50 protein-coding genes and 3 pseudogenes (1 of these 53 cut by a window edge) are annotated in these 55,402 nt (G+C 73.1%); 30 read left to right on the top strand and 23 right to left on the bottom strand.

Annotation, left to right across the window (positions count from 1 at the left end; translation table 11 throughout):
• Positions 1-211 precede the first annotated feature (211 nt).
• From ACFYMU_RS23230 to ACFYMU_RS23240, 3 genes and pseudogenes are all read left to right on the top strand, one after another.
• Positions 212-1,120: pseudogene (locus tag ACFYMU_RS23230) on the top strand (AMP-binding protein); the annotation flags it as partial.
• Positions 1,117-1,854 carry an enoyl-CoA hydratase family protein gene (locus ACFYMU_RS23235; protein ID WP_388376254.1) on the top strand — a complete coding sequence of 246 codons (738 nt, stop codon included), beginning with the start codon at positions 1,117-1,119 and terminating at the stop codon, positions 1,852-1,854. The pseudogene ACFYMU_RS23230 and the gene ACFYMU_RS23235, both read left to right, overlap by 4 nt.
• Positions 1,842-2,441 carry a TetR/AcrR family transcriptional regulator gene (locus ACFYMU_RS23240; RefSeq protein ID WP_388376257.1) on the top strand — a complete coding sequence of 200 codons (600 nt, stop codon included), beginning with the start codon at positions 1,842-1,844 and terminating at the stop codon, positions 2,439-2,441. Before ACFYMU_RS23235 ends, ACFYMU_RS23240 begins: the two co-directional genes overlap by 13 nt.
• Positions 2,442-2,494: 53 nt before the next feature.
• On the opposite strand, the gene ACFYMU_RS23245 is transcribed toward ACFYMU_RS23240, so the two are convergent.
• Together ACFYMU_RS23245 and ACFYMU_RS23250 are read right to left on the bottom strand one after the other, a co-directional pair.
• A complete protein-coding gene (locus tag ACFYMU_RS23245; protein ID WP_388376260.1) occupies positions 2,495-3,325 on the bottom strand; it encodes an RNA methyltransferase in 831 nt (276 codons plus the stop codon).
• Between the two features lie 351 nt (positions 3,326-3,676).
• Positions 3,677-4,777, bottom strand: a complete 1,101-nt coding sequence (locus tag ACFYMU_RS23250) for a citrate synthase 2 (RefSeq protein ID WP_388376262.1) — start codon at positions 4,775-4,777, stop codon at positions 3,677-3,679.
• A gap of 428 nt (positions 4,778-5,205) precedes the next feature.
• Here ACFYMU_RS23250 and pdxH point away from each other — a divergent pair, with 428 nt between their 5' ends.
• Positions 5,206-5,844 (top strand): pyridoxamine 5'-phosphate oxidase, encoded by a 639-nt coding sequence (pdxH, locus tag ACFYMU_RS23255; protein WP_388376662.1) that lies wholly within the window; start codon positions 5,206-5,208, stop codon positions 5,842-5,844.
• Between the two features lie 344 nt (positions 5,845-6,188).
• Here the strand turns inward: pdxH and ACFYMU_RS23260 are convergent, their stop codons facing one another.
• Entirely contained in the window at positions 6,189-7,049 is an 861-nt protein-coding gene (locus ACFYMU_RS23260; protein WP_388376265.1) for an alpha/beta fold hydrolase, read from the bottom strand.
• 605 nt (positions 7,050-7,654) lie between these two features.
• The gene (locus ACFYMU_RS23265) at positions 7,655-8,347 is read right to left on the bottom strand and encodes a metal-dependent transcriptional regulator (protein WP_388376267.1); all 693 of its coding nucleotides are present in this window, start codon (positions 8,345-8,347) and stop codon (positions 7,655-7,657) included.
• 242 nt (positions 8,348-8,589) lie between these two features.
• Here ACFYMU_RS23265 and ACFYMU_RS23270 point away from each other — a divergent pair, with 242 nt between their 5' ends.
• Positions 8,590-9,378 carry an SIS domain-containing protein gene (locus tag ACFYMU_RS23270; RefSeq protein ID WP_388376270.1) on the top strand — a complete coding sequence of 263 codons (789 nt, stop codon included), beginning with the start codon at positions 8,590-8,592 and terminating at the stop codon, positions 9,376-9,378.
• Between the two features lie 296 nt (positions 9,379-9,674).
• On the opposite strand, the gene ACFYMU_RS23275 is transcribed toward ACFYMU_RS23270, so the two are convergent.
• The 4 genes from ACFYMU_RS23275 to ACFYMU_RS23290 all read right to left on the bottom strand — a co-directional run bounded on the left by ACFYMU_RS23275 (position 9,675) and on the right by ACFYMU_RS23290 (position 14,336).
• Positions 9,675-11,066 (bottom strand): PAS domain-containing protein, encoded by a 1,392-nt coding sequence (locus tag ACFYMU_RS23275; RefSeq protein WP_388376273.1) that lies wholly within the window; start codon positions 11,064-11,066, stop codon positions 9,675-9,677.
• 148 nt (positions 11,067-11,214) lie between these two features.
• Positions 11,215-12,807, bottom strand: a complete 1,593-nt coding sequence (locus tag ACFYMU_RS23280; protein ID WP_388376275.1) for a transporter — start codon at positions 12,805-12,807, stop codon at positions 11,215-11,217.
• A complete protein-coding gene (locus tag ACFYMU_RS23285) occupies positions 12,804-13,592 on the bottom strand; it encodes an ABC transporter ATP-binding protein (protein ID WP_388376278.1) in 789 nt (262 codons plus the stop codon). Before ACFYMU_RS23285 ends, ACFYMU_RS23280 begins: the two co-directional genes overlap by 4 nt.
• A 90-nt stretch (positions 13,593-13,682) precedes the next feature.
• Positions 13,683-14,336 (bottom strand): bifunctional DNA primase/polymerase, encoded by a 654-nt coding sequence (locus tag ACFYMU_RS23290; protein ID WP_388376281.1) that lies wholly within the window; start codon positions 14,334-14,336, stop codon positions 13,683-13,685.
• Between the two features lie 430 nt (positions 14,337-14,766).
• Between ACFYMU_RS23290 and ACFYMU_RS23295 the strand changes: the two genes are divergently transcribed.
• Both ACFYMU_RS23295 and ACFYMU_RS23300 read left to right on the top strand, forming a co-directional pair.
• Positions 14,767-16,152, top strand: a complete 1,386-nt coding sequence (locus tag ACFYMU_RS23295; RefSeq protein WP_388376284.1) for a transcriptional regulator — start codon at positions 14,767-14,769, stop codon at positions 16,150-16,152.
• Between the two features lie 194 nt (positions 16,153-16,346).
• Positions 16,347-17,939, top strand: coding sequence for a hypothetical protein (locus ACFYMU_RS23300; protein ID WP_388376285.1), 1,593 nt, complete (start codon positions 16,347-16,349; stop codon positions 17,937-17,939).
• 43 nt (positions 17,940-17,982) lie between these two features.
• Here the strand turns inward: ACFYMU_RS23300 and ACFYMU_RS23305 are convergent, their stop codons facing one another.
• The gene (locus ACFYMU_RS23305) at positions 17,983-19,317 is read right to left on the bottom strand and encodes an ABC transporter substrate-binding protein (protein WP_388376288.1); all 1,335 of its coding nucleotides are present in this window, start codon (positions 19,315-19,317) and stop codon (positions 17,983-17,985) included.
• A 171-nt stretch (positions 19,318-19,488) separates the two neighbouring features.
• Between ACFYMU_RS23305 and ACFYMU_RS23310 the strand changes: the two genes are divergently transcribed.
• Together ACFYMU_RS23310 and purU are read left to right on the top strand one after the other, a co-directional pair.
• Positions 19,489-19,935 carry a hypothetical protein gene (locus ACFYMU_RS23310; protein ID WP_388376665.1) on the top strand — a complete coding sequence of 149 codons (447 nt, stop codon included), beginning with the start codon at positions 19,489-19,491 and terminating at the stop codon, positions 19,933-19,935.
• A gap of 67 nt (positions 19,936-20,002) precedes the next feature.
• A complete protein-coding gene (gene purU / locus ACFYMU_RS23315; protein ID WP_388376290.1) occupies positions 20,003-20,884 on the top strand; it encodes a formyltetrahydrofolate deformylase in 882 nt (293 codons plus the stop codon).
• Positions 20,885-20,924: 40 nt separating this feature from the next.
• Here the strand turns inward: purU and ACFYMU_RS23320 are convergent, their stop codons facing one another.
• Positions 20,925-22,244 carry a maleylpyruvate isomerase N-terminal domain-containing protein gene (locus tag ACFYMU_RS23320; protein ID WP_388376293.1) on the bottom strand — a complete coding sequence of 440 codons (1,320 nt, stop codon included), beginning with the start codon at positions 22,242-22,244 and terminating at the stop codon, positions 20,925-20,927.
• Complete coding sequence (locus ACFYMU_RS23325; protein WP_388376294.1) at positions 22,241-22,819, bottom strand: sigma factor; 579 nt, start codon at positions 22,817-22,819, stop codon at positions 22,241-22,243. Before ACFYMU_RS23325 ends, ACFYMU_RS23320 begins: the two co-directional genes overlap by 4 nt.
• A gap of 356 nt (positions 22,820-23,175) precedes the next feature.
• Between ACFYMU_RS23325 and ACFYMU_RS23330 the strand changes: the two genes are divergently transcribed.
• Complete coding sequence (locus tag ACFYMU_RS23330) at positions 23,176-23,556, top strand: STAS domain-containing protein (RefSeq protein ID WP_388376297.1); 381 nt, start codon at positions 23,176-23,178, stop codon at positions 23,554-23,556.
• A gap of 163 nt (positions 23,557-23,719) precedes the next feature.
• Positions 23,720-24,232, top strand: a complete 513-nt coding sequence (locus ACFYMU_RS23335) for an EF-hand domain-containing protein (RefSeq protein WP_388376299.1) — start codon at positions 23,720-23,722, stop codon at positions 24,230-24,232.
• Here the strand turns inward: ACFYMU_RS23335 and ACFYMU_RS23340 are convergent.
• Entirely contained in the window at positions 24,211-25,725 is a 1,515-nt protein-coding gene (locus ACFYMU_RS23340) for a class I adenylate-forming enzyme family protein (RefSeq protein WP_388376302.1), read from the bottom strand. The two genes, ACFYMU_RS23335 and ACFYMU_RS23340, sit on opposite strands and share 22 nt — an antisense overlap.
• Before the next feature lie 192 nt (positions 25,726-25,917).
• On the opposite strand from ACFYMU_RS23340, the gene ACFYMU_RS23345 reads away from it, so the two are divergent.
• From ACFYMU_RS23345 to ACFYMU_RS23360, 4 genes are all read left to right on the top strand, one after another.
• Positions 25,918-27,111, top strand: a complete 1,194-nt coding sequence (locus ACFYMU_RS23345; protein WP_388376303.1) for an amidohydrolase family protein — start codon at positions 25,918-25,920, stop codon at positions 27,109-27,111.
• On the top strand, positions 27,111-28,301 hold the full coding sequence (locus ACFYMU_RS23350; RefSeq protein ID WP_388376305.1) for an acyl-CoA dehydrogenase: 1,191 nt from the start codon (positions 27,111-27,113) through the stop codon (positions 28,299-28,301). Before ACFYMU_RS23345 ends, ACFYMU_RS23350 begins: the two co-directional genes overlap by 1 nt.
• Positions 28,302-28,307: 6 nt before the next feature.
• Positions 28,308-29,213 carry an acyl-CoA dehydrogenase family protein gene (locus tag ACFYMU_RS23355; RefSeq protein ID WP_388376308.1) on the top strand — a complete coding sequence of 302 codons (906 nt, stop codon included), beginning with the start codon at positions 28,308-28,310 and terminating at the stop codon, positions 29,211-29,213.
• Positions 29,214-29,691: 478 nt separating this feature from the next.
• The gene (locus tag ACFYMU_RS23360; protein WP_388376310.1) at positions 29,692-30,183 is read left to right on the top strand and encodes an ATP-binding protein; all 492 of its coding nucleotides are present in this window, start codon (positions 29,692-29,694) and stop codon (positions 30,181-30,183) included.
• 31 nt (positions 30,184-30,214) lie between these two features.
• Here the strand turns inward: ACFYMU_RS23360 and ACFYMU_RS23365 are convergent, their stop codons facing one another.
• A complete protein-coding gene (locus ACFYMU_RS23365; protein ID WP_388376312.1) occupies positions 30,215-31,141 on the bottom strand; it encodes a cyclase family protein in 927 nt (308 codons plus the stop codon).
• Positions 31,142-31,225: 84 nt separating this feature from the next.
• Here ACFYMU_RS23365 and ACFYMU_RS23370 point away from each other — a divergent pair, with 84 nt between their 5' ends.
• The 3 genes from ACFYMU_RS23370 (at position 31,226) to ACFYMU_RS23380 (ending at position 34,482) form a co-directional block, all read left to right on the top strand.
• Positions 31,226-32,137 (top strand): SDR family NAD(P)-dependent oxidoreductase, encoded by a 912-nt coding sequence (locus ACFYMU_RS23370; RefSeq protein WP_388376314.1) that lies wholly within the window; start codon positions 31,226-31,228, stop codon positions 32,135-32,137.
• Positions 32,138-32,219: 82 nt separating this feature from the next.
• Entirely contained in the window at positions 32,220-33,374 is a 1,155-nt protein-coding gene (locus ACFYMU_RS23375) for an acyl-CoA dehydrogenase family protein (RefSeq protein ID WP_388376317.1), read from the top strand.
• Between the two features lie 10 nt (positions 33,375-33,384).
• Positions 33,385-34,482 carry a Zn-dependent alcohol dehydrogenase gene (locus ACFYMU_RS23380; RefSeq protein ID WP_388376320.1) on the top strand — a complete coding sequence of 366 codons (1,098 nt, stop codon included), beginning with the start codon at positions 33,385-33,387 and terminating at the stop codon, positions 34,480-34,482.
• 321 nt (positions 34,483-34,803) lie between these two features.
• On the opposite strand, the gene ACFYMU_RS23385 is transcribed toward ACFYMU_RS23380, so the two are convergent.
• A complete protein-coding gene (locus ACFYMU_RS23385; RefSeq protein WP_388376323.1) occupies positions 34,804-35,577 on the bottom strand; it encodes a helix-turn-helix domain-containing protein in 774 nt (257 codons plus the stop codon).
• A gap of 321 nt (positions 35,578-35,898) precedes the next feature.
• On the opposite strand from ACFYMU_RS23385, the gene ACFYMU_RS23390 reads away from it, so the two are divergent.
• Both ACFYMU_RS23390 and ACFYMU_RS23395 read left to right on the top strand, forming a co-directional pair.
• A complete protein-coding gene (locus ACFYMU_RS23390; protein ID WP_388376326.1) occupies positions 35,899-36,399 on the top strand; it encodes a glycine-rich domain-containing protein in 501 nt (166 codons plus the stop codon).
• Positions 36,400-36,474: 75 nt separating this feature from the next.
• Positions 36,475-37,104 carry a class I SAM-dependent methyltransferase gene (locus ACFYMU_RS23395; RefSeq protein WP_388376329.1) on the top strand — a complete coding sequence of 210 codons (630 nt, stop codon included), beginning with the start codon at positions 36,475-36,477 and terminating at the stop codon, positions 37,102-37,104.
• A 106-nt stretch (positions 37,105-37,210) separates the two neighbouring features.
• Here ACFYMU_RS23395 and ACFYMU_RS23400 read toward each other — a convergent pair whose 3' ends face one another.
• On the bottom strand, positions 37,211-37,549 hold the full coding sequence (locus ACFYMU_RS23400) for a hypothetical protein (protein ID WP_388376331.1): 339 nt from the start codon (positions 37,547-37,549) through the stop codon (positions 37,211-37,213).
• 167 nt (positions 37,550-37,716) lie between these two features.
• Here ACFYMU_RS23400 and ACFYMU_RS23405 point away from each other — a divergent pair.
• A pseudogene (locus tag ACFYMU_RS23405) lies at positions 37,717-37,848 on the top strand (Zn-dependent alcohol dehydrogenase); the annotation flags it as partial.
• A gap of 424 nt (positions 37,849-38,272) precedes the next feature.
• On the opposite strand, the gene ACFYMU_RS23410 reads toward ACFYMU_RS23405, so the two are convergent.
• On the bottom strand, positions 38,273-39,295 hold the full coding sequence (locus ACFYMU_RS23410) for a GlxA family transcriptional regulator (protein ID WP_388376334.1): 1,023 nt from the start codon (positions 39,293-39,295) through the stop codon (positions 38,273-38,275).
• A 71-nt stretch (positions 39,296-39,366) separates the two neighbouring features.
• Here ACFYMU_RS23410 and ACFYMU_RS23415 point away from each other — a divergent pair, with 71 nt between their 5' ends.
• Positions 39,367-40,695: an MFS transporter gene (locus tag ACFYMU_RS23415; RefSeq protein WP_388376336.1), complete on the top strand. Its 1,329-nt coding sequence runs from the start codon at positions 39,367-39,369 to the stop codon at positions 40,693-40,695.
• Between the two features lie 57 nt (positions 40,696-40,752).
• On the opposite strand, the gene ACFYMU_RS23420 is transcribed toward ACFYMU_RS23415, so the two are convergent.
• The 4 genes from ACFYMU_RS23420 to ACFYMU_RS23435 all read right to left on the bottom strand — a co-directional run bounded on the left by ACFYMU_RS23420 (position 40,753) and on the right by ACFYMU_RS23435 (position 45,885).
• Positions 40,753-41,358, bottom strand: coding sequence for a flavin reductase family protein (locus ACFYMU_RS23420; RefSeq protein WP_388376339.1), 606 nt, complete (start codon positions 41,356-41,358; stop codon positions 40,753-40,755).
• 53 nt (positions 41,359-41,411) lie between these two features.
• Positions 41,412-42,251 carry an enoyl-CoA hydratase/isomerase family protein gene (locus ACFYMU_RS23425; RefSeq protein ID WP_388376341.1) on the bottom strand — a complete coding sequence of 280 codons (840 nt, stop codon included), beginning with the start codon at positions 42,249-42,251 and terminating at the stop codon, positions 41,412-41,414.
• 64 nt (positions 42,252-42,315) lie between these two features.
• Entirely contained in the window at positions 42,316-44,541 is a 2,226-nt protein-coding gene (locus tag ACFYMU_RS23430) for an acetate--CoA ligase family protein (protein WP_388376344.1), read from the bottom strand.
• A gap of 135 nt (positions 44,542-44,676) precedes the next feature.
• On the bottom strand, positions 44,677-45,885 hold the full coding sequence (locus ACFYMU_RS23435; protein ID WP_388376347.1) for a flavin-containing monooxygenase: 1,209 nt from the start codon (positions 45,883-45,885) through the stop codon (positions 44,677-44,679).
• Between the two features lie 348 nt (positions 45,886-46,233).
• Between ACFYMU_RS23435 and ACFYMU_RS23440 the strand changes: the two genes are divergently transcribed.
• Genes ACFYMU_RS23440 through ACFYMU_RS23455 form a run of 4 tightly spaced genes read left to right on the top strand, consistent with a single transcriptional unit; the run spans position 46,234 to position 48,692 of the window.
• Complete coding sequence (locus ACFYMU_RS23440; RefSeq protein ID WP_388376350.1) at positions 46,234-46,686, top strand: DoxX family protein; 453 nt, start codon at positions 46,234-46,236, stop codon at positions 46,684-46,686.
• On the top strand, positions 46,683-47,096 hold the full coding sequence (locus ACFYMU_RS23445) for a Zn-ribbon domain-containing OB-fold protein (protein ID WP_388376352.1): 414 nt from the start codon (positions 46,683-46,685) through the stop codon (positions 47,094-47,096). Before ACFYMU_RS23440 ends, ACFYMU_RS23445 begins: the two co-directional genes overlap by 4 nt.
• A 31-nt stretch (positions 47,097-47,127) precedes the next feature.
• Positions 47,128-47,751 (top strand): GNAT family N-acetyltransferase, encoded by a 624-nt coding sequence (locus ACFYMU_RS23450; RefSeq protein ID WP_388376355.1) that lies wholly within the window; start codon positions 47,128-47,130, stop codon positions 47,749-47,751.
• 56 nt (positions 47,752-47,807) lie between these two features.
• Positions 47,808-48,692: a GNAT family N-acetyltransferase gene (locus ACFYMU_RS23455; RefSeq protein WP_388376357.1), complete on the top strand. Its 885-nt coding sequence runs from the start codon at positions 47,808-47,810 to the stop codon at positions 48,690-48,692.
• Between the two features lie 57 nt (positions 48,693-48,749).
• Here ACFYMU_RS23455 and ACFYMU_RS23460 read toward each other — a convergent pair whose 3' ends face one another.
• Both ACFYMU_RS23460 and ACFYMU_RS23465 read right to left on the bottom strand, forming a co-directional pair.
• Positions 48,750-49,415: a pyridoxal 5'-phosphate synthase gene (locus ACFYMU_RS23460; RefSeq protein WP_388376360.1), complete on the bottom strand. Its 666-nt coding sequence runs from the start codon at positions 49,413-49,415 to the stop codon at positions 48,750-48,752.
• A gap of 195 nt (positions 49,416-49,610) precedes the next feature.
• The gene (locus ACFYMU_RS23465; RefSeq protein WP_388376362.1) at positions 49,611-50,786 is read right to left on the bottom strand and encodes an acetyl-CoA acetyltransferase; all 1,176 of its coding nucleotides are present in this window, start codon (positions 50,784-50,786) and stop codon (positions 49,611-49,613) included.
• A 100-nt stretch (positions 50,787-50,886) separates the two neighbouring features.
• Between ACFYMU_RS23465 and ACFYMU_RS23470 the strand changes: the two genes are divergently transcribed.
• Positions 50,887-52,062: an acyl-CoA dehydrogenase family protein gene (locus ACFYMU_RS23470; protein WP_388376365.1), complete on the top strand. Its 1,176-nt coding sequence runs from the start codon at positions 50,887-50,889 to the stop codon at positions 52,060-52,062.
• Positions 52,059-52,532, top strand: a complete 474-nt coding sequence (locus ACFYMU_RS23475; RefSeq protein WP_388376368.1) for a nitroreductase family deazaflavin-dependent oxidoreductase — start codon at positions 52,059-52,061, stop codon at positions 52,530-52,532. Before ACFYMU_RS23470 ends, ACFYMU_RS23475 begins: the two co-directional genes overlap by 4 nt.
• Positions 52,533-52,673: 141 nt before the next feature.
• Here the strand turns inward: ACFYMU_RS23475 and ACFYMU_RS23480 are convergent, their stop codons facing one another.
• Complete coding sequence (locus tag ACFYMU_RS23480; RefSeq protein WP_388376372.1) at positions 52,674-53,321, bottom strand: TetR family transcriptional regulator; 648 nt, start codon at positions 53,319-53,321, stop codon at positions 52,674-52,676.
• Positions 53,322-53,642: 321 nt separating this feature from the next.
• Here ACFYMU_RS23480 and ACFYMU_RS23485 point away from each other — a divergent pair.
• Positions 53,643-54,013, top strand: a pseudogene (locus ACFYMU_RS23485) (hypothetical protein).
• 246 nt (positions 54,014-54,259) lie between these two features.
• On the top strand, positions 54,260-55,402 hold the beginning of the coding sequence (locus tag ACFYMU_RS23490; RefSeq protein WP_388376375.1) for a PQQ-binding-like beta-propeller repeat protein. Its footprint extends 1,191 nt past the window's final position; 1,143 of the gene's 2,334 nt are visible here — the first part of the coding sequence; the start codon lies at positions 54,260-54,262; the stop codon falls past the right edge of the window.

Genomic DNA, 55,402 nt, shown 5'->3' on the forward strand with positions numbered 1-55,402 from the left:
CGGCTGGCTGCACACCTACAATCACCACCGCGGACACACCGCGCTGAAAGGCCAGCCACCCGCCAGCCGCGTTCCCAACCTCACAGGGCAATACACCTAGAGCACGAATCATGCAGGCACGCTTGATTGTTTTCGCGCCTGCTGCCACCCTCTGAAAAACCGCACCTCAGTGCAGGGGAGAGGGGGCCCGATGCTCGGCTGTCCTTTAGAACCTTTGTCCCACATCTACGGGCTGACCGCCCTCATGAACGCGCCCCTCAGGCTGGGCGCCACGGTCGTCGTGCTGCCGCGCTTCGAGCTGGAGACGTTCCTCGCCGCCATAGAGAAGCACCGCATCACGCACCTGTACGTCGCCCCGCCGATCGTCCTCGCCCTGGCCAAGCACCCGGCTGTCGAGGGCTACGACCTGTCGTCCCTGAAATACATCGTCTCCGCCGCCGCCCCCTTGGACGCCGAGCTCGCGGCGGCCTGCTCGCGCCGGCTCGGCCTGCCGCCGGTCGGCCAGGCGTACGGCATGACGGAACTGTCCCCCGGCACGCACGTGGTCCCGCTGGGCGCCGAGAACCCGCCCCCGGGCACGGTCGGCAAGCTCCTGCCGGGCACCGAGATGCGGATCCTCTCCCTCGACGACCCCGACCGGGAACTCGGCGTGGGCGAGACCGGCGAGATCGCCATCCGCGGCCCCCAGGTGATGAAGGGCTACCTGGGCCGGCCGGAGGCGACCGACGCGATGATCGACCAGGACGGCTGGCTGCACACCGGGGACGTCGGACACATCGACGCGGACGGCTGGCTGTTCGTCGTCGACCGCGTCAAGGAACTCATCAAGTACAAGGGCTTCCAGGTGGCCCCCGCCGAACTGGAGGCCCTCCTGCTGACCCACCCGAAGATCGCGGACTCCGCCGTCATAGGCGTCTACGACGACGACAACAACGAGGTCCCGCACGCCTTCGTGGTGCGCCAGCCGGACGCCGGCGACCTCTCCGAAGGAGACGTCATGATGTACGTCGCCGAACGCGTCGCCCCCTACAAGCGCGTCCGGAGGGTCACCTTCATCGACGCCGTGCCGAGGGCCGTCTCCGGAAAGATCCTGCGCCGGCAACTCAGGGAGCGCTCATGACCGAACTCGTCCACACCGCGCACGAGCGGGGGATCACCACCCTCACCCTCGACTCGCCGGGCAACCGCAACGCCCTGTCGGCCGCACTCGTCGGCGGCCTGACGTACGCCCTGACCCGCTGCGCCGAGGACGGCGACGTCCGCGCCGTCGTCCTCACGCACACCGGCAACACCTTCTGCGCGGGCGCCGACCTGCGCGACGCCCCGCGCCCCGAGGGGATGGTCGACCTGCTGCGGCAGATCGTCGAACTGGGCAAGCCCGTCGTCGCCCGGGTGACGGGGCACGTACGGGCCGGGGGCCTGGGGCTGCTGGGCGCCTGCGACATCGCCGCCGCCTCCGCCGGGGCCACCTTCGCCTTCACGGAGGTGCGCATCGGTGTCGCCCCCGCCGTCATCTCCCTGCCCCTGCTGCCGCGCACCGACCCCCGCGCCCTGGCCCGCTACTACCTCACCGGCGAACGCTTCGACGCCGCCGAGGCCGTCCGCACGGGGCTGCTGACGGCGGCGGGCGACGACGTCGACGAGGTCCTGGCGCCCGTGCTCGACGGCCTGCGCCGGGCCGCGCCCCAGGGCCTGGCCGAGACGAAACGGCTGCTCACCGCTAATGTGCTGGAGACCTTCGACCGGGACGCGGCCGACCTCACCGCGCTTTCGGCCCGGCTGTTCTCCTCCCCGCAGGCCCGCGAGGGGATGACGGCCTTCCTCGAACGACGGGACCCCGCATGGGCGATGTGAGCACGGCCGAACGCGTGCCCAAGCAGGACCGCAGCCGGGCGACCCGGCAGCGGCTCCTCGAGGCCGCCGTGGCCTGCCTGGCGGAACGCGGCTGGGCGGGCTCCACGGTCTCCGTGGTCGCCGAACGCGCCGGAGTCTCCCGGGGCGCCGCCCAGCACCACTTCCCGACCCGCGAGGACCTGTTCACGGCGGCCGTCGAGTACGTGGCGGAGGAGCGCTCCACGGCGATACGGGCCCTGTTCCCGCAGGGCGCCGCCGACCGCCGCGCGGTGGTCGCGGCCCTCGTCGACCTGTACACCGGGCCGCTGTTCCGCGCGGCCCTGCACCTGTGGGTCGCCGCCTCGAACGAGGAGCAGCTGCGCCCGCGGGTGACGGAGCTGGAGGCCCGCGTCGGCCGCGAGACCCACCGCATCGCCGTCGACCTGCTCGGCGCCGACGAGTCCCGGCCGGGCGCCCGCGAAACGGTCCAGGGCCTGCTGGACATGGCCCGCGGCCTGGGCCTGGCGAACCTGCTCACCGACGACGCGGGCCGCCGGCAGCGCGTGGTCACCCAGTGGACGGCACTGCTGGAGCAGGCATTGGGCTGAGGGCGCCCCGGCGCTCACGCCGGTACTCGTCCTGCCGCGCGACGCGTGGCGGATCACACCGTGCGCCGCCTCGCCAGACGCTGACGGCGTGCCTCGTAGAGGACGACGGAGGCGGCGTTCGACGCGTTCAGGGAGCTGGCCGAGCCCGTCATCGGAATGCTGACCACATGGTCGCAGAGCTCACGCCAGGCCGTGCTGAGACCAGTGGTCTCATTGCCGACGAGCAGCAGGGCCGGCTGGGTGAGGTCGAATTCCGAGACATCGGCGTCACCGTGTTCGTCCGTGCCGACGACGGTCACCGGCCGCCCCTGACCGCGTTCCTTCTCCAGCCACTCCATGACCTCGTGGTGCGACTGGCTGCGCACCACGGGCACGGCGAAGAACGAGCCGGTCGAGGCACGTACCGACTTGGGATCGTACGGGTCCGCAGCGTGCCCGGTCACGATGAGCCCGTCCGCACCGAACGCGTCGGCCGACCGCACGATGCTTCCGATGTTGCCGGGCTGCGTCGGCCGGTCGAAGACCAGCCCGAGGAAGTCGTCGTGGACCTTGATCCGCGACAGGCTGTCCGGCGCCATCTCCACCACCGCCAGGACCTCCACGGTCCCGTCGGCCTTCTCGCTCAACTCCGCGAGCAGCCGGGGCGCCATCGCGACGCGCTCGGCACCCGTACGGCGCAGGAGGTCCTCGGCCCATCGGGAAAGCGGGCGGTCGGCATCGTAGAGCAAGGAACGGATCGTCCAGCCGTGCTCCACGGCCATCGTGATCGGCCGTACGCCCTGGACGAGGAACTCCCGGGCGCGCCCCCGCTTGGTGCGGTTGTCGAGCAGCGTCTGCAACTGCTGGAAACGGGCATTGCGGGTCGTGATCCGCTGTACTGCCACCCGTCCCCTCCAAGCCGAAGACGATCGTTGCGAACCCGGTCGGCCCCGGTGAGGCACGGCACCGGGCACCGAGCAGGCTACACGGACCTGGGACCGTGACTGTACATGTCCGTCCAGCGGCTTCGGGCAGGACGCCGTGACCTGGAGTCGGCCTGAGAACGGCGGGATCCGGACTTCACGGCGGGCTCGAGCACGTCCCCGCATCCGCGGCCCCGCACGCCGGCCCCGGACCTCCGGCGCGGCTCCCGGCGCGGCGGTCCGCACCGCCGCGCGCCGGCGCACCCCGCGCGGACGCGGCACTCCGTGCCCGCGCGGACGCGGCACTCCGTGCCCGCGCGGACGCGAGGCGGCTCAGTGGCCGATGTCCCCGTACCCCTCGACCTCCTGCGGGCTGCGGGAGCCGGGGCCCACATAGCGGGCGGAGGGGCGCACCAGACGTCCCGTGCGCTTCTGCTCCAGGATGTGCGCGGACCAGCCGGCCGTACGGGCGCAGGTGAACATCGACGTGAACATGTGCGCCGGGACCTCGGCGAAGTCGAGCACGATGGCCGCCCAGAACTCCACGTTCGTGGCGAGGACGCGGTCCGGGCGGCGGTTGTGCAGCTCCTCCAGCGCCGCGTTCTCCAGCGCCTCGGCGATCTCGAAGCGGGGCGCGCCCAGCTCGCGGGCGGTGCGGCGCAGCACGCGCGCCCGCGGGTCCTCGGCGCGGTACACCCGGTGGCCGAAGCCCATCAGCCGCTCGCCCTTGTCGAGGGCCTGCTTCACGTACGCCCGGGCGTCGCCGGTGCGCTCGATCTCCTCGATCATGCCGAGGACGCGGGAGGGGGCACCGCCGTGCAGCGGCCCGGACATGGCGCCCACCGCGCCGGACAGCGCGGCGGCGACGTCGGCGCCCGTGGAGGCGATGACCCGGGCGGTGAACGTGGACGCGTTCATGCCGTGCTCGGCGGCCGACGTCCAGTAGGCGTCGACGGCCGCGACGTGCTTCGGGTCCGGCTCGCCCCGCCAGCGGATCATGAACCGCTCCACGACGGAGTGCGCCTTGTCGATCTCGCGCTGCGGCACCATCGCCAGCCCCTGGCCACGGGCCGACTGGGCGACGTACGACAGCGCCATGACGGCGGCGCGGGCCAGGTCGTCGCGGGCCTGCTCCACGTCGATGTCGAGCAGCGGTTTCAGGCCCCACACCGGGGCGAGCATGGCCAGCGCCGACTGCACGTCGACACGGATGTCGCCGGAGTGCACCGGGATGGGGAACGGCTCGGCGGGCGGCAGTCCGGGATTGAAGGCGCCGTCGACGAGCAGTCCCCAGACGTTGCCGAACGACACATGGCCGACCAGATCCTCGATGTCGACGCCCCGATACCTCAGGGCCCCGCCTTCCTTGTCCGGTTCGGCGATCTCCGTCTCGAACGCGACGACTCCTTCGAGCCCGGGTACGAAGTCGGACATCAGGCGGCTCCTCATGATGTGTGCGGCGGATGTGTGGTCGATGGGTCCCCCGCCCGCCCCGGCCGTGGGCCGGCGGGTGGCGGACGTCAGCTGCCGGGAGCGGTTCGCCGCCTCGGTTCCACGGTCGTCCTCGAAGACTCGCGGTCCGAAACGGTCACTCCGGTGATGCCCCGATCGGTCGGCGGTCATCCAACCGGAGTGGCATCAGCACGATATCCCTGAGTGCCACCTTTGGGGAGAGGATGCGGCACTCAGTGCCATTCCCGTGATGAACCACACCCTCACCGGCGGCCCGGGCCTCATACGGCAAGATGATCGACGTGACCGACCTCTTCCCGGACGAACCCGCAGAAGAACCCCTCCTCGAACCCATTATCGAACACGCGGCCGAGGGTCCCGCCGAGGACCTGGGCCCCGACCCCGCCGCGATGCGGGCCCACTACCGTGCCGAGGGCCTGGACGAGTCGTCGCTCGCGGCCCGTCCCATGGACCAGTTCGCCCGCTGGTTCAGGCAGGCCGCGCAGGCCGCCGTGCAGGGCATGGTCTACGAGCCGAACGCGATGATCGTCTCCACTGCGGACGCCGACGGACGCCCCAGCTCCCGCACGGTCCTGCTGAAGGGGTACGACGAACAGGGCTTCGTCTTCTACACCAACTACGACTCCCTCAAGGGGCGGGACCTGGCGGCCAATCCGCAGGTCGCCCTGCTCTTCCCCTGGCACCCGATGGCACGCCAGGTGATCGTCACGGGCACCGCGAGCCGCACCGGCCGCGACGAGACGGCCGCCTACTTCCGCACCCGGCCGCACGGCTCCCAGCTCGGTGCCTGGGCCAGCACCCAGTCCTCGGTCATCGGCTCCCGTGCCGAGCTGGACGCCGCCTACGCGGAGCTGAGCGCCCGCTATCCCGAGGGCACCCAGGTCCCGGTGCCGCCGAACTGGGGCGGCTACCGCGTCGCGCCGCGGACGGTGGAGTTCTGGCAGGGCCGCGGGAACCGCCTCCACGACCGCCTCCGCTACACCGCCGAGCCGGACGGGACGTGGCGGGTGGAGCGGCTCAGCCCCTGAGAGCCTGTGCACGGAGGCGCGGTGGGGAGGGCCCGGGAACGCAGACGACCCGCGAGCTCGGGTCCTCCGCCTGACGGCGGGGGAGCCGGCCGGACATACCGGCGAGCTCGCGGGTCGGGTGACTGCGTCGGATTTGGCCGGCTGCGCATGCTGCGCACGCGCTGGTCCGGCACCGCACTGGATGTGGTGGCGGGCCGCTAGCCCGCAGCCACCTCACACGTCCGGTTCTCATACATCTGCCGAACCACCTCCTTTCCGTGTGGTCCACACCCTAGGAACCGACGGGCCCCGGATCAACCGCTTTTCCGAGGAGACGGCCGCGACGGCTGCGGGTGCCCGGGCGGTCACGGTGTGAACACGTCGTCCAGGAACGGCTCGATCGCCGCACGCCACGCCTCCGGCTGGTCGTAGTGGACGAGGTGGCCGGCGTCGGCCACCTCCGCGTACCGGCCGCGCGGCAGGACCCGCACCATCTCCTGGGCCTCCGCCCGGCCCAGTTCGCCGTCCAGGCCGCGGACGACGAGGGCCGGGCACCGTACCTGGGCCAGTTCCTCCCAGTGCGCGTCGTAGACCCAGGTCTGGCGGGACCTGAGCATCTGCTCCGGTTCGAAGACGGGCCGCCAGCCGTCCGCGGACTCGGCCATCACCTCGGCGAAGAACTCGCCACGGGCCGGGTTCGGGCGTTCCACCCACGGGTCGTCCTCGCCGAACCACTTGCGGACGTCGGCGAGGGTGGCGAAGGGGAGGGGCCAGGACTTGAACCAGTTCTCCCATTCGCGCTGGGTGGCGGCGCCGAGCGCGGAGGCCCGCATGTCGCAGATGATCAGCGCGCGGACCAGATCGGGGCGCTTGGCGGCGAGCTGCCAGGCGGTCAGGGCGCCCATGGCGTGGCCCACGAGGACGGCCGGGGCGAGGTCGAGCTGTTCGAGGGCGGCCTCCGCGTCGTCGACGTACGCCTCTCGGGTGTAGACGCCGTCCGGCGGTGTGCCGCTCTGGCCGTGGCCGCGCTGGTCGAGCGCGACCGCGCGGTACCGCTCGGAGAGCCAGCGGGCGGTGGCCGCCCAGTGCGAGGCACGGCCCATGAGGCCGTGCAGTAACAGCACGCCCGGAGCCCGCTCCTGCTCCCTGGTCTTGGGCGGATCGGCGAACTCCCATGCGGCGAGGCGTAGGCCCTCCGCTCCGGTCACATCGGTGCGCCGCACCATGGTCTGGCACCCCCTGCTCCGCCCGGACCGCTCACTCCCCTTCGAGCGACGGGTCCACGCGCTCGTCGTACTGCCGCTGTCGTGCTGCTGCTCCTGCGGGTGTTGCTCCTGCGGGTGTTGCCGCTCACCGCTGCCGCGGAGTGTCGCCGCGGAGTGTCGTCGTCGTGCGGTGATGCCACGTTATCGAATGGCTATTCGAAAATGCCTTTTCCGGCGGCAACACCCCACCTTTGGGTGACCCTTCTCGATGATTGGCCGCCGCCTCCGCGGGGAGATCTTCAGCGGAGGCGGACCGCTCGGGGAAAAACGGTCCGAGGGGGATGACCCTGAGAGCTCGGGGCTCCGGGTCAGAACAGGGGAGGACAGGCCCCGGCGCTCTCGGGCGCCGGGGCCTTCCCCGCGTGTACGGCACATCCTCCCGCCCCTTCCTGGCCGTGTGACATCGCTGTCGGTGTCGGCCAAGAGCCCCTCAGGTCATATGCCTCATGCGACAGCCTCGCATGCGAACGGCCCGCGCGCTGCGGTTCCGCGCACTGAATCTTGGTTTCAGTACGATCGCGGGATTATCACAACTACCCCTGGAGTCAGAGAGGTTGGCCGCCCGGTCAGCGCTTGGCCACGAAGACGTGGGACGCGATGTCGGACTCCAGCTCGGCCGCCTCGCCGCCGCTGCCGACCAGGACGCCGCCCGCGGACTCCGTCACGCTGACCACCGAGCCGGGCTGCACGCCCGCCCGCCGCAGCGTGTACATGAGCTGCGCGTCCGTCTGGATGGGCTCACCGATGCGGCGCACGACGACCGTCTTGCCGTCCGTGCCGGGGTCCAGCTCGGCCAGCGAGACCATGCCCTCGTCCAGGAACGGGTCCGCGCCGTCCCGCTCGCCCAGCTCCTCCAGGCCCGGGATCGGGTTTCCGTACGGCGACTCGGTGGGGTGGCGCAGCAGCTCCAGGACGCGGCGCTCGACCGCCTCGCTCATCACGTGCTCCCAGCGGCACGCCTCGGCGTGCACCTGCTCCCACTCCAGCCCGATCACATCGACGAGCAGGCACTCGGCGAGACGGTGCTTGCGCATCACGCGGGTGGCGAGGCGGCGGCCCTCGTCCGTGAGCTCCAGATGGCGGTCGGCGGCGACCGACACCAGGCCGTCCCGCTCCATCCGCGCCACCGTCTGGCTGACCGTGGGGCCGCTCTGGTCGAGCCGCTCGGCGATGCGGGCGCGCATCGGGACCACGCCTTCCTCCTCCAGCTCGAGGATGGTGCGGAGATACATCTCCGTGGTGTCGATCAGTCCGGACATACGTGCCCCTCGATGAGATCGCCGGAGGCTCGACGGCCGACCGGCATGCGCTGGCCCTGGACTCAATTCTGACGCATCCCACTGACAACCGTGGCGCGCCGCTGAAACCGGCAGAGCGCGGGCGGCGCGGGTCCCACCCTTGTTCAGGCCGTGTTGACAGCGCACTGGTCCAGACCGCAACGTGATCCGCGGCACGGACCGTCCGCCGGGAACGGGACACCAGGACTTCGAAGGGGAGCCGTATGAGCGAGGAGCCGAGGGACGGGGAGCGGCGGGGCGGGAGCGATCCGGCCGGGCGGTTCCTCGACGCGGCGATCGGTCTGCTGCAGCGGGTGCGGGACGAGGACGCGGAGCCGATCGCGGCGGCCGGCACCCTGATCGCGGACACCGTCGCCGCCGGCGGCCGGCTGTTCGCCTTCGGCGCCGGGCACTCCTCGCTGGCCGCCCAGGACATCGTCTACCGGGCCGGCGGCCTCGCCCTGATGAATCTGCTCGCGGTCCCGGGCGTGGTCGGCGTCGACGTGATGCCGGCGACGCTGGGGTCCGCGCTGGAGCGGGTCGACGGCCTGGCGAGCGCGGTCCTCGGCACCAGCCCCCTGCGGGCCGGCGACCTCCTGGTGATCATCTCGCTGTCCGGCCGCAACGCGCTGCCCGTGGAGATGGCGACGAGCGCCCGCGCGCTGGGCGTCAAGGTCATCGGGGTGACCTCGGTCGCGTACGCCACCGGGACGACGTCCCGGCACGCCTCGGGCACGTACCTCAAGGACCACTGCGACGTCGTCCTCGACTCGAGGATCGCGGTGGGCGACGCGGAACTCACCCTCGACACGATCGAGGCACCCTTCGCGCCCGCCTCCACGGTCGTCACCACGGCCCTGCTCCAGGCGGTCATGGCCACGGCCGCGGGCGTCCTCGCGGACCGCGGCATCGAGCCGCCCCTGCTGCGCTCGGGGAACGTGGACGGCGGCCACGAATGGAACGCCCGGGTGATGCGCGAGTACGGCGACCGGATCTTCTACCGGCAGGCGTAGCCCAAGCCGTCACCGCACCGGGACCGGGCCCCACCGGCGGCGCGTCGGACCGCGTGCCGGGGGCTCGTCGGACCGCTCACCGGGGTGCCCGCCGCCGGCGCGTCGGACCGCTCGCCGGGGTGCCCGCCGCCGGCGCGTCGGACCGCTCGCCGGGGTGCCCGCCGCCGGCGCGTCGGACCGCGTGCCGGGGCCCCGTCCGGCCGCTCGCCGAGGTGCCCGCCGGGTGCCCGTAGGGCCGCTCGCCGTGGGATGCCCGGGGTGCCGTCCCGCTTGCCGCGGGGGCCTCGCGCCGCTCCCTACGCCTGCCGTGGCCCCTCCTGCGCGTCGGCCAGGTCCAGGGCCGCGGCGATGCGGACCGCCACGTCCTCCGCGTGGACCGCGTCGGCGCGTTCGAACCGGCTGCGCCCGGCTCCCCGCAGGAAGGTCACCACGCCCAGCGTGCGCCCGCGGCTGCGCAGCACCGTGCACAGGGCGTGCACCGTGTCTCCGGGCCACTGCCGGGCGAGCGCCCAGGCGCGGGCCGCTTCCGGGCCGCCGTCGCCCGCGTCGGCCCGTACCGACCCGGCGCGCGCCACGCACTGCAGGGCGGGATGCCCGTCGCCGTAGGGCACGGGCAGCCCCGCCTTGTCGGCGTGCACGCTCGGCCCGGGCGCGCCGGACGGCGTCCCGGCCGCCCGCACCAGCCGTACCGGCCCGTCCCCGTCCGCCACCGCACCGCCCGCCACCCGGTCGATCAGGGCGTGATCGGCGAACCCGGCGAGCGCGAAGTCCAGATGGACCGTGGCCGCCTCCCCCGGATCCTCGCACTCGGCAGCCGCCCGCCCGGCCCGGTGCAGCTGGTTGGAGCGGAACCGCAGCAGCGCCGCCTCCTGCTCGCTCTGCCTGGCCTCGGTGATGTCCAGGAACAGCCATCCGACGCCCAGCGGCACCGGCTCCTCGGCGAGCGGCGAGGCGAGCCGCAGGAAACCGCTGCGCCAGCAGCGCCGTCGCTCGCCGTCGGCGGTGCGCACGCTCACCCACATCTCGGCGGGAGCCGGCGGGGCGCCCTCGGCGAGCACATGGGTCAGCGCGCTCTCCAACTCCTCGACGCCCTGGACCAGCAGATCGCCGAGGGGCCGTCCGAGCACGGCGGTGCGTCCGATGCCGAGCGCCCGGGCCGCGTACGCGTTGACGACGGCGGGCCGCAGATCCGCGTCGACGAGGACGACGCCCCAGCTCGCGTCCTCGAACAGGGCCTCGCTCAGGGCGATGGACCGCTCCAGGTCGATCTGCGCGTGGACCTCGCTGAAGGCGCAGTACACCCCGGCCGGCTTTCCGTCGGGTCCCCGCACCGCGGCGGACTGGGTCCGTACGAGCACCCGCCCGCCGTCCTTGGTGAGCAGCGCGAACTCGTGCACCTGGCGTCCGGGTGCCGTCATCGCGGACATCAGCCGCGCCTCGACCTCGGCGGCGTCGGCGGTGCGCACGGCCCAGCCGGCGAACCCGCGCCGCCCCACGGCCTCGGCCGCGGTCCATCCCAGGATCCGCTCGGCCTCGCGGTTCCAGTGGGTGACGATCCCGTCGGCGTCGAAGGCGCACAGGGCCGCGTCCATCCCGTCGAGGAGCGCGGCGAGGAGATCGGCACCGTCCCGCTCGGGCTCCTCCGGCCCGAGCTCGTCCGTTGTCCCACTACGCCGGGAAGCACTCACCTGAAACCCCCTGCAGGCTGCTGCGTCCGCACGTACTGCGCGTTCGTCCGCTCGCTCGCCCTCATTCAACTCGAACGTGACACAGCCCACATCTGCTTCCTCGAAGATGGGGGCGAAATCGTTGTGCCTGCCCGCCGTGGCGGTCCGCTCATCCCTTGCTGACCGCCGCCAGGATCTCCGGCAGGCGCTGCGCGGTCCGCGGTGCCGCGAGGCGCAGACCGAGCAGGGTGATCACCGCCCCGTACCCGGCGCCCGCGGGCAGCAGCAGCCAGGTCCAGTCGTCGCCGCCCGCGGTGACGTTGAGCCAGATCGTCGCCGCGATCACGGGCGAGGTCAGCAGGGCCGCCGCGACCATGCCGCCGACGATGGAGATCCAGGCGAGCCCGGCCTGGCCGGGGACCACGTTCTTGTAGCCCTCCTGCGGGACGGAGTACGGGAAGCGGGCCGAGGACCAGGCGCCGGTGGCGAGCATCGCGCCGAGCAGGGCGAAGGAGAGCCCGAGCGCCTCGGGCAGCCTCGGCCAGGCGTCGAGCAGCGCGGTCGTCGCCACGGTGACGAGGGTGGCGTACGGCAGCGTGATCAGCAGCAGGGCCAGGGCGCGGCCGCTCAGTTCGGCGCGGGCGTCCCGGGCGGCGGAGATCGTCGTGGCGACCATCCAGAACGCGGAGGTGTCCTGCCCGAACTGGTTGTACATCTGGACGCCGAGCATGCCCGCCGCGAAGCAGGCGAGGTAGATCGAGCCGGAGCCCTGCAACGCGTTGAAGACGGGCACGATCAGCCCGATCGCGAGCGAGGTCACCCACGCCGCCTTGGTCTTGGGGTCGCGCCACACATAGCGCAGGCTGCGCTCCGCCACGGTGCCGGTGCGGCCCGGGGGCAGCAGCCGGGACAGGCCCGTCGTGGTGCGCTCCTTCGGGCCCGGTTCGGCGGCCTGGAGGGTGGACTCGTCCGGCGAGGTCATCAGCCGTGTCAGGCTGCGCGACCACAGGGCCAGCAGACCCGCCGCCGCTCCGGCGCCGAGCGCCAGCTGGGCGGCCGCGACGCCGTACGAGCCCCTGCTCACGGAGTCGACCGCGCCGATCGCGGAGGCGGGCGGCAGCCAGCGCAGCACGTCCGCCACCGGGTCCAGCCGCGAAAGACCCGTCGTACCCAGTTGCCGGGCACCGAAGTTGACGAGCTGCGCGCCGATCGCGACGACGAGCCCGCTCAGGACGGCCAGGTCGCGGCCCTTGCGGCTGGTCAGCAGCCGGCTGTTGGCGGCGGCCACGGCCCGCGCGAGCGCCAGGCAGACCAGCAGCGCGAGGGCGACGGCGACGACGGAGGTGGCGTAGGCGGCCGCCCCGTGCGCCACGGAGATCGCCGCGCCGACGAGCAGGCAGAGCGTGAACAGGGGCCCGATGCCGATCAGCGACCCCACCAGCAGGGCGCGCACGAGGGGCCGGGGGCGCAGCGGCAGCATCACCAGACGGCTCGCGTCGAGCGTCTCGTCGCCGCTGGGGAAGAACAGCGGCATCACCGCCCAGCCGAGGGCGAGGACCACCACCAGCAGCACCGCGATCGTGGCGGCGTGCACGGCGCCGCGCAGGACGATCAGGCCGATCAGCTGCAGGGCCGCGACCAGCAGTACCACGACGAGGGACGTGACGTACGCGGCCCGCCGCCCCGCGGACTGCCGCAGCCCGTTGCGCAGCAGGGACAGCTTGAGCCGTACGACGGTGGCGGTGATCCCCGGCGTGTTCATCGGGCGCCGCCGAGCCAGTCGAGGTCGGCGCCCGCGGCGCGGCCGTGCGCGCCGACCAGTTCCAGGAACGCCTCCTGCAGGGTGGGCGCGCTGCCGCGCACGTCGGCGAGCGGGCCGTGGGCGCGGATGCGGCCCGCCGCCATGACGGCGACCCAGTCGCACAGCGACTCCACGAGTTCCATGACGTGGGAGGAGAAGACGACGGTGGCGCCGGAGGAGGTGTAGCGCTCCAGGACGCCGCGGATGGTCTGTGCGGAGACCGGGTCGACACCCTCGAACGGCTCGTCGAGGAAGAGGACGTCCGGGTTGTGGAGGAGCGCGGCGGCCAGCCCGATCTTCTTGCGCATGCCGGTCGAGTAGTCGACGACGAGCTTGTGCTGGGCCCCGGCCAGGTCGAGGACGTCGAGGAGCTGGGCGGCCCGCTTGTCGACCTCGGCGCCGGGCAGCCCCCGCAGCCGGCCGGTGTACCCGAGGAGTTCGCGTCCGGACAGGCGCTCGAAGAGCCGGAGCCCCTCGGGCAGGACGCCGATGCGGGCCTTCACCGCGACGGGGTCCCGCCACACGTCGTGGCCGACGACCTCGACGGTGCCCGCATCGGGCCTGAGCAGCCCGGTGACCATCGAGAGCGTGGTGGTCTTGCCGGCCCCGTTGGGTCCGACGAGCCCGATGAACCGGCCCGCGGGCAGCTCCAGGTCGATCCCGGCGACGGCGACCTGCTCCCCGAACCGCTTCCAGAGCCCCTGCACGCGTACGGCGGCCACACCCGCCCCAGCTCCCTCGGTCATGCGAGCACCCTACGGGCAGGAGCAGCCCGCACGGAGTCCCACCCCACCGGCGCACCCCGGCGCACGGAGGGACCGCCGGGAGCCAGGGTCCTACCGGTCCCGCCCGCAGGCGTAGGCCAGGGGGGAGATCAGCTCCTCCGCGTCCGGCAGCCACCGGTTGGCGGCCGTGGGCCGGCAGACCCACTGCACCGCGCCCCGGGAGCCGTACCGCGTGGGCGGGGCGGCGATGTACGCCCCCTCGCCGAAGGTGACCAGATCGAGCGTGGAGAGGGACCAGCCCAGCCTGCGCACCAGGTCGGGAACCTTCGCACAGGCGCCGGGCAGCACGAAGAACTGCAGACGCCGGTCCGGCGTCAGCGTCACCGGTCCGGGCGCCAGTTCCATGCGCTCCATGCGGGCGAGCGCGAGGAGGCCGGCGGTCTCCGTCACGTCGATCACGTCGAAGGTGCGCCCCGCGGGCAGCAGGATCGACGCGGTCGGCCGCTCCGACCACAGGTGGCGCACGACGGTCGCGCTGCCGGTCGCCTGCGTCGCCCAGTCGTCGCCCTCCGGGTGCGCGCCGGGCACGGGGCACTCGGAGCGTCCGCAGGAGCAGTGCTGCTCCCCGTCGGAGGACTCCAGCCAGGTCCCGGGGAACACGTCCCAGTGGCGTTCCTCGACGTAACGTACGGCGGCTTCCAGCAGCGAATCGCCGCGCTGCTTCGGGATGTGGGCAGCTTCAGGGCCCGCGATGGTCTCTTCCACGATGAATTCAACTCTAGCCGTCACCGCGGGTTACGGCTCCCCGACGGGGCGCCATCTCCGGGGCGGGGAATGCTTTTTGGGCATGTCCTTTTTATCCCACATGCGCGGGGGAGGAGCACCGCCCCCGCGGGCAGGGCGCATGGATGCACGGGTGGGGGCGCGCACGAGGATCGGCGACGGCGGCTGGGTAACCACGTGTGGGGTACGGGATCGCCCCTTACCCCGGCAATCCTCGCATGTCCCGCATCAGCGGCATGTCCGCTGGGCATTGATCTTCAAGGCCGGATCTTTTCGGTGCACGGGACGGTGTCCCGAGGGGCCGGCCGCTCGAAGACACGTCAACTCGGTGCGCGAGCAGGCACCGCAGCCACAGGCGAGTGAGCCGAAGGGGCGCCCCGGAGGCGAGCCGTGAGACAGCAGGGGGTACGCCATGGCCGCAAGGCCACTCATCGCGCGGCAGCCGAACGAGCGGCTGCAGGCGCTCATCCAGGAAGCGGGCTGTTCCAACGCGGGGCTCGCCCGCCGCGTCAACATGTGCGGAGCGGAACACGGTCTCGATCTCCGCTACGACAAGACGTCGGTGGCCCGGTGGTTGCGTGGGCAGCAGCCCCGGGGCCGGGCTCCGGCGGTCATCGCCGAGGCCCTCGGTCGCAAGCTGGGGCGCACCGTCACGATCGACGAGATCGGCATGGCCAACGGCAAGAACCTCGCGTCCGGGGTGGGTCTGCAGTTCTCCCCGACGGTGCTCGGCGCCATCGAGCAGGTCTGCGAGTTGTGGCGCAGCGACGTCGGCCGCCGCGACTTCCTGTCCGGCTCCTCGGTCGCCGCGTCGGCGCTCGTCGAACCGAGCCGTGACTGGCTGATCTCCGCCCCCGACGCACAGGTCGCGCGCGCGGCCGGGCCGCGGGTGGGGACGTCGGACGTCGCGGCGGTGCGCGCGACGACCCGGGCGCTGGTCGATCTCGACCACCAGTACGGCAGCGGGCATGTGCGCCCGGTCGTCGTGCACTACCTCAACAGCGTCGTCTCGGGACTGCTCGCGGGCTCCTACCGGGACGCCGTGGGGCGCGAACTCTTCGCCGCGGTCGCCCGGTTGACGGAACTCGCCGGGTACATGGCCGTCGACACCGGGCAGCCGGGGCTCGCCCAGCGGTACTACATCCAGGCGCTGCGGCTGTCGCAGGCGGCCGGCGACCGCGGCTACGGCGGCTATGTGCTCGCCGCCTCCATGAGCCATCTCGCGGCACAGCTCGGAAACCCGCGTGAGATCGCGCAGTTGGCGCGCGCGGCGCAGGAGGGCACGCGGGGGCGGGTGACGCCGCGGGCGGAGGCCATGTTCCACGCCGCCGAGGCGCGCGGGCACGCGCTGATGGGCGATGTGCGGGCCGCGCAGATCGCGTCGGGGCGCGCGGTCACTGCCCTGGAGGCGGCCGACGCGGCGTCCGGGGACGACCCGGCGTGGATCGCCCACTTCGACGAGGCGTATCTGGCGGACGAACTCGCCCACTGCCACCGGGATCTGGGGCAGGCGGAGGCGGCGGCGCGGTGTGCGGAGGAGTCCCTGGCGGGGCATCCCGAGTCCCGGGCCCGGCGCCGGGCGATCGGCCTGGTGCTGCTGGCCACCGCGCAGGTGCAGCAGCGCGAGGTGGAACAGGCGTGCCACACGGCCCTGAAGGCGGTGGACCTGCTCGGCACGCTGCGGTCGGGTCGCGGTGCCGAGTACCTGGAGGACTTCCAGCAGCGGCTGGAGCCCTATCGGGACGAGGCGGTGGTACGGGAGTTCGGCGCGCGGATGGAGTTGCGGGCGGCGGCGTGAGCCGACCGGCGCGGTGACGGCGTGAGCGGCCGGCGCGGTGACGGCCGGCCCCTCTCCCCGCGCGTGATCCGTCCCCTCCGTGTCATCCGCGTCACGGGACGGAAGGCCGGGGCCGGTGCTGCGTGGCACACGGCTCGTGGGACCCGGTAGCGTGAGCCGACGATTCCGAAGTTCCCCCATTCGTAGGAGTCCCGGTGACGCAGAGCGGACAGGGCGAGGAGCCCTCGGCGCGGCCCGCGCGCGAAGGCATCGTGCTGCCCTCCGACGGCGGAGAGCCCCTGCTGCCGGGGATGACGGGCGCGGCGGCCGGCCGCGGTGCGGCACCGGCGGGCGCTCCCGGCGGGCAGGCGCCCCCGGCGGGCGGCCAGGCATGGGGCCAGCCGTGGGGTCCCGGGCAGAACGAGGCGCCGCCCACCCAGGAGTGGGGCGCGGACGCCGGACGGTCCTGGGGCGGGCCCGAGCAGCCCGGCCAGGCGCCCGCGCCGGACTGGGGCGCTCCGGGCGCGCAGCCGTCGTGGGGCGCCGGGCCGATGCCGACCGAGGGCGCGCAGGCGTACGGTGCGGCAGGACCCGCTGCGCCCCAGGGCGCACAGGACCCGCGGCAGGGCGCACACACCCTGCCGCACGCCGCGCACTCCGCGCCCCTGCCGCCCGCGGTCGACGAGGGCGCCACGCAGTACATCCCCCCGGTGACCACCGCGCCCGACGAAGGGGCGACCCAGTACATACCCCCGGTCACCGCGGCGGCCGACGAGGGCGCGACCCAGTACATACCCCCGGTGGGGCCGGGGGCGCTGCCGCCGGAGACGCCCGCGGACGACGCGACACGGTTCCTCGGGCGGCCCGCGCACGGAGCCGGCACCCTGCCGCCCACGGCGGACCCCGACGCGCAGGCCACGCAGTACCTGCCGCCCGTGCCGGGCGGGCCGGGACCGGCGCCCTACGGGGCGGCGCCGGGCGTGCCGGGCGGCGACCGGCAGACGCCGGCCGAGTTCGACAACCTCTTCCGCAGCGACGCGGGCGGCGCCGGGGCCACCCAGCATCTGCCGCGCTTCGACGCCGACGGCGCGCCGGGCGCGCCCATGGGCCGGGCGGCCGCACGGCGCGCCGACGACGGCCGCGGCGGCGACGGTCACGGCGGCGAAGGCCGCGGCGGCCGGACCCGCTCCCGCGTGCCGCTCATCGCGGCCGTCGGCGTGGGCATAGCCGTCCTCGGCATCGGAGCCGGCGCCCTGCTCAGCGGCGGCAACGCCGACGCGAAGAACGACGACAGCAAGAACGTCTCGGCGACCGGCCCGGCCGCGGACGCCTCACAGCAGGCCGGCGGCGACCCCGCCGAGGCGCAGGCGGTCGCGCTCGACAAGCTCCTCGCCGACAGCGGCAACAGCCGCGGCACGGTGATCAGGGCCGTCGCCGACGTCAAGGCGTGCCAGAACCTCGGCCAGGCGGCCACCGACCTGCGTGAGGCGGCCAAGCAGCGAGGCGGCCTGGTCACCCGGTTGTCCGGGCTCGCGGTCGACCGGCTGCCCGGCCACGCGGAGCTGACCGCGGCGCTCGACAGCGCGTGGCAGGCGTCCGCGTCCGCCGACACCCACTACGCCGCCTGGGCCGACCAGGTCGCGGGCAAGAAGGGCTGCCCCAAGGGCCACGCACGCGTCACCGGCCAGGCCGCGCAGGGCAACCGGGCGAGCGGCACGGCCAGCGCCCAGAAGACGAAGGCCGCGCGGCTGTGGAACGTCATCGCGCAGAAGTACGGCCTGACCGAGCGCCAGCCGACCCAGCTGTGAGCGCGGGGACGCGCCGCCCGCGGGCGGCGCGTCCCCGGCCGCCTCAGGCCGCGGCGGTGCTCTCCAGGGTCTTCGACACGTTCACGAACCCCTTGCGCGCCGCTGCCAGCCGCCCGTCGCGGACGACCTGGAAGGTCACGTCCGAGTTGATCAGGCGGGGGTAGTCGATGACCGCCGTCAGGTCCTGGAAGCGCCACCTGAGGGGCGGGGTCAGGCCGTCGGTGTTCACCTCGAGGCCGTTGTCGAGGGCCGTGCGGATCGTGCGGGCGGACACCTCGCCCTTGCCGAGCGATTCGACGACCCTCCGCAGGACCGTGTACGCGATCCACGTGGTCTGCACGCCCGCGTCCGTCGGATCGATCCGGTTGTCGCCGAACGCCTGCTCGCGGATCACCTTCTTCATCCGGTCCCAGCGCGGATCGGACGCCGCCGGGTACCAGCCGGTGAGGTACGCGCCCTCGTAGGGTCCCGAGCTGCCGCCCGACGCGTCGATGACGGGCTGGTCGACGCTGCCGAGCACGGACGCGGTGCGCACCGCCGGGTAGTCCTCGCTCAGGCGCCGGAAGGAGTCCATGAAGGTCCCGGTGCGGTCGTCGAGCGCCGGCAGCACGCAGCCCTTCGCCCGCGGGTCGGCGGTCGCCCGGTGCAGCGCCTCCTGCGCCTGCGGGTCGAAGGAGGTGGCGTCCTCGGCGGCGCGCAGGTCGACGGCCGCGTCGTGGCCTCCGGCCTTCAGCCCGGAGTCGAGCAGCAGCGGGAGCTGGTCGCCGGCGATGGTGTCGGGGCGCACCAGCGCCACGGGCCCGCAGCTCTTGCCCAGCTGCTCGCCGAGCCCGGCCAGCAGCGCCGGCTGGCCGCCGTTGACCGGGTAGGAGAGCACGCTCTTGAACTCGTCGTCGGTGAGCCCGTAGCCCCCGATGTAGGGGATGCCCGCCGACTCCAGCGGGGAGAGGAAGGAGGAGCCGTACTGGCTGTAGGAGCCGACGACGGCGGCCACGTTCTCCTTGACGGCGAGCCGGGCGCACTTCGCGGCGTCCACGGACTCGTTGTGGTCGTTGCAGGTCAGCACGTCGAGCCGGCGGCCGCCCAGGCCGCCGTGCGCGTTGACCCAGCGCGCGTACGCCCGCGCCATCGCCGGCATGCCCGGCTTGTTGGTCGCCGAGGTCTGCTCGGGTGCCCAGGTCATGACGGTCACGGTGTCGCCCCCGGAACCCCCCGTGGTGCCGGGGACGACGCCGTACGCCGCGCCGAGCGACCCGCACGCCACCAGGGCGCCCGCGGTCCACAGGGCCGCCCGCACGCGGGGAGTCACGGCTTTTCGGGCGGAATCCGGGGCCTCGGAGCTGGTGGAGGATGTGCTGGTACGTCGCCTGCCGCTCATGGATGTGCACGATTCCGCCACACCCCTAACCCTCGTGTGACCAGTGGTCAACGGCGGGTGACATACAGGTGAATTCGAGGGGCGGATGATCTCGTTCCCGGGCGGAACGTACGATCGGGGACCGTGCAAGGTTCGGAGAACTCTTCCCGTCGCGGCCGTCGCTCGTCCACCATGGGCGGCATGCCACTGAACGACATGCCGTGGTGGCGCTGGCGCAGCAATGTGCGCTCCGCGCTGCACATGCTCTCCGATCCGGCGTTCCAGCGGGACGTCTGGCTGGCGGGTGTCGACGGGTACGGGGACGTCACCGACGCCGTCTACCGCCTGGTCGAGGACACCTGGCTGGACAACTGGTCCGCGGAGAAGTACGTGGGCACGATCTTCCGCGACTCGCAGGAGGCGGCGCTCGTCGACACCGCCGTGCTGCGCGTGCTGCGGATCATGCATCAGGTGGGGCCGGACGCGCCGGTGCAGGCGTATCTCGACCACCATGCGTGGCCGGAGGCGGTGCGCGCGGCACGCGACGCGCACGTGCGGCTCACCCTGAGCGACGGCGAGGACCCGGACACGCCGCCGAGGACGCTCGAGGTGCTGCGGATCCTCACCCGCTCCGCGTGACGGCCCGCGCCGTCCGGGTGGCGGGACGCCGCTCCGCGCCGCCCGCGGACATGAGACCCTGGCGTGCATGAACGAGCAGTCCACCCGGCCTCCGGTCACCGCCGACCAGTACGTCCTCACGCTCTCCTGCCCGGACAAGCAGGGCATCGTGCACGCCGTGTCGAGCTATCTCTTCATGACCGGCTGCAACATCGAGGACAGCCAGCAGTTCGGCGACCACGACACGGGACTGTTCTTCATGCGGGTCCACTTCTCGGCCGAGGCCCCGGTCACGGTGGACAAGCTGCGCGCGAGCTTCGCGGCGATCGGCGACTCCTTCCGGATGGACTGGGCGATACACCGGGCCGACGAGAAGATGCGCGTCGTCCTGATGGTCAGCAGGTTCGGCCACTGCCTCAACGACCTCCTCTTCCGCGCCCGTACCGGCGCGCTGCCGGTCGAGATCGCGGCCGTGGTCTCCAACCACACCGACTTCGCCGAGCTGGTCGGCTCGTACAACATCCCCTTCCAGCACATCCCGGTCACGAAGGACACCAAGGCGGAGGCGGAGGCGCAACTGCTCGCGCTGGTCCGCGACCTGGACGTCGAGCTGGTGGTGCTGGCCCGCTACATGCAGGTCCTCTCGGACGACCTGTGCAAGCAGCTCAGCGGCCGGATCATCAACATCCACCACTCGTTCCTGCCGAGCTTCAAGGGCGCGAAGCCGTACCACCAGGCGCACGCGCGCGGTGTGAAGCTCATCGGCGCCACCGCGCACTACGTCACCGCCGACCTCGACGAGGGCCCGATCATCGAGCAGGAGGTCGAGCGCGTCGGCCACGACGTCACGCCCGACCAGCTGGTCGCCGTCGGCCGCGACGTGGAGTGCCAGGCGCTGGCGCGCGCGGTGAAGTGGCACGCCGAACGCCGGATCCTGCTGAACGGGCGCCGCACGGTGGTGTTCGCGTAGGGCCGCTGCGGCGCCGCCGGTGCTCCGGCGGGTCGGGGCACTACATCCGGCTCAGCGCCGCGGCCGCGTGCAGCACGTCCGCGACCGCCTCCCGGTCGCCCACCTGCCCCACGGCCGTCTCCTGCGGCGGCACGTGGCCCGCGGCCAGGCGGCAGAACTCCGTCGCGTCGAGCACGACGTGCGCCACCTCCTGCTCGGCGGAGGCGACCGCGCCGGGCGAGTCGAGGGCGATCAGCCACTCGCCGCCGCCCGCGCCCTCGATCTCCAGGCGCACGCTGCGCCCGGGCTCGCCGGCCGGGACGAGGTGCCGGGTGCGGCCGGGCGGGGCCAGCCCGGCCCGCCGCCGCTCCGCCAGTACCGCCGGCAGCATCCGCGCCGCCAGGTCGATCATCCCGTGGACATGGCGCGGCGCCGGCGGCTGGTAGGGGTAGTCGACGGCGTCCGCGATGTCCTTCGCGTGCACCCAGCACTCGAAGGCCCGGTCCAGCATCGCGTCCCGCAGCGGCAGTCCGAAGCGGCCGTAGGAGACCACGGGTTCCTCCGCCCCGGGGTCCTGCCCGGTGAAGGACGCCGTCCGCACCAGGCCGTGGGCCTGCTCCCGCCAGGGAGCCCGTACGGCCCGGGTCGGCGGGAAGGGGGAGGCGCGCCAGTACGCCTCCGTGCGCCCCCGCGGCGTGCCGTCCCCGCCCGCCGTGCCGCCGAGCGGGTCGCGGAGCCCCAGCGCCGCCGCCACCAGCCCGTCGACGGCGAGCAGATGGGCGATGACGCCGGCGACCGTCGTACGCCGGTTCGCCGGTCCCCGGCCGTCGAACCACCGTAGTCGCACCGGCGTGTGCCACTCGGCGTCGCCCATGTCCTGGAGCAGGGCGTCGAGGCGCGCGGTCTCCGTGTCGTACGGCGCCGCCCACTCCGGCACCGGGATGCGCGGGGGCCGCCGGCCCAGACAGCTGTCCAGGACGCGGGCGCGCAGCCCCGGATCGAGGTCGAGGCTCTCGGCCGGGTGCAGCAGGCCCACGGCCCGGCGCAGCCGCCGGGCCTCGTCCGCGCACCGGCCGCACTCGCCGAGGTGCGCCTCGACGGCCTCGGTCTCCTCCGGCGAACAGGCGGCCAGCGCCCAGGCACCGAGCAGCGACATCAGCACCCGGTGCTCGAGCGCCGGCGGCACGGGCCCGGGGGCGGGCGGCAGCGGCACGCCGGTGTCCGTGCCGTCCGGGCCACGGGTGCCCCGGTGCGTGGCGGTCGGGCCCCCGCCGGAGCGGTCCGCGCCGCGGGCCCGCCCCCCGTCCGCACCGTCGCCGCCCCTGCCCGCGCCGGGGCCCTCGTCCGCGTCGTGGCGCGGCAGGCGCTCCGCCCCGGTCACCGTGCCGCCCCCGGTTCGGGAGGAGGGTCCGGGGTGTCGCGGTCGTGGGCCGTGGACAGGAGCTGGAGGCCGAGGCGGAGGCGGCGACGGGCCTCGTCCTCCGTGATGCCGAGGTCGGCGGCGGTCCGGCGGTAGTCACGGCGCTGGAAGTAGGCGCGCTCCAGGGCGGCGCGCAGCGGGACCGGCATCCAGTCGACGATGTAGTCGGCGCGGGCCGCGACGGTGGCGTGCCGCACCGTGCGCTCCAGGTCCTCCGGGGTGGTTCCGCCCCGGGCGAGCGCCGCGGTCCCGGTGGCGCGCAGCTGCCGTACGGCGAGTTCCTGGGTCAGCGTGGCGACCCAGGAGCGCAGCGGGCCCTGCTTCGGGTCGTAGGAGCCGGGGTTCTCCCAGAGGTGGGCGAACACCTCGCGCGTGATGCCGTCGGCCGCGTCCTCGTCCCCGAGCACGCGGTGGGCGAGGCCGTGCACGAGCGAGGCGAACCGGTCGTAGCACTCGCCGAGCGCGGCCGCCTCACCGCGGGCGAGGCGCTGCTGCATCCTGCGGTCCCACCGGGGCGGTGCGTCCTTCCCCGCCATGCGGCCCCCTCACCCGTTCGTCCTCGGTGCCCTGCCTGTTCCGTTCCGGCCCGGCCCGTGTCCTCCGCCTCCCCGAAATGTAGTCGGCACGTCGAACGGTGCACGCCCCTTTGTGGCAATGTGCGCCTCTTGACGGGCCGCGGATGGTAGGGGCGGCGGGAGGTCGGGGTCGGACCGCCCACCCCACGAGCCGCCGATCAGACCTGAACGAACGAGACCGTTGCCGATTGAATTGGCTCATCTGCTCCACGCTTTCGATCGGTGATTCGGTGTTTCATGGAAGGACCTCGGGGCAGCCGCGCTGACGGAGCGTAAGAGGCGCTTCCGTTGTGGCCGGGGGTGCGGGGGAGGGAGACGTGGCGGTGATGTTCGAGGTGACCTGTGAGGAGCGCGGTACGTGGGCCGTGCTCCGGGTGGCGGGCGAACTGGACCTGATGACGTCGCCGACGCTGCGCCGGCGGGTGCACGACGCCGTGGCGGACGGCCGCCACCGGCTCGTCCTGGATCTGTCCGCGGTCGACTTCTGCGATTCCAGCGGAGTCGGCGTGCTGATCGCCACCCGGCGGCTGATCCGCTCCTGCCGCGGCCGGCTCAGACTCATCCTGCCCGGGCCCGGCGCGCCGGAGGGCTCCCACGTCAACCGGGTCCTGGCCGCCCTCGGCGTGCGGCGCCTCTTCGACGTCCACCCGGATCTCGCGTCGGCCACCGACGAGCGGCCGAGCCCGCTGTCGGCGTGAGGGCACGGTTCGGTGAACGGGACGTCGCGGCACGGCCACACTGTTGTCCCAGAATTCCTGCGGTCTTGGTACAGGGGTCGTTTTCCGTCTCCCGGGGGGTCCCCGGCGTCGTACGCTCCGTGCGAGATGCACCCCGACGTCATGTAAGGCGGCCCGAGAACACATGGTCAGCAGCGAGTACGAGCGCAGGATCGCCGCCCGCTTCGCCACCTTCGACCAGGACGGCAACGGCTACATCGACCGCGAGGACTTCAGCGCGGCGGTGAAGGCGGTCCTCACCGAGTTCGGCACGGCGGCCCGGTCCGAGCAGGGGCAGGCCCTGTACGCCGGGGGTGAGGCGTTCTGGCAGGGCATGGCCGGGATCGCGGACCGGGACGGCGACCAGCGCATCACCCGGGAGGAGTTCGTGGGCGGGGCGGTCAAGCGGCTGCGCGACAACCCCGACCGGTTCGCGGAGATCGCACGCCCCTTCCTGCACGCGGTGCTCGCCGTGGCGGACGGCGACCGGGACGGCACCGTCACCGTGCAGGAGACCGTGCGCGTCCTGAAGGCCCTCGGCGTGCGCGAGGACGTCGCCGCGGCCGCCGCCGCGACGCTGGACCCGGACGGCGACGGCAAGGTCGGCGAGGCGGAGGTCGTGGCCGGGTTCGCGCGTTACTTCACCGTGCCCGAGTAGCGTTCCCGCAGCTTGTACTTGAGCACCTTCCGCAGGGTGTCGTTGCGGGGAAGGGCGTCCACCACCTCCAGCTGCTCCGGCAGCTTGTGCACGGACAGCCCTTCCGCGCGCAGGTAGGAGCCGACCTCGGACAGGGTCAGCGCCTCGGCCCCGGGAGGCTGCTCGATCACCGCGCAGACCCGTTCGCCGCGTTCCGCGTCGGGCAGACCGATCACCGCGACGTCCTGGACCGCGGGGTGTTGGTGCAGCAGGTCCTCGATCTCCTTCGCCGAGATGTTCTCCCCCTTGCGGATGATGACGTCCTTGAGGCGTCCGGTCAGCACCAGGTGCCCGTCGCCGGTGAGCCGGCCGAGGTCCCCCGTGATGAAGAACCCGTCCTCGTCGAACGCCTCCGCCGTCTGCGCCGGGTCCAGATACCCCTGACAGACGGCCTCTCCCCGCAGGCGTACCTCCCCGTCGACGATCCGTATCTCCATCCCCTCGGGCGGCCGCCCCTCCGTCGTCGCCAGGTTCTCCGCCGAGTCGTCCGGCGCCCCCATGGTGATCATCGGGACCTCGGTCATGCCGTAGCCGTGGGTGAGCTGCACGCCCATCTCGCGGACGACGGAGTGGTACACCTCGGGCGGCTTGGGCGCTCCGCCGCCCGCGAGCAGCCGCAGCGTCGGGACGACCGGGACCCCCGGCCGTCTGCGCTGCTCGGCGAGGAACATCGCGTAGAACGCGGTGGACCCGCCGGCCACCGTCACCCCGTGCCTGCGGTAACCCTCCAGCGCGTCCGGCAGCGCGAAGTGCTCGAACATCACGGCGGGGAAGCCGTACAGCAGCAGCATCACCGTGTAGTCGGGCCCGCCGATGTGCGCGTAGGGGAAGGCGATGGAGCCCACGTCGTCCGCCGACAGGTGCAGTGCGTGTGCCAGGCAGGACCCGCCCGCGATCAGCGAACGGTCCGTGTGCAGGACGCCCTTGGGATCGGAGGTCGTCCCCGAGGTCCAGTAGATCCAGCGGACCGACGTGCCGTCGGAGGGCGGCGGCGGCAGCACGGCAGGATCCCCCTCCGGCAGGTCCTTCGCGCCGTACGCCTCGAAGACCCCCTTCGCGCCCAGCCGCCGCGCCATCGCGGTGTGGTCGTGGCCCCGCCAGGTGCCCGGCACCGCGAAGAACTCCGCCTTCGACTCCCGCAGTGCGAAACCCACCTCGCGGTCGCGGTAGAAGGGGATGATCGGCGTCTGCACGGCACCCAGGCGCGCCAGCGCGAAGGACAGCACGGCCGTCTCGATGCGGGTGGGCAACTGCCAGGCGACCACCGTGCCCGGGCGTACGCCCCTGTCGTACAGCCCGGCGGCCACCCGCTCGGCGCGCTCGCACAACTCGCCGAAGGTCAGGCGGCGGTCGTCCTGGAGCAGGACGGGCCGGTCGGGGGTGAGGGCGGCGCGGCGCGCCACCAGTTCCCAGAGCGTGCGGGACGTGCCCAGCGCCTGCGCGGTCTCGTTCACGACGGCCCCCATTTCCTGACGGACAGTCAGATCGTGGGCAGAGCGTAGGGCCCGCCGCCTTGTCGGTCCAGGGGTGGGGGACTAGCCTTCTCGTGCACGCGGATCTGACGACCCATCAGATATGCATCGGATACGTATCGGATGCGAACCCGGACACGAACCCGGATACGAGATGTCAGGCGGAGGGGACTCATGACGGAACTGCCCCGGATCATCAGCGTCGACGACCATGTGATCGAGCCCGCTCACCTCTTCGAGGCCTGGCTGCCGGAGAAGTACCGCGACCGCGGCCCCAAGCCGCTCACGGCGGGGATCGGCGAGCTCGCCTACGTCGGCGGCAAGTACCAGATCACCATGGACCCGGACGGGCCGCCCACCGACTGGTGGATCTACGAGGACCTGAAGTTCCCGTACAAGCGCAACATCGCCGCCGTCGGCTTCGACCGCGACGAGATGACCCTGGAGGGCATCACCCGCGAGCAGATGCGGCGCGGCTGCTGGGACCCGGCCGAACGGCTCAGGGACATGGACCTCAACCACGTCGAGGCCAGCCTCTGCTTCCCGACCTTCCCGCGCTTCTGCGGCCAGACCTTCGCCGAGGCGCACGACAAGGAGGTCGCCCTGGCCTGCGTGCGCGCGTACAACGACTGGATGGTCGAGGAGTGGTGCGGCGACAGCGGCGGCCGGCTCATCCCGCTGTGCCTGATCCCCCTGTGGGACGTCGGCCTCGCGGTCGCCGAGATCCGGCGCAACGCCGCACGCGGGGTGAGGGCGGTGACCTTCTCCGAGATCCCCACCCACCTCGGGCTGCCGTCCATCCACTCCGGGTACTGGGACCCGTTCTTCGCGGTCTGCGAGGAGACCGGCACGGTCGTCAACATGCACATCGGCTCGTCGTCGCAGATGCCGGCCGCGTCCCCGGACGCCCCGCCCGCCGTCCAGGCGTCGCTCTCCTTCAACAACGCCATGGCGTCGATGATGGACTTCCTGTTCAGCGGGGTGCTGGTGAAGTTCCCGCGGCTCAAGCTCGCCTACTCCGAAGGCCAGATGGGCTGGATCCCGTACGCCCTGGAGCGCGCCGACGACGTCTGGCAGGAGCACCGCGCCTGGGGCGGCGTCCGCGACCTGATCCCTCAGCCGCCGTCGACGTACTACTACCGGCAGATCTTCTGCTGCTTCTTCCGCGACAAGCACGGCGTCGCGTCCCTGGACGTCGTCGGCCGCGACAACGCGACCTTCGAGACCGACTACCCGCACGTCGACTCGACCTTCCCGCACACCAAGGAGATCGCCCTCGACCATGTGAAGGGCCTCGACGACGAGACCGTCCACAAGCTCATGCGGGGCAACGCGATCCGCATGCTCGACCTCGACCTGGACCACTAGTGGACCTCACGCACTCCCCCGAGGAGGAGGAGTTCCGGGCCCGGCTGCGGGAATGGCTGGCCAAGGTGCTTCCGACGCTGCCCCCCAAGCCGTCCCCGGGGGACTGGCCGGCCCGGCGCGCCTACGACCTGGGCTGGCAGCGGATGCTGTACGACGCCGGGTACGCGGGCCTGCACTGGCCCGTGGACGCGGGCGGGCGGGGAGCCACCCCCACCCAGCACCTGATCTTCCTGGAGGAGACCGAGAAGGCGGGCGCGCCCTACGTGGGCGCCAACTTCGTGGGGCTGCTGCACGCCGGCCCGACGATCGCCGCCGAGGGCACGCCCGAGCAGCGGGCGCGCTGGCTGCCGCCCGTGCTGCGCGGCGAGGAGGTCTGGTGCCAGGGGTTCAGCGAACCGGACGCGGGCTCCGACCTCGCGTCGCTGCGCACGCGCGCACGGCGGGACGGCGACACCTACGTGGTGAGCGGGTCCAAGATCTGGACCTCCCACGCCGAGGTCGCCGACTGGTGCGAACTGCTGGTGCGCACCGACCCGGACGCGCCCAGGCACCGGGGCATCACCTGGCTCGCCCTGCCCATGGACGCGCCGGGTGTCACCGTACGGCCGCTGCGGACGCTCGCCGGGTCCGCCGAGTTCGCCGAGGTGTTCCTCGACGAGGTGCGGGTGCCGGTGGCCAACCGGGTCGGCGCCGAGAACGACGGCTGGCGCGTGACGATGGTGACGCTCTCCTTCGAACGCGGCACGGCGTTCGTGGGGGAGGTGGTGGCCTGCCGCCGCGTCCTCGGCGAGATCGCGCGCGAGGCCCGCGGGAACGGCCGCTGGGACGACGCCTCGCTCAGACGGCGGCTGGGGCGGCTGAACGCGGAGTTCCGGGCCCTGTGGCGGCTGACGCAGTGGAATGTGAGCGAGGCGATGGGGGCGCCCCCGCTCGAGCGGGGTCGAGAGTGGGGGAGCACCGGCGGGGTGCCGGGTGTGGGGGGATCGGTCTTCAAACTGAGGTTCTCGCACGCGCGTCAGGAGCTGTACGACGCCGCCGCCGACGTGCTCGGACCCCGCGCCCTGGACCTCGACCGCCCCTGGGTGCTCGAGCGGCTGTCGTCCCTGTCGTACACCATCGCGGCCGGCACCTCGCAGATCCAGCAGAACATCGTGGCCGAACGCATCCTGGGCCTGCCGAAGGGGCGGTGATCAGCCGTGCACTTCCAACTGACCGACGACCAGCGGGCCTTGCGGGCCGGTGTGCGTGCCCTGCTCGGGGGCCGTTTCGGCCGGGAGGCGCTGCGGGGCGCCGTCGAGTCGCCCGGTGTGCTGGACCGCGCGCTCTGGCGCGAGCTGGGCCGGGCCGGCTTCTTCGCGCTGCGGCTGCCGGAGGCGGACGGCGGGGTCGGACTCGGCCTGCCCGAGGCGGTGCTGGTGTTCGAGGAGGCGGGACGGGCGCTGCTGCCCGGTCCGTTGGTGGCCACGCATCTCGCGGCGGGCGAGGTGGAGGGCGCGGCGACCGGGGAGACGGTCGTCGCGGCGGCGTACGGAGGGAGCGTGGAGTGGCTGGCGCAGGCGGACGTCGTGCGGGGCGACGTCTCCGGGGCCGTACCGGTCGCGTCGGTGGACCCGTTGACGCCCCTGCACCTGCTGCCCCCCGCCCCCGACGCGCCGCCGGACCGGACGCCGGACGGCGGCCCGGACCCCCTCGCCGTGCTCCTCACCGCCGCCGAACAGCTCGGCGGGGCCGCCCGGACCTGCGAACTGGCCGTGGAGTACGCGCGCACGCGGGAGCAGTTCGGCCGGCCGATCGGCGCGTTCCAGGCGGTCAAACACCTGTGCGCGCAGAGCCTGGTGCGGGTGGAGACGGCACGCGTCGCGGTGTACGCGGCCGCCGTCACCGCCGACCCCCTGGACATCGCCGCGGCCCGTCTGCTCGCGGACGACGCGGCCGTCCGCGGTGCGCGCGACTGCCTCCAGGTGCACGGGGGCATGGGCTTCACCTGGGAGTCGGATGTGCACCTGTTCCTCAAGCGTGCATGGGTGCGGACCGACCGTACGGGGACAAACACGCACAGTGACGAACTGCTCGCGGCGGACCTGCTGTCGGAGGTCGCCTAGAAGCCGTCTGGCCAGGCGTTCTTCGGATGCGCCGCCGTGGATGTCGCGGATTGTGGCAATCCGGTGTCACGGAGCGTTGATACCGGGTTGTGTCCTACGCGTGACTTGTCACGGACTGGAGTCGGCGAGGTGCTCCGGTACCTTGTGTGGGATGCGAGTGGTTCCGAGCCCGAGTCATGTCGGTGCGGCCTCTGCGGCGGCGCCGGATTCGGTGATGCGCGCCGCTCGCGGGGCGGGGCGGGCCGTCGTGCCTGCCTGTTCGACTCCCCGGGGCAAGCGTCGCACAGTATGCCGCACGCGTACTCCTTCGCGCTGGAATATGCCCGAAGCGCTTGTTGGGGTGACTGTACGTCAACCATGCTGTCATGCAAAGGAATCACGGTGTGTGACCGTGGTTTCTGCCATGCAGGCAATGACCGCGATCGTGGCCCTTGCGAGGCGCGAGGCGATGTGTCCGCCGGTTCGGATGGTGTGAGCGGTGCAGGTGCTTCAAGTGCAGCTGGAGATCCGGCCCGACCCCGCGGAGGTGGGGAGAGCCCGGAGCTGGGCCCGGTCACGGCTCGCCGGGTCGGGGATAGGCGTGGACGAGCCGCTGTCCGAGACGCTGATCCTGCTCGTGTCCGAGCTGGTCACCAACGCCGTGGTGCACACCGGCTGTCCCGCCGTGCTGCGACTGCTGCTGACCGGTGTGAGCGAGGGTCCCTCGGGCGCCCGGTCCGGCACCGTCCGCCTCGAGGTGGCCGACGTCAGCGCCCGCCCGCCGGCGCCCCGGCACGCCACGGGTGACGAGACGGGCGGACGCGGCCTGGAACTCGTCGACGGGCTCGCGGACCGCTGGGGCTGGGACGCCGAGGGTGTGGGCAAGCGCATCTGGTGCGAGCTGGACCGCTGTGGAGCGGGGGCGGCCGGCGACGCGGCGTCCCGCGGCAGGGACGCCGCCGTACCGGAGTTCGCGTACGGCGTGGGGTAGCCGGGCCGGAGCCCGGTGCCCCGACAGGCGGCTAGAGGACGGCGACCGGCGCCACCGGAGTGCCGGTCCCGCCGACGAACGGTTCGGGCATCGCCGACAGCAGGAAGGTGTAGCGCCCTTCTTCTCCACAGGCTGTGGACAACTCCTCGAGATTCCAGTTCTGGCCCTGCAGCATCCCCATCTCCACGAGATCGAGCGCATGGACGGGCAGCCACAGGTCCTCGATCTCGGGAGGGAAGATCTCGAAGGTGAGCGTGTCGTTGGCCACGGCGGCCACGTCGCGCGCGTGGAACCACTCCGGGGTGCGCACCGACAGCCCTGGTGACGGAAAGCCGTACGCGTGCTTGTCGCCCGCCAGGTAGCTGCGCATCTGCCCGGTCCGCACGAGCACGATGTCGCCGGCCCGTACCCGCGTCCCCGCGAGTTCCTCGGCGGCGTCGAGGTCCTCCGGCGTGACCGCGTGCGAGCCGTCGAGCCGCTCCGTGCCGAGCGCGCGGGGAACGTCCAGGAGGACGCCGCGGGAGACGATGTGCCGCGGCTTGTCGATGCCGCCGAACGCGGCGCCGCCATGGGCGGTGACGGTGCCGGCGGGACGCCCGTTGTAGAGCTTCCCGGAGTGCGAGACATGGGGGAGCGCGTCCCAGTGGGTGGCCGCCTGGAGTCCCATGGTCACCGCGTCGTCGCTGCACGCGACCGTGCCGGGACCGAAGATCTCCTGATTGATCTGCACCATCACGTGCAGCGGGTCGACCCGCCCGGGGATGACGCCGGTCTGCACGCCGTCCTGCTGGAGAGGGAGGGCCAGCGGGACGCGCCGCCCGCTGCGCACACAGGCCGCGGCCCCTCTCACCACCTCGTCGGTGATGAGGTTCAGGGTGCCGATCTCGTCGTCCTCGCCCCAGCGCCCCCAGTTGTTCACGCGCTTGGCGATCTCGTGGAACTCGGCAGGCAGTGACATGAATGCTCCCCGGGGCTTGTCTCCAGGCGTTGGGCCGGACATAAAATCTAACGGTCCGTCAGAAACCGCGGGAAGGGGCCGGACGTGGGGAACTTCTTGGCAGGCAAGGTCGTCGCCGTGACGGGCGCGGGCCGCGGCATCGGACGGGCCGTGGCGCTGGCCGCGGCGGCCGAGGGCGCGCGGGTCGTCGTCAACGACCACGGGGTGTCCGTCGAGGGCGGTTCCCCCACCAGCGAGGTCGCCGAGGCCGTGGTCAAGGAGATCGCGGCGGCCGGCGGAGAGGCCCTCGCCGTGGCGGACGACATCTCGACGATGGCGGGCGGACAGCGGGTGGTGGACGAGGCGCTCGCCGCCTACGGCCGGCTGGACGGCGTGGTGTGCGTGGCCGGCATCCTGCGCGAACGGATGCTCTTCAACATGTCCGAGGAGGAGTGGGACCCCGTGGTCGCCACCCACCTCAAGGGCACGTTCACGGTGTTCCGCGCGGCGTCGGCGGTGATGCGGGGGCAGCGCTCGGGCACCCTGATCGGCTTCACCAGCGGCAACCACCAGGGCTCGGTCGCGCAGGCCAACTACAGCGCCGCCAAGGGCGGCATCATCTCCCTGGTCCGCAGCGCGGCGCTCGGCCTGCACAAGTACGGCGTGACGGCGAACGCGGTGGCGCCGGTGGCCCGCACCCGGATGTCGGCCAACGTCCCCATGGAACTCAAGGAGATCGGCGAGCCCGAGGACGTGGCCGCACTCGTGGTCTACCTGCTGTCCGACCGCGCCCGCGAGGAACACATCACGGGCCAGGTCTACACCATCGCGGGCCCCAAGCTGGCGGTCTGGGCCCAGCCGAGGGAACTGCGGGCGGCCTACGCGGAGGGCTCCTGGACCCCCGAGCGCATCGCGGACTTCCTGCCCGGAACGGTGGGCACGGACCCGATGCCGATGCTGGACCGGCTGGCGGCGATGGAGCGGGCGGCACGGGAGGGAGCACGCCCCAACGCCTAGTGCTGTGACGTTTCCGGGCACGGCAGCGGGCACGACACCGGGCACGGCGCCACCGTCGACCCCCCAACACAAGGCGGAGACCATGGATTTCGGGTTCGGTTCGCAGGACGACTCGTTCCGCGGCGAGGCACGCGCATGGCTGCGGGACCACGTCGGCGGCACCACGGACCGCCGGGAGTGGGAGCGTGAACTCGGCGCCGCCGGCTGGATCGGCCTCGGCTGGCCCGAGGACGGCTACGGCAACCGCCGGGCCACGCTCACCCAGCAGGTCGCCTGGGCGGAGGAGTACGCCCGGTCCCAGGCACCACCCCGTTCCGGGCACATCGGCGAGAACCTCCTCGCCCCCACCCTCGTCGCCCACGGCACCCCGGAGCAGAAGTCCCGCTTCCTGCCCCCGATAGCCCGCGGCGAGGAACTGTGGTGCCAGGGCTACAGCGAACCCGGCGCAGGCTCCGACCTGGCGGGGGTGCGCACCACGGCCGTCCGGGACGCCCCGCACGGCTACCGCATCACCGGCCAGAAGATCTGGACCTCCCTCGCCCACGAGGCGGACTGGTGCTTCGTGCTCGCCCGCACCGACCCCGCCTCGCAGCGCCACCACGGCCTCACCTTCCTGCTCGTGCCGATGGACCAGCCCGGCCGGATCGAGGTGCGCCCGATCCGCCAGCTCACCGGCACCAGCGAGTTCAACGAGGTGTTCTTCGACGGCGCGACGGCCCGCGCCGAGCACGTCGTCGCCGCAGAGGGAGAGGGCTGGCGCGTCGCGATGAGCCTGCTCGGCTTCGAACGGGGCGTCTCCACGCTGGCCCAGCAGATCGGCTTCGCCCGCGAACTGGGCGAGGTGGTAGGTGCCGCGGTGGCGACCGGCGCGGCCGACGACCCCGTCGTACGCGACCGTCTGGTGCGGCAGTGGGCCGAGTTGCGGGCGATGCGCTGGAACGCTCTGCGCACGCTGGGCGGTTCGGGCGACGCGGGCGCCCCCAGCGTGGCCAAGCTGCTGTGGGGACGCTGGCACCAGCGGCTGGGCGAGCTGGCGATGCAGGTACGGGGCGCGGCGGGGGCGGCGGGTCCGGCCGACTGGTCGTCGGCGGCGCCGTACGAACTCGATCCGTTCCAGCACCTGTTCCTCTTCGGCCGGGCCGACACCATCTACGGCGGGTCGGACGAGATCCAGCGCACGATCATCGCCGAGCGCGTGCTCGGCCTGCCGAAGGAACCCAGGGGACCCAAGGGCTGAGGGAGTTGCGATGCCAGGTGCGACACGAGGTGCGACACGAGGCGCGACGCAGGGCGCCGTACGAGGCGTCATCTACGACGGCGCGGGGACCCGGGTCGTGGACGACCTCCAGGTGCGGGACCCGGGCCCTGGCGAGGTGCAGGTGGCGATCGCGGCGGCGGGGCTGTGCCACAGCGATCTGTCGGTGGTGGACGGGACCATACCGTTCCCGGTGCCCGTGGTCCTCGGCCACGAGGGCGCGGGCGTGGTCGAGGCGGTGGGAGCGGGCGTCGGCCATGTCGCGCCCGGCGACCACGTGGCGCTGTCGACCCTGGCCAACTGCGGGGCGTGCGCGGAGTGCGACCGGGGCAGGCCGACGATGTGCCGGCAGGCGATCGGCCGCCCCGGCCGCCCCTTCACCTGGGGCGGCAGGCCGGTGTACCAGTTCGCGTCCAACTCCGCCTTCGCGGAACGGACCGTGGTCAAGGCCGTCCAGGCGGTCCGCATCCCCGAGGACGTCCCGCTCACGTCCGCGGCCCTGATCGGATGCGGCGTCCTGACCGGGGTGGGCGCCGTGCTCAACCGCGCCCGGGTGGAGCAGGGCGACACGGTCCTCGTCATCGGCACGGGCGGGATCGGCCTCAACGTCCTCCAGGGCGCGCGGATCGCGGGCGCGTCGCGGATCGTCGCGGTCGACGCCAACCCGGCGAAGGAGGCGGTCGCGCGCCGGTTCGGGGCGACGGACTTCCTCACGTCGGCGGACGGGGTGAAGGACCTGCTGCCCACGGGCGCCGACCACGCCTTCGAGTGCGTCGGCCGGGTCGAGCTGATCCGGGCCGCGATCGACTCCCTGGACCGCCACGGCCAGGCCGTCCTCCTGGGAGTGCCGCCCGCGACGGCCGAGGCGACCTTCCTGGTCTCGTCGATGTACCTGGACAAGTCCATCCTGGGCTGCCGCTACGGCTCCTCCCGGCCCCAGCGGGACATAGCGCTCTACGCCCGGTTGTACCGCGAGGGCCGCCTGCTCCTGGACGAACTGGTGACCGCGACGTACCCGGTCGAGGACTACGAGAAGGCAGCGGCGGACGCGCACGCGGGGCGGGTGGCACGAGCCGTGCTGACCTTCTGAGCCGACGGGCGCGCCCGGAGACGGGAAGACGGGGAACGGGCGTCGGAGGGCGGCGCGGTGTCGGCCCGGGGCGGCGGTCGGTGTCGGCATCGGAGCCGGTGTACGGTCTCAGCCCGGGGCGGCCGTCGGTGTCGGTCCCGGCAGGTGTCCGGGGGCGCAGCGGCCGTGTGGAACGTCCGTCGGTGGGCGGTGGGCGTGGGAGAACCCGGGAGTGGGGCGATCTTGCGCATCCTCCGGCTCGAACCGGTCGGGCGGACTCCGCGGCCAGGCGTCCGCACGGGCGGCTCCCGCCGTTTCCTTGCAGCGGAGCGCCTCGATCCCTCACTGCGGTGCAGTCGAGTACTGCTCGATGCTCGCGCGGCTTGTCGATCGGTCGAGTAGGCGCAGCTCCCACGGGCCCGTGTTCACGTCGAAGTCCTTGCCGAACCCGACCCACTTGCCCGCCATGCGTCGGCCCGTCGGCTCGATGAGCAGCTGAATCGCACCGTGGTACCGGGCACCCTGGTAGTACCCGTTGACCGCCGTCTGCTCGGTCCACGTACCGGTGACGACGTTCCGGTCAACGGTGAGATCCAGAGACAACGGGCTGTTCGGGTTGGTCGACGCTCCGGGCAGGCTCTGGGCTGTCAGCCGGTTGCCGTGCTGGACGATCACGACGTGATGCTTGCAGTCGAACGTCTCCTCACGGCTGGACGAGTAGAACTCGTACCGGGACAGCCAGATGCCCGCATACTCCCTCTGCGGCTCTGGCTCCGGGCTTGTGACAGCGTCAGCCGTGCCGACTTCCCCAGCCTCCATGTCGTGGCCTCCTGCCCCGTCTGAGTGGACGCGTGCCATCGGGATCGCGAACCCCAGCGACTCAGGGGCACGGCCGGTGAACCGCTTCAGTGCCCGCGCATACAGCGGGCGGCACGTCCTGGTCTCCCCGGACTCCCAGCGTTGCACGAGTCGCTTGGAGGCGTCGTTCGGTTCCCCCAGCTCCTCGCCTGCGCCACGTAAGCCCCGGGCGAACTCCTCTTGGCTGAGGTTCATCGACTTGCGTACGGAAGTCAGCACGTCGTTGGAGATTCGCTCACGCTCGGCCGTAGTCGTCATGATCGGAGGGTAGCCACGTCACGCCTCCAATGACACCGGTTTGACGCCCTCCGGGTGACATCGACATGACGCCCGAGGGACGCCTTGAACGTCGCCGCAATGGTCATGGCCGATCCGGAACATGGACGTCATGTCCATCCGCATCTGCGCTTACACGGTGAGAGCCGACGGCACTCGGACCAAGCCACGAACCCTGTACGAGGGTGAGGGCGGGGAACCCCTCGCTACTGGCCTGATGCCGCCGTGCCTGTGCCCCGGGTGCAGGGGTGGGCGACATGACCGGAGCACCACGGACACCCAATTACGTGGAGGCAAGCCAGCATGAGCACGGCAGTAGTGATCCGTGACCCGAAGGCGTACGTCACGCCGGACGTGTGGGAGCGGGAGGTGGCTCTCCTCCTCCGCAACCCCGAGAACACACGCGAACTGGCCGAGGCCAAGTTCGGACAGGCCATCGCCTACCTGGTCACGTGCGGCGAGAACCCGGACCTTCTCATGGGCCCGTCTGAGCAGGTGGACGAGGCGTGGCACTCGTTCATGCTCGACTCGATCCCGTACCACCACTTCACCAGCCGGCACTTCGGCCGGTACATCCACCATGTTCCGGTACTCCCGCGGTTGGCGGCCGGTGCCCAGTGCGTCAGCGACGACAAAGCGACGCGGGACGGGCGCGACCCCAAGACCGGCGGCCCTCTCGTTCTCGAACAGACGATCCAGATCATCAAGGCGGCCGGGTTCGAGATCGACCCCGACCTGTGGGGCATGGAGGACGCGGCCGACTGCAACCAGTGCCACGCGGGGTGTCACGACTCGCCCAAGTAGCACTGAGCAGCAGGTGAGTTGGGGCCCACCGCCATAAGTTGGGGGTGGGCCCCCTCTTGCCGGAAGGATCACCGCATGTCGTTGGCTGAGTCCTGGGACAGGTACGCGGTCGGGAGCAAGCCGCGCAGGCCCGTGAACGCCAAGGGCGAGACGACCTGGCTGAACTGGACCCAGTACGCCGATCACGGGCCGAACGAGACCGTCCTGGGTCCCGTGGCCGGACGCCGGGTGCTGGAACTCGGCTCGGGGAGCGGTAGCAACCTCGCGCACCTCGTGACGCTCGGCGCGACCGGTCAAGGGGTGGACATCGCCCCCGCTCGCGAGACGGACGCGCAGGAGCGCTGGGGCAATCTGCCAGGCCTCGAGTTCCGTACGGCGGAGGCGACGGCGTTCCTGAACGAGACGGACGAGACATTCGATGTCGTGCTCTCGATCTTTGGTGTCGTGTGGTTCGTCCATCCGGACACCCTGCTCCCGCTGATCCGCTCGCGTATGGCGCTGGGCGGCATCCTGGCCTTCTCGCATTTGCCTCCAGGCAGTCAGGGGCCCAAGCCCGCCGGAGCCGGACTGCGGCACGACCGCACCCCGGACGAGTGGGGGCGCATCCTGACGGGGCACGGCTTCTCTGACGTGCGCGTGTCTCTGATCGACCCGCCAGAGGGCAGGGTCGTGGGCACGATGCTTGTCCGTGCCTTGGCGGCCTGACCGCGCGGCTGTTCGCCTGTCTCAGCAGATCCCGGCCTGCTGGCAGACGGAGCGAACCGCGACGGGCCGGATCGCGGGGGCCAGTGCGCCCCAGGGGGAAACCGAACTACTGCACCGGGTCGGGATGCGGCGAGACGCGCGGAGTCGTTGGCTTGCCGGGCTGGGACTCGGCATCGCCGAGGTAGTAGACGGCTCCGGATTCACGGCGCGGTGTGCTCACCAGCAGCCAGCCGACGGTCTGCCCCCGCGTGTCGCGGACTTGCCAGGGATCCAGACCCGCCCCCCAGTAGACCCGCTGGCCGCAGCGTTCCCCGGGGGCAAGTCGACCGCTCATGTCATGGCAGTCGTGTCCACGGCTGTCGCGACACTCGAACAGGACAGCCGGGGAGCCGGTGTCATTGACGAAGACGACGGAGCTGAAGTTGGCAGGGTCTGTGGGATCCATGGTCGCCGGATCGCACGCAGCCAGAAATCCCGTGAGGAGTGCAGCAACCGACCAGGCTCTGCGCGGAAAGGTACCCAAGTCGAACCTCCCGTTCGCCGACGGGAGCCTACAGAGGATCTCCTGGCACTCCTGGCCCAGATGAACGGCCTGGGGCCTTCGTCCCAGTCGCCCGGTTGTACCGCGAGGGCCGCCTGCTCCTGGACGAACTGGTGACCGCGACGTACCCGGTCGAGGACTACGAGAAGGCAGCGGCGGACGCGCACGCGGGGCGGGTGGCACGAGCCGTGCTGACCTTCTGAGCCGACGGGCGCGCCCGGAGACGGGAAGACGGGGAACGGGCGTCGGAGGGCGGCGCGACCGGCGCCGCAGCCGGAGTCCGGCCTCCGGCCCGGCTCGGGCCGACGTCCGGCCTCGGGCTGGCCTGGCGTCCGGTCTCGGGCTGGCCTGGCGTCCGGTCTCGGGCTGGCCTGGCGTCCGGTCTCGGGCTGGCCTGGCGTCCGGTCTCGGGCTGGCCTGGCGTCCGGCCTCGGGCTGGCCTGGCGTCCGGTCTCGGGCTGGCCTGGCGTCCGGTCTCGGCGTCCGGCGTCCGGCGTCCGGCGTCCGGCTCGGGCCGGCTCGGGCTGGCGTCTGGTCTCCGGCTCGGGCCGGCTCGGGCTGGCGTCTGGTCTCCGGCTCGGCCCGGCTCGGCGTCCGGCCCGGCTCGGCCCCGGCCGGAGGCCGGTCTCAGCCCGGGCCGGTGTCCTGGTCCGCGGCGGCTGTGCGGAACGTCCGCCGGTAGGCGGTGGGCGTGACCCCGACCGCCGCCTGCAGGTGCTGCCGCATCGACTGGGCCGTACCGAAGCCGGCGTCCCGCGCCACCCGGTCCATCGACAGGTCGGTGGACTCCAGCAGCTGGCGGGCCCGTTCGACACGCTGCTGGGTGAGCCAGTGCCCGGGGCTGACGCCGACCTCCTCGCGGAAGCGGCGGGTGAAGGAGCGCACCGACATCGCCTCCTGCCCCGCCAGGTCGCGCAGCTGGATCGGCTCGTGGAGGCGGGAGAGCGCCCAGGCCCGTGCGGCGGCCGTGGCCGCCCGCTGCGGCTCGGGCACCGGCCGCTGGATGTACTGCGCCTGGCCGCCGTCGCGGTGCGGCGGGACGACCGTGCGGCGGGCCACCTCGTTGGCGACGGCCGTGCCGTGGTCGCGGCGCACGATGTGGAGGCACAGGTCGATGCCGGCCGCGACCCCGGCGGAGGTGAGCACGTCGCCGTCGTCGACGAACAGCACGTCCGCGTCGACCTTGATCTTCGGGAAGAGCCGCTGGAAGTGCTCGGCGGAGGACCAGTGGGTGGTCGCCGGACGGCCGTCGAGGTAGCCGGCGGCGGCCAGCACGTAGCCGCCGGTGCAGATGGCGACGAGCCGGGTGCCGGGCCGGATCCGGGCCAGGGCGGCGGCCAGCTCGCCGGTGAGCACGCCCTGCTCGTACACCGGGCCCAGCTCGTACGAGGCGGGGACGACGACCGTGTCGGCGGTGGCCAGGGCCTCGGGGCCGTTCTCGACGAGGATGGCGAAGTCGGCGTCGGTCTCCACCGGGCCCGGCGGCCGGACCGAGCAGGTGACGACGTCGTACAGATGCCTGCCCTGCGCGTCCCTGGCGCGCCGGAAGATCCGCTGCGGTATGCCCAGCTCGAAGGGAAGCAGCCCGTCGAGGGCGAGGACGACCACGCGGTGGCCACGGAAGTCCTGGGACTCTTCGACGGCGGTCATGGCCCGATCCTAGTGAATGCTGTCCCTCGGGCCACTCGATCCGTGCGGCCGCCGGCCCGAAGCTCTAGGGCGTGACTCAGACAACCGCCACCGCCTCGACCCCCGGGACACCCCGTCCCGCCGGGCCCGGCCGTCCCCGGCGACGCCGCCCGGCCCCGCACCGCGCGTGGTTCGTCGCCGCCGTCACCTTCGTGACGATCGTCGGCGCGGCGGCCTTCCGCTCGCTGCCGGGCCTGCTGATCGACCCGCTGCACCAGGAGTTCCACTGGTCGCGCGGCACGATCGGCGCGGCGGTGTCGATCAACCTCGCGCTGTACGGTCTGACCGCGCCCTTCGCGGCCGCCCTGATGGACCGCTTCGGCATCCGCCGGGTCGTGGCCGTGGCGCTCGCGGTCATCGCGCTCGGCTCGGGCACCACCGTGTGGATGACGGCGGCGTGGCAGCTCCTGATCTGCTGGGGCCTGCTGGTCGGACTGGGCACCGGTTCGATGGCGCTGGCCTTCGCGGCCACCGTCACGAACCGCTGGTTCGCCGAGCGGCGCGGTCTGGTGACCGGCATCCTCACCGCCGCCTCGGCCTCGGGGCAGCTGGTCTTCCTTCCGGTGCTGTCCTGGATGGTCGAGGACCACGGCTGGCGCCCGGCCGCGGTGACGGTCTCGCTCGCGGCGCTCGCGGTCATCCCCTTCGTGTGGCTGCTGCTGCGGGACCATCCGGCGGACGTGGGCCTGAAGCCGTACGGCGCCGCGGAGTTCGTGCCGAAGCCGCAGCCCGCGCGCGGTGCCGGGCGCCGGACGGTGACCGTGCTCCTCTCCGCGGTGCGCACGGGCCCGTTCTGGCTGCTGGCGGGCACGTTCGCGATCTGCGGGGCCTCGACGAACGGCCTGATCCAGACCCACTTCGTGCCGGCCGCCCACGACCACGGCATGCCGATCACGGCGGCGGCCTCGCTGCTCGCCGTCGTCGGCGTCTTCGACGTGCTGGGCACGATCGCGTCGGGCTGGTTCACGGACCGCTTCGAACCGCGCCGCCTGCTCGCGGTGTACTACGCCCTGCGCGGCGTGTCGCTCCTCTTCCTGCCCATGCTCCTGGCCCCGGCCGTCCACCCGTCGATGATCTTCTTCATCGTCTTCTACGGCCTGGACTGGGTCGCCACGGTGCCGCCGACCCTGGCGCTGTGCCGGGAGCGGTACGGCGAGGACAGCGCCATCGTCTTCGGCTGGGTCCTCGCCTCGCACCAGGTCGGCGCGGCCCTGGTCGCCGTCCTCGGCGGCGTCGCGCGCGACACGTTCGGCTCCTACGACGTGGTCTGGTACGCGTCGGGTGCGCTGTGCGCGGCGGCAGCCCTGATGGCCCTGGTGATCCGGCGCCGTCCGGCGGGCCGCGCACCGGTCCCGGCCTGAGCGGGCCCCGAGCGATTCGTCCGGTGCTGTGGCCGGCAAACCTTCCCGGTCACAGCACTAGAGGAAGCGTCCCTTGTGGAAGAGCAGGGGCGCGGCCTCGTGGTCGCCGGTTCCCAGCGCCCCGACCCGGCCCACCACGATCAGATGGTCGCCGCCGGTGTGCACGGCGTGGATCGCGCAGTCGATCCACGCCGCGGCGCCCGCCAGCCGGGGCGAGCCGGAGAACGGCGCCGGTTCGTGGTCGACCCCGGCGAACTTCTCCCCGCCGCTCACCGCGAAACCTCGGCACAACTCGGCCTGCCGGGCGGTCAGCACGTTCACGCAGAACACGCCCGCGCGGGCGATCCGGGGCCATGTCGTCGACGTGCGGCCGACCATGAACACGACCAGCGGAGGGTCGAGGGAGAGGGACGAGAACGACTGGCAGGCGAAGCCGGCCGGGCTCGCCTCCCCGTCCGCGGCGGGCGCGGTGATCACGGTGACGCCGGACGCGAAGCCGCCCAGGACGCGCCGGAACTCGCCCGGGTCGACCGGTGCGCGCTCGTCGTCGCCCACGGCCCGCAGGTGGGGCCTCGGCAGCGCTTCGGCCGGCCCCGCTGCCGTGGGCGCTCCGACCGACCTGAGGTACCGGACGGCGGTGGCCGCCATCCCCGCGTGTCCCATCACATCGACCATTGAAACTGACGCCTCGTCAGAAGTGAAGCCCCGCGGGTGGCTCAACGGCCCCGGTAGCGGGAGGTGCGGCGCTCGACGAAGCTCGCCACACCCTCCCGCGCGTCCGCCGTCGTCATGTTGATCTCCTGCGCCGCGGCCTCGGCGGCGAACGCGGTGGCGCGGTCACCGTCGAGGGAGGCGTTGACCAGTTGCTTCGTCAGCGCGAGCGCGCGGGTGGGGCCCGCGGCCAGGCGCTCGGCCCAGTCGCGTGCGGTCTTCTCCAGGGCGTCCGCCGGCACCACCCGGTTGACCAGGCCCAGGCGTTCCGCGTCCGCGGCGGTCAGCGCGTCGCCGAAGAACATCAGCTCCTTGGCGCGCCGCGGCCCGATCAGCCGGGGCAGCAGATAGGCACCGCCGCCGTCGGGCACCAGCCCCCGCCGCACGAACACCTCGATGAACGCGGCCGAGTCGGCGGCCAGCACCAGGTCGCAGGCCAGGGCGAGATGCGCGCCGAGACCGGCCGCGGTGCCGTTCACCGCGGCGATCACGGGCTTCTCGCAGTCGAGGACCGCGGCGACCAGCCGCTGGGCGCCCCGGCGGATGGTCCGGGCCACATCGCCGGGGATCCGTTCCCCGGCCGCCGACCCGCCGCGCAGGTCCGCGCCCGCGCAGAAACCCCGCCCGCGGCCCGTGAGGACGACGGCGCGCACGTCCGGGTCGGCGGAGGCGTCGAGGAAGCCGCGGATGAGGTGTTCGCGCAGGTCGGGGGTGATGGCGTTGAGGGCGTCGGGGCGGTTGAGGGTCAGCCAGGAGACATGGTTGTCAGTGGTGTGCAGTACCAATGAATCAGCCGAATCAGGGTGATCGGCGGCGTCGGCGGACATCACGGGGGAGTCGGACATGGGAGTACTCCGTTTCGTACGGGCATTCGTACGGGCAGGGGCGGACATCGCGCTCAGGCCGCGCTCAGCGGCACACCGCCAGCGCGTCCAGGGCCACGGCTCCCTGGCCCCTGGGCAGCACCATCAGCGGGTTGATGTCCAGCTCCTCGATCGCGTCCCCGAGTTCGAGTGCCATGCGCTGGACGCGCAGCACGACCTCGACCAGCGCGTCGAGGTCGGCCGGGGGGCGCCCCCGCACCCCGTTCAGCAGAGCCCGCCCGCGCAGCTCCGAGAGCATGTCCTGGGCCTGTTCCTCGCCGAAGGGCGGCACGCGCACGGCCGTGTCGCGCAGCACCTCCACGAGCACACCGCCGAGCCCGACGGTCACCGTCGGCCCGAAGAGCCCGTCGTGGCAGACGCCGACGACCATCTCGACACCGGCCTCCACCATCTGGCACACGAGGACGCCGTCGAGCGGGATCCCCTCGTAGCGCGCGATGTCGGTCAGCTCCCGGTAGGCGTCCCTGACCTGGCTGGCGGAGGTCAGTCCGACCTTCACCAGGCCGAGTTCGGTCTTGTGGGCGATCCGCGCGCCGGACGCCTTCATCACCACCGGGTAGCCGACGAGCCCCGCCGCGCGCACGGCCGCCGCGGCACTGGTCACCAGCTGCTCGCGCGGCACGCGGATGCCGTACGCCCGCAGCAGCTGCTTCGCCGCGTGCTCGCTCAGCTGCTGCCCCGGCCGCATCAGCGCCTGGGCCTTGCGGAAGGAGGGAGAGTGGGTGCGGGGCGCCTCGTCGAAGGGGGAGCGGTAGCCGCGGACGAAGCGGTGGTGGTCGAGATGGGCGCGGACGGCGGCGATGCAGTTGCCGACGGTGCGGAAGGTGGCCACGCGCGAGGAGCCGAGCAGCGTCTCGCGGTAGGCGTCCTCGGTGCCGACCGGCGACCCCCACACCACGCACACCAGCTTGTCCGTGTGCTCCGCCGCGTCCACGAGATCCTGCACGAGCTTGTCGCTCAGCGGAGGGAAGGGCCCGGTGACGGGGCAGATGAGCACCCCCACCTCGGGGTCGTCGAGAATCGCGTCGATGATCTTGCGGCCGCGCCAGTCGCCCACCGGGTGGCCGCCGTTGTCGACCGGGTTGGCGACGTTCAGATAGTCGGGTATCCACTGGTGCAGCTCGGCCTGCTTGGCCTCGGACAGGACCGGCAGGCGCAGGCCCGCCGAGGCCGCCAGGTCCGCGACGTGCGCGCCCGTGCCACCCGAGATCGAATAGATGACCACGCCCTCGGCACGCGGGGCGCGCGCCCGGGCCAGCAGGGCCGCGGTGTCCTGGAGTTCGTCGAGGGTGTCGACGCGGATCACGCCGTACTGCCGCATCGCCGCGTCGACGACCTGGTCGGCGCCGGTCAGCTTGCCGGTGTGCGAGGCGGCGGTGCGGGCGCCGGTCTCCGTGCGGCCGACCTTGACCGCGACCACCGGCACACCCCGGTGTGCGGCCCGGTCCGCGGCGAGGAGGAAGGAGCGGCCGTCCTTCAGCCCCTCGATGTAGCAGGCGATGGCGCCGATGCCGGGCTGTTCGGCGAAGTAGGAGATGAAGTCGGCGGTCTCCAGGTCGGCCTCGTTGCCGGTGGGGGCCCAGTGGGACAGCCGCACCCCCAGCTCCTGCAGGCCGAAGACGGGCCTCCCCTGGTGCCCGGACTGAGTGATGAGCGCGATGGCCGGCCCGTCGAGGTCGTCCCGGAACCGCTCGAAGGCGTTGAGGTTGGTGTTGGGTCCGAGCAGCCGTATCCCGGACCGTGCCACGGTCTCGGCGAGCCGGGCCTGCGCGGCGGCGCCCTCCTCACCCGTCTCGGCGAAACCGGAGGCGAAGGCGACGGCGAACTTCACCTTGGCGGCGCCGAGTTCCTCGATGAGGGGAAGAGGGTCGGAGACGAGCAGCACGGCGAGATCGACCTGTTCGGGCAGGTCCGCGACGGAGGGGGAGCAGGGGACCCCGAAGACGGACCGACGGGTGGGGTGCACCGGGTGCAGCCGGGCACCGACGCGCTCGGCCCAGGCCAGCAGCTGCCGGGTGATGCCGGTGTTCGGCCGGCCCTCGGCGTCCGAGGCGCCGATCACGGCGACGGACTCGGGCCGGAAGAACCGGTCCAGATCGGGCACGTCGGCGTGCAGCGGCCGCCCGCCGACATCGAGGTCGCCGGCATCGGCCGGCCTGCCGTGCACGACGGGGGAGGGTCGCTCGCCGCAGGCGATGACCCGGGCCCGGCGGGAGTCGGTGGTGAGGGTGCCGTGGGTTGATCCAAGCATCGGTCCGCCCGCTCCTGTGTGACAGCATTCAATAACTGACGCAGTGTCAGATTAGTTGAACTGATACGCCGTCAGGAACTGTCCTGCACGCAAAAGACGCGTGAGTCCGTACGGGCCTGCCCGGACCCGTCCGCCTCAGGGGGCCGGGCGGGGCCGTTCCGTGCGTTCCGCGCGGTGCGCCACCGCCTTGGCGATCTTCTCGGCGTCGATGGCCAGTTCGCGGAACATGCCGCTGATCGGGTTGGTGAAGCCGGTGAAGTACAGGCCGGGGGCCGTGCGCGGGCAGCGGGCGCCGTGGACGACCGGCCTGCCGTGGGCGTCCAGGACCCCGAGGTGACCCACCAGGTCCTCCAGGGCGCGGACGTACCCGGTGGCGGCGATCACGGCATCGGGCTCGATCCGGCTGCCGTCGGCGAGGACCACCTTGCCGCCGTCGAAGCCCTCCACGGCCGCCACGATCTCGACCCGTCCCGCGCGCACGGCGTCGACGAGCCCGACGTCCTGCACGGGAATGGCACCCTCGGTGACCCGGGAGTAGAGGCCGGTGCCGGGCCTGGGCAACCCGTGCGCCGACAGGTCCGGCACACTGATCCGCGCCAGCGGCCGGGCCAGCCGGTCGACGAGCCGCACCGGCAGCCGCCGTACCAGGATTCCGGAGAACTGTGCCGCCCACCCGGCGGTGGACCGGCGCACGATGTGGGGTGCCGTGCGCACCGACAGCCGCACGCGCGAGGCCCCGCCCTCCGCCAGGTCGACGGCGATCTCGGCGCCGGTGTTGCCGACACCCACCACGAGGACGTCCCGCCCGGTGTACGGCTCGGGGTTGCGGTACTCGCGGGCGTGCAGCAACTCGCCCGTGTAGGCGTCGCGGCCCGGCCGGTCGGGCATGCGCGGGGTGTGGTTGTGGCCCGTGGCGACGACGACCGCGCTCCCGGTCAGCCGGCGGCCACCGGTCGCGTGCAGCAGCCAGCCGGTGCCGTCCGGCGCGGGTTCGACGCGTGAGACCTCGACGCCGGTGACGATCTCCAACTCGTGGTGCTCCGCGTACTTCTCCAGGTAGCGCACCACGTTGTCGCGCGACACCCACCGCCCGAACCTCCGCGGCATGGGCAGGCCCGGCAGACCCGACAGCCGTCGCGTGGTGTGCAGGTGCAGCCGGTCGTAGTGGCGCCGCCAGGACGCCCCGACCCGGTCGGACTTCTCCAGTACGACGGCCCGCAGGCCCCGGGCGCGGAGCGCGTACGCCGCGGCCAGCCCGCCCGGGCCGCCGCCGATGACGTAGACCGGCCGGTCCTCGTGGGCCGGCACCACGGGGCGCGACGAAGCGGAAGTCGAGTCGGACATGAGCGCGAGCGTAACCACGTGCAGCGTTGATGGGTATCGGTCAAGACCGGAATCGGTTGCGAATTGATCACGGGTGTAGGGGAAGTGGGTGCGGGTGGTGGCGGAGACCGACCGGTCGTGGTGGACCGGTGGACGGATCTGTTCGCGGGCGGGGGCGGGCACGGGCGGGGGTACGGGCCCGTCCTTGTCTGCGTCCGCTCGCCGGCCCGGGCTCGTCGGCCCGGGCTCGCCGGCCCGTGCCCGCCCGTCCGTCCGCGCTCACCCGTCCCGTCCTCTTGCGCGTACCCCACCGGTGCGCTGAACTGACGTACCGTCAGAAAGTCGGGCCCGGTGGAAGGCGGACGCTTCATGGACACGATCTGGCTCACCGGCGCGGAATGGCTCGCCGTGCTCCGTATCGGGCTCGGACTGTGGTGGCTGGAGAGCTGGCGCCACAAGGACAAGAAGGCGTGGTTCGAGCGGGGCACCGGCATCGCATGGGCCGCCGACGTCGCCGCCAAGCACCGCTGGGCGGCGGTGCGCAGCGGCTTCGACACGGTGGTCGCGCCCCGGCCGCGGACGATGGCGTACGTCGTGGTGTACGCCGAACTGGCCCTCGCGCTCGGCCTCGTCGCCGGCTTCCTGACCCCGGTCGCGCTGGTCGGGGGCCTGCTCCTCAACCTTCTCTACTTCACCCTCATGATCCACGACTGGGCCGAACAGGGGCAGAACTCCATGATGGCGCTGATCTCGGCGGTGGGGCTGTTCGGGATGTCCTGGCAGACGTGGTCGCTGGACGCCGCGCTGGGGTGGTTCCGGTGACCGGGCCGTCGGACGGCGGGCCCCGCTTCGACGTCCCCGAGCCCGATGCGTTCACCCGCCCGTACTGGGACGCGGCGGCGGAGGGCCGGCTGCTGGTGCGCCGCTGCCGCACCTGCGGACGCGCCCACCACTACCCCCGGGAGTTCTGCCCGTCCTGCTGGGGCGAGGACGTCGTCTGGGAGCGGGCCGGCGGCCGGGCGACCCTCTACACCTGGTCCGTCGTCCACCGCAACGACCTGCCGCCCTTCGGGGAGCGCACCCCGTACGTCGCCGCCGTGGTCGATCTCGCGGAGGGGCCGCGGATGATGACGGAGGTCGTGGAGTGCGCGGCGGACGATCTGCGGGTGGGCATGACGCTGGAGGCGGCCTTCAGGGAGGGAGTGCCCGTGTTCCGGCCGTGCGGGCGGTGATCGCGTCGTCCGGGATTGGTTGAATGGCCCGATGGCCGACATACGTCACACCTCCCCCGCCCGTCCCTTCCCCGAACTGCACGGCCACGGCCTGCGGCTGTGCCGCTGGAACGCCGACTCCGACGCCGACGCGGCGACATGGCTGCGCGGGCACTCCGACCCGGACTTCCAGCGCTGGAACACGCCCCTGAAGCCCGTCACGGACCTCGCCGACGCCCGCGACGCGCTGCGCTTCCGGGAGCGCAGCGCCGAGGACGGCAACTGCGCCCAGTTCCGTGTCACGGACGCCGAGAGCGGTGTGACGCTGGGGCACATCGGGGTCGGCGAGATCGACCACGTGCTGAGCGTCGCCCGCGTCGGCTACTGGGTGCTGCCCGAGGCGCGCGGCCGGCGGGTCGCCGTCCGCGCCCTCGCCCTCACCGCCCGCTGGGCCCTGACCGACCTGGGCCTCAACCGCCTGGAACTGGGGCACGCCCTCGGCCACGAGGTGTCCTGCCGGGTCGCGGAGCGGTGCGGCTTCCGCTACGAGGGGACGCTGCGCGGCGCCATGTTCGAGGCGGGACGGCGGGACGCGTTCCGTGACGTGCATCTGCACGCCCGGATCGCGAGCGACCCGGAGCCGGCGGTGCTCCGACCGGGGCCGGCGGTTCCCTGACCGGTGCCGGCCGTAAATGGCGTGCGGCCGTGCGGTGATTCACGAGACGGTGGGGCATGGCCGATGACGCGTACGACTGGCGGTTCACCGAGGACCTGGACGAGTTCCTCGGGTGTGCCGGGGCTTTCCTGCGGTCCCGGCCCGCCCTGCACACCGTGCAGCTGACCGTCGCGGAGAGACTGCGGTCGGGAGGGCGGGGCGCGTTCGGCGAGGGGACGCCGTACTTCGGCCGGCTCACGGACGGTGACGGCACCGTGCGGGCCACGGTCCTGCGGACGCCTCCGTACCAGCTCAACCTGACCGCCTTCGGTGCCGACGCCGCCGACGCACTGGCCGCGCGGCTCGTGGAGGACGGGCGCACGCTCCCGTCGGCGGGCGGTCCGGCGGAGACGGCCGCCGCGTTCGCCGCCGCCTGGGAGCGCCGCACCAAGGCCACCGCCCGGCTCGAGGAACGGCAGAGGCTCTACCGCCTCGGCACCCTCGTCCCACCCGAGCCCGCACCGCCCGGGAGCGCCCGCGTCGCCACCCCGGACGACCGCGAGCTGGTCGCGCGGTGGTACGCCGCGTTCTGCGCGGATGTCGGCGAACGGGTCGTGCCGGACGCGGACCGCTGGGCCGAGGACCGGCTCGCGTCCGGCGGGATCACGCTGTGGGAGACACCGGACGGCACGCCCGTCGCCCTGGCGAGCGTCACCCCCGAGATCGCCGGGCAGGTCCGCGTCGCCACCGTCTACACCCCCGCCCCGCTGCGCGGCCGCGGCTACGCGGGCGCCGCCACCACCGCGGTCAGTCGGGCCGCAACCGACTCGGGCGCCGAGGAGGTCCTGCTCTTCGCCGACCTCGCGAACCCCACGAGCAACGGCCTCTACCGGCGGCTCGGCTACCGCCCGGTGGCGGACTTCGCGGTGTACGCGCTCGGCGATCCCGCGACCACGACCTGACGCGCGATCAGCACCGCCCTGGCGCAGGGCACCGCCGACCGGGGCTGAAGGACGAGCTCAGGGCCACAGCAGCTCCTTGGTCCACGCCGCCTCCGTGCGGCGGTAGACGAGCCGTACGTGCCGGCGTCCCGCGTCGCCCTGGAAGAACTCCACCCGCTCCGGCCTGAGGCGGTAGAGCGTCCAGGACGGGACCGGGGCGTCCGGTTCGCGCCGTGCCCGCTCCCAGGCCGCGTCCGAGGCCCGCGCCAGCTCCTCCACGGAGCCGAGCACATCGCTCTGACGGCCGGTGAGCGCGGCGGCCAGCGCGCCGGTCGAACGGGCGTGCAGGTCCGCCTGCCCCTCCGGCACCGGGGCGGTCGTGACCGGGCCGCGCAGCCGGATCTGGCGGCCCTGGGCCGACCAGTAGAACCCGAGGGCGGCATACGGCCGCGCGGCCAGCTGCCGTCCCTTGTGGCTGCCCGCGTGCGTGGCGAACGCCCAGCCGTCCGCGTCGGCCCCGTGCAGCATCACGATGCGGACGTCCGGGGTGCCGTCCGCGTCGGCGGTGGCCAGCGACATGGTGTGCGGCTCGGGTTGGCCCGCCGCCACCGCCTGCGCGAACCACTCCGTGAACAGCGCGAGCGGCTCCGCGGGCGCCGCCGCCGGGTCGAAGGAGGGCAGCTCGGTCGTCGCCGGGTCCCACACCCGCAGGGACCTGAGCAGGTCGTGGAGATCGGTTGCCATGTCCCGAGTATCACGTGCGGGTCCGCACGCGGGGCTGCCGGGTGCCGAGCTGCCGGGTGCGGGGCCGCGGGGCTGAGACCGCCGGTCCGTCGGGTGTCGAGCTGTCGGATCGCCGGGTGCGGGGCCGCGGGGCCGAGATCGCCGGTCCGTCGGGTGCCGAGCTGCCGGACGCCGGGCGCCGGGTGCCGGGCCTGCTCACCCCCGTCCCAGCACCACCGTCCCCGACGAGCAGAACCAGCCGCCCGTCCCCGACGCCACGGCCAGCTCCGGAAGCCGCCCGCCGTCCTTGCGGACCTGCCGTTCGCCGGCCTCCCCCCGCAGCTGCCGCACCGCCTCCACCAGCAGGAACAGCCCCCGCATCCCCGGATGCTGGGCGGAGAGACCGCCCCCGTCCGTGTTCACCGGCAACTGCCCGCCCGCCACCAGCAGCCGTCCCTTCTCCACGAACGCCCCGCCCTCGCCCTTGCCGCAGAAGCCGAGGTCCTCCAGCGTCACCAGCGTCATGTAGGTGAAGGCGTCGTAGATCTCCGCGAAGTCGACCTCCTCGGGGCGCACTCCGGCCCGGGCGAAGGCCAGGCGGCCGCTGACCGCCGCGGGGGACACGGTGAAGTCCGGCCACTCCGACATCGTGGTGTGCGACACGTGCTCCCCGCTCCCGAGCACCCACACCGGGGCCGTGCGGCAGTCCCGTGCGATGTCCTCCGCGACCAGCAGCACCGCCGCGCCGCCGTCGGACCGTATGCAGCAGTGCAGCTTGGTGAAGGGGTCCGCGACCATCGGGCCGGACAGCACCTCGTCCACGGTGACCGGGGTGCGGAACATGGCCTCCGGGTTCGCCGCCGCGTTCGCGCGCGCCTGCACCGCCACTTCGGCCAGCTGCTCGATCGTCGTGCCGTACTCGTGCATGTGGCGGCGCGCCGCCATCGCGTACTTGGCGATCAGCGTGTGGCCGTAGGGAACCTCGAACTGGAGGGGGCCGCGGGCGCCGAAGGAGAGGTTGCCCGTGCGCCGGCCCGCCCTGATGTCCGCACGGGCCGTGGAGCCGTAGACGAGGAGGACCGCCCGCGCACGGCCCTCGGCGATCGCGTCCGCCGCGTGGGCCGCCATGACCTCCCAGGTCGAGCCGCCGACGGACGTGGAGTCGACCCAGGTGGGCCGCAGACCGAGGTACTCGGCGACCTCGGCGGGGGCGAGGGTGCCGAGCCCCGCCGAGGCGAAGCCGTCGATCACCGAACGGTCCAGGCCCGCGTCCGCCAGGGCGCGGCGGGCGGCCTGGGCGTGCAGGGCGTACGGCGTCGCCTCGTCCACCCGGCCGCAGTCGGACAGGGCCACACCCACGATCGCGGCCTTCCGGCCGGTCACAGCAGTCATGGATCTGACGGTACATCAGATTATGCCGTGACGGACCTGTGCAGGCGTGCGCCCGGCGCCCTAACATGACGCATCGTCAGATGGAGAAGGGACCCCGCCCATGGACGCCCGCTTCACCGCCGAACAGGACGAGATCCGCCGCACGGTGCGGGAGGCGCTGGCCAAGCGCTGCGGACCGGACGACGTCCGAGCCGCGGTGCGCACCGACGCCGGACACGACGCCGCCCTGTGGGCCACCCTCGCGGGACGGCTCGGCCTGGCCGGGCTCGCGCTCCCGGAGGCGTACGGCGGCGTCGGCTGCACCACCACCGAACTCGCCCTCGCCTGCGAGGAGGTCGGGCGCACCCTCGCCCCCTCCCCGCTGCTGTCCACGACCGTCCTCGCCGCGCCCCTGCTGCTCGCCCTCGGCACCGACGCCCAACGCGCCGAACTGCTGCCCCGCCTCGCCTCGGGCGAGCTGACCGCCGCCCTCGCCGTCCCCGGGCCGGCCCTGGGCACCGCGCTGGCCCTCGTCGACGGCAACCGCGGTGACTGGGCGGGCGGCGGGCGCGCCGGGGGTGTGCAGGCGCGGCGGGCGGACGACGGCTGGCGGCTGTACGGGGAGGCCTGCCAGGTGCTCGACGGGCACAGCGCAGGGCTGCTCGTCGTCGCCGCCCACGCCGGGGGCTTCGTACGCTCGCGGACCCTGCTCTTCCTCGTGCGGGAGGGCGCAGTGCGCACACGGCAGACCGCCCTCGACGCGACCCGTCCCCAAGCCCGCATCCAACTGCGCGACGTGAAGGCCGAGTTGCTGGGCGCGGACGGAGCCGATGTGGCCGGGGCGCTCGCCGCCGTCGGGGACCGCGCCGCCGCCGTCCTCGCCTGCGAGGCCGTGGGCGCCGCAGACCGGGCGCTGGAGCGGACCGTCGAGTACGTCAAGCAGCGGCGGCAGTTCGGGCGGGCGATCGGGTCCTTCCAGGCCGTCAAGCACCGGCTGGCCGACGTGTACGTCCAGGTGCAGGCGGCTCGCTCGGCGGCCTACTACGCGGCCTGGGCGAGCGCGCGGGGGGAAGCGGTCGGCGGGCTCGCCCTCGCCCAGGCCCTCCAGACGCTGCGCACCGCCGCGGCCGAGGCGGTCCAGCTCCACGGCGGCATCGGTTTCACCTGGGAACACGAGGCGCATCTGTATGTCAAGCGCTCGGCCGGCGACGAGTCGCTCTTCGGCCCGGTGCACCGGCTGCGGGCCCACGCGGCGGGCGCGGCCGGGCTCTTCGAGCAGAGGGAGGTGGCGGTATGACCACCGTCGGTGCACGGATCGTGCAGAAGGTGTCCGCCACGCGCGCCTTCGCCAAGGTCGCGCCGCACGTCGTGCCCGCGCTGGACCGCGCGGTGCACCGGCTGACGCGGGGGAAGGTCCTGCTCAGCGCCCGGATGCTGCCGGGCGTCGTGCTCACGGCCACCGGTGCGAAGAGCGGACTGCCGCGCCGTACGCCGCTGGCCTGCATGCCGGAGGAGGGCGGCAGTTGGATCCTCGTCGGATCCAACTTCGGGCGCACCGGCCACCCCGCCTGGACCGCCAATCTCCTCGCCCACCCCGACGCCTCGATCAGCTGGAAGGGGCAGGACATCCCGGTCAGGGCGCACCTGCTGGAGGGAGCGGAGCGGGAGGCGGCCTGGCGGGCCGCGCTGGAGTTCTGGCCGCCGTATGCGACGTACCAGACCCGGGTGGAACGGGAGATCCGGCTCTTCCGGCTCGTGCGGCGGTGACCGGGCCCCTCCGGGCCCCGAGGACCCGGGGCGGGTACGACGGCCCGGCGCCCGGACATGAGCAGCGGGCGGTGGCCCACCGGAGTGAACCACCGCCCGTATGACAGAACGTGAGAGCCCGGAGCGGCCAAGCCGCCCTTCCTATTTGGTCGGCTTCCTGCCGGTCACACCCAGATGCACCAACAGCGCCAGGTTCGGCTTGAGTTCGGCCTGTTTCACACCCCAGGACTGGAAGCCCTTCTGGTGGGAGGACACGGAGGCGAGCATCGCCACGAGCGAGCCCGCCACGGCCGCCGCGTTCACGTCCTTGTCGACCCGGCCCCTGGACTGGAGGTCGGAGATCGAGCCCGCGAGGGAGTTGTTCACGGAGTTCAGGATCTTCATACGGAGCTTGTAGAAGCGCTTGTCGCCCTCGGCGGCGCCCAGGTCGACGACCCGCAGGATCGCGTCGTGCTTGCGCCAGAACTCCAGGAATCCGTCCACGAGTTCCTGCGCCGTCTGCCAGCCCGCCTTGCCGACCCACGAGCGCCCGTCGAGCAGCTCGGTCAACGCGGCGCCCTCCGCGGCCATTTGCTCGGCGATCTCCAGGACGGCGCCCTCCACGTCCGGGAAGTACTGGTAGAAGGTCGCCGGCGATGTCCCCGCCTTCCGGGCGACGTCGATGACTTTGACGTCCCGGTAGGGCGATGAGCTGAGCATCTCGCTGAGGCAGTCGAGCAGCTTCTGCCGGGTCGCCTGCCCGCGCCGACCGGCCACGCGGCCGTCGACGGTACGCACTTGTCCTGTCATGCCGTCAGCTTACCGAGGGGTGATCGGAGCGCGATTCGGCCGACTGCAAATGGGGAGTGCGGGGGTGGATGAGGTCGTCCCCGGCCCCTGAGGAGGGAGTATCCCCGCGCGCGGCGCACGGCGAAGCCCACTAACTTGGCGACATGGCCGAAAACCCGCCATCGCCGCGGCCCTCGACGCCACAGCGGCCGTAGCCGTAGCCGTAGCCGCCGCGGGCGCCGCAGCAGCCGCAGCCGTCGCGCGGGGACGCGGGCGGGGGGGGGGGGGGGGGGGGCGGGCGGGGGCTTCCCCGAGGGCGTCCCCTGCCCGGTCGACGCCCAGCTGCCCGACGTGGAGGCGGGCGAGCGGTTCCACGGTGAGCTCTTCGGACGGACCTTCGAGGAGGCGTACGGCGCCTTCGCGCGGGCCCGTCTCGACGGCCGGCCCGTGGCCGCGCCGGCGCCCAAGCGGGACGGACCCATGCCCACCGTCCGGACGGTGTACGGCGTCCCCGCCGAGATGCCGCCCCAATGCCGCCCCAATGCCGCCCCCACCTCCTCGTCCACTTCGGCGTCCGGGACGGCCCGGCGGCGCCGGGCGCGGTGGAGCGGCTCGGCGGCCGGGTGCAGGTACCGCCGTTCGAGGCGTCGTACGGACGGGTGGCCGTCGTCACGGACAATCAGGGGGCGTCCTTCGCGCTGCTCCAGCGGTAGCCGGTGGTCGCGCCGAGGCACTTCCGGGTCGTGCGGGACGTTCCATCATGCGGGCGCCCGCTTCCCGAAAGGCGCTCCGGCGTGGTTTTGTCCTGAGACACCCCGTTCCGCCCCCGGGTTCGCAACCAGTGGCCCGGACAGGAAGAATCGGGGTGCGTGCCGCCACGGCGGTGCGGTGGTGAGACGCTGCACGGGGTCGCGTACACGAGGTGGATGACGTGACCCGTACGGGGAGGTGGCAGGCAAGTGGTGGATCAGCTGACGCAGCACGATCCGCGGCGGATCGGGCCGTTCGAGGTGCTGGGACGGCTGGGTGCCGGCGGCATGGGGCTGGTCTATCTCGCCCGCTCGGCGTCCGGCCGGCGCGTGGCGATCAAGACGGTGCGCACGGAGCTCGCCGAGGACCAGTTGTTCCGCGTGCGCTTCACGCGTGAGGTCGAGGCCGCGCGGGCCGTCTCGGGCTTCTACACGGCGGCCGTGGTCGACGCCGACCCGCGCGCGGCCGTGCCGTGGCTGGCCACCGCGTACGTGCCCGCGCCCTCGCTCGAGGAGATAGTGACCGACTGCGGGCCGCTGCCGGCCCAGGCGGTGCGCTGGCTGGCCGCGGGCGTCGCCGAGGCGCTGCAGTCCATCCACGGGGCGGGCCTCGTGCACCGGGACCTGAAGCCCTCGAACGTCCTCGTCGTCGAGGACGGCCCCCGGGTGATCGACTTCGGTATCGCCTCCGGCGTATCGAACACACGTCTGACAATGACGAACGTCGCCGTCGGTACCCCCGCCTACATGTCCCCCGAACAGGCCAAGGACTCGCGCAGCGTGACCGGCGCCAGCGATGTCTTCTCGCTCGGCTCGATGCTCGTCTTCGCGGCCACCGGACACCCTCCCTACCACGGCGCCAACCCCGTCGAGACCGTCTTCATGCTGCTGCGCGAGGGCCCGGACCTGTCCGGCCTGCCGGACGAGCTGCGCCCGCTCATCGAGTCGTGCATGCAGACGGAGCCCACCGCCCGCCCCAACCCGGCCGACCTCCAGTCCCAGCTCGCCCCCCACCTCTTCGGCTCCGGATCCGACGACAGCGGCACGGCCTCCGCGTGGCTGCCGGAGAAGGCCGTCGGCCTGATCGAGACGCGGCGCGGCGGGCGCCCGGCGGCCAAGCCCCCCTCCTCCGGCAGCCGCGGCGGCGGACGCCCGGCGGTGCCGCCCCAGCCGTCGCACGACCCGGTCCCGGTGACCGCGCCGGCGGGCGCGCCCGACGGCGGCCCGGTGCGGCTCGCGGGTGCGTCCGTGCCGATCGGCCCGGGCCCGCGCGTCGCGGACGCACGGGCCGCCGCGGTCAAGGCGCCTCCTCCCGAGGCCGGTCTGGTGGCCTCCTGGACCCGGCCCGGCACC

Source organism: Streptomyces sp. NPDC007264, from assembly GCF_042869095.1.
Lineage (GTDB): Bacteria > Actinomycetota > Actinomycetes > Streptomycetales > Streptomycetaceae > Streptomyces.

Excerpts from the sequence above, each read along its gene's own strand:
- ACFYMU_RS23365 (WP_388376312.1), bottom strand. The coding sequence starts at position 31,141 with ATGTCACTGCCTGCCGAGTTCCACGAGATCGCCAAGCGCGTGAACAAC.
- ACFYMU_RS23440 (WP_388376350.1), top strand. The coding sequence starts at position 46,234 with ATGGACACGATCTGGCTCACCGGCGCGGAATGGCTCGCCGTGCTCCGT.
- ACFYMU_RS23395 (WP_388376329.1), top strand. The coding sequence starts at position 36,475 with ATGTCGTTGGCTGAGTCCTGGGACAGGTACGCGGTCGGGAGCAAGCCG.
- ACFYMU_RS23475 (WP_388376368.1), top strand. The coding sequence starts at position 52,059 with ATGACCACCGTCGGTGCACGGATCGTGCAGAAGGTGTCCGCCACGCGC.
- ACFYMU_RS23375 (WP_388376317.1), top strand. The coding sequence starts at position 32,220 with ATGGATTTCGGGTTCGGTTCGCAGGACGACTCGTTCCGCGGCGAGGCA.
- ACFYMU_RS23380 (WP_388376320.1), top strand. The coding sequence starts at position 33,385 with ATGCCAGGTGCGACACGAGGTGCGACACGAGGCGCGACGCAGGGCGCC.
- ACFYMU_RS23270 (WP_388376270.1), top strand. The coding sequence starts at position 8,590 with ATGAGCGAGGAGCCGAGGGACGGGGAGCGGCGGGGCGGGAGCGATCCG.
- ACFYMU_RS23425 (WP_388376341.1), bottom strand. The coding sequence starts at position 42,251 with ATGTCCGACTCCCCCGTGATGTCCGCCGACGCCGCCGATCACCCTGAT.
- ACFYMU_RS23260 (WP_388376265.1), bottom strand. The coding sequence starts at position 7,049 with ATGGTGCGGCGCACCGATGTGACCGGAGCGGAGGGCCTACGCCTCGCC.
- ACFYMU_RS23470 (WP_388376365.1), top strand. The coding sequence starts at position 50,887 with ATGGACGCCCGCTTCACCGCCGAACAGGACGAGATCCGCCGCACGGTG.
- ACFYMU_RS23480 (WP_388376372.1), bottom strand. The coding sequence starts at position 53,321 with ATGACAGGACAAGTGCGTACCGTCGACGGCCGCGTGGCCGGTCGGCGC.
- ACFYMU_RS23450 (WP_388376355.1), top strand. The coding sequence starts at position 47,128 with ATGGCCGACATACGTCACACCTCCCCCGCCCGTCCCTTCCCCGAACTG.
- ACFYMU_RS23335 (WP_388376299.1), top strand. The coding sequence starts at position 23,720 with ATGGTCAGCAGCGAGTACGAGCGCAGGATCGCCGCCCGCTTCGCCACC.
- ACFYMU_RS23465 (WP_388376362.1), bottom strand. The coding sequence starts at position 50,786 with ATGACTGCTGTGACCGGCCGGAAGGCCGCGATCGTGGGTGTGGCCCTG.
- ACFYMU_RS23325 (WP_388376294.1), bottom strand. The coding sequence starts at position 22,819 with ATGGCGGGGAAGGACGCACCGCCCCGGTGGGACCGCAGGATGCAGCAG.
- ACFYMU_RS23250 (WP_388376262.1), bottom strand. The coding sequence starts at position 4,777 with ATGTCCGACTTCGTACCCGGGCTCGAAGGAGTCGTCGCGTTCGAGACG.
- ACFYMU_RS23305 (WP_388376288.1), bottom strand. The coding sequence starts at position 19,317 with ATGAGCGGCAGGCGACGTACCAGCACATCCTCCACCAGCTCCGAGGCC.
- ACFYMU_RS23400 (WP_388376331.1), bottom strand. The coding sequence starts at position 37,549 with ATGGATCCCACAGACCCTGCCAACTTCAGCTCCGTCGTCTTCGTCAAT.
- ACFYMU_RS23385 (WP_388376323.1), bottom strand. The coding sequence starts at position 35,577 with ATGACGACTACGGCCGAGCGTGAGCGAATCTCCAACGACGTGCTGACT.
- ACFYMU_RS23280 (WP_388376275.1), bottom strand. The coding sequence starts at position 12,807 with ATGAACACGCCGGGGATCACCGCCACCGTCGTACGGCTCAAGCTGTCC.
- ACFYMU_RS23420 (WP_388376339.1), bottom strand. The coding sequence starts at position 41,358 with ATGGGACACGCGGGGATGGCGGCCACCGCCGTCCGGTACCTCAGGTCG.
- ACFYMU_RS23285 (WP_388376278.1), bottom strand. The coding sequence starts at position 13,592 with ATGACCGAGGGAGCTGGGGCGGGTGTGGCCGCCGTACGCGTGCAGGGG.
- ACFYMU_RS23345 (WP_388376303.1), top strand. The coding sequence starts at position 25,918 with ATGACGGAACTGCCCCGGATCATCAGCGTCGACGACCATGTGATCGAG.
- ACFYMU_RS23410 (WP_388376334.1), bottom strand. The coding sequence starts at position 39,295 with ATGACCGCCGTCGAAGAGTCCCAGGACTTCCGTGGCCACCGCGTGGTC.
- ACFYMU_RS23390 (WP_388376326.1), top strand. The coding sequence starts at position 35,899 with ATGAGCACGGCAGTAGTGATCCGTGACCCGAAGGCGTACGTCACGCCG.
- ACFYMU_RS23240 (WP_388376257.1), top strand. The coding sequence starts at position 1,842 with ATGGGCGATGTGAGCACGGCCGAACGCGTGCCCAAGCAGGACCGCAGC.
- pdxH (WP_388376662.1), top strand. The coding sequence starts at position 5,206 with ATGCGGGCCCACTACCGTGCCGAGGGCCTGGACGAGTCGTCGCTCGCG.
- purU (WP_388376290.1), top strand. The coding sequence starts at position 20,003 with ATGAACGAGCAGTCCACCCGGCCTCCGGTCACCGCCGACCAGTACGTC.
- ACFYMU_RS23460 (WP_388376360.1), bottom strand. The coding sequence starts at position 49,415 with ATGGCAACCGATCTCCACGACCTGCTCAGGTCCCTGCGGGTGTGGGAC.
- ACFYMU_RS23310 (WP_388376665.1), top strand. The coding sequence starts at position 19,489 with ATGGGCGGCATGCCACTGAACGACATGCCGTGGTGGCGCTGGCGCAGC.
- ACFYMU_RS23435 (WP_388376347.1), bottom strand. The coding sequence starts at position 45,885 with ATGTCCGACTCGACTTCCGCTTCGTCGCGCCCCGTGGTGCCGGCCCAC.
- ACFYMU_RS23295 (WP_388376284.1), top strand. The coding sequence starts at position 14,767 with ATGGCCGCAAGGCCACTCATCGCGCGGCAGCCGAACGAGCGGCTGCAG.
- ACFYMU_RS23265 (WP_388376267.1), bottom strand. The coding sequence starts at position 8,347 with ATGTCCGGACTGATCGACACCACGGAGATGTATCTCCGCACCATCCTC.
- ACFYMU_RS23455 (WP_388376357.1), top strand. The coding sequence starts at position 47,808 with ATGGCCGATGACGCGTACGACTGGCGGTTCACCGAGGACCTGGACGAG.
- ACFYMU_RS23235 (WP_388376254.1), top strand. The coding sequence starts at position 1,117 with ATGACCGAACTCGTCCACACCGCGCACGAGCGGGGGATCACCACCCTC.
- ACFYMU_RS23430 (WP_388376344.1), bottom strand. The coding sequence starts at position 44,541 with ATGCTTGGATCAACCCACGGCACCCTCACCACCGACTCCCGCCGGGCC.